The 57416-nt window shown below is 72.2% G+C and carries 51 protein-coding genes, 1 pseudogene and 1 riboswitch (2 of these 53 running past the window's edge); of the genes and pseudogenes, 13 read left to right on the forward strand and 39 right to left on the reverse strand.

Annotated features, from left to right (window positions below):
- The 7 genes from ACFVGY_RS01695 to ACFVGY_RS01725 form a co-directional block, all read right to left on the reverse strand.
- On the reverse strand, positions 1–307 hold the 5' portion of the coding sequence (locus ACFVGY_RS01695) for a cupin domain-containing protein (RefSeq protein ID WP_385669286.1). The gene continues 74 nt to the left of window position 1, outside the view; 307 of the gene's 381 nt are visible here — the first part of the coding sequence; the start codon lies at positions 305–307; its stop codon lies off the left edge, out of view.
- The gene (locus tag ACFVGY_RS01700) at positions 304–1341 is read right to left on the reverse strand and encodes a class I SAM-dependent methyltransferase (RefSeq protein ID WP_385669289.1); all 1038 of its coding nucleotides are present in this window, start codon (positions 1339–1341) and stop codon (positions 304–306) included. Before ACFVGY_RS01700 ends, ACFVGY_RS01695 begins: the two co-directional genes overlap by 4 nt.
- A 69-nt stretch (positions 1342–1410) precedes the next feature.
- Positions 1411–2538 carry an NAD(P)/FAD-dependent oxidoreductase gene (locus ACFVGY_RS01705; protein WP_385669292.1) on the reverse strand — a complete coding sequence of 376 codons (1128 nt, stop codon included), beginning with the start codon at positions 2536–2538 and terminating at the stop codon, positions 1411–1413.
- A complete protein-coding gene (locus ACFVGY_RS01710; protein ID WP_385669295.1) occupies positions 2531–3496 on the reverse strand; it encodes a hypothetical protein in 966 nt (321 codons plus the stop codon). The genes ACFVGY_RS01705 and ACFVGY_RS01710 overlap by 8 nt, the downstream gene beginning before the upstream one ends.
- A 419-nt stretch (positions 3497–3915) precedes the next feature.
- A complete protein-coding gene (locus ACFVGY_RS01715) occupies positions 3916–5019 on the reverse strand; it encodes an NAD(P)/FAD-dependent oxidoreductase (RefSeq protein ID WP_385669297.1) in 1104 nt (367 codons plus the stop codon).
- Between the two features lie 336 nt (positions 5020–5355).
- Positions 5356–5697, reverse strand: a complete 342-nt coding sequence (locus ACFVGY_RS01720) for a VOC family protein (RefSeq protein ID WP_385669300.1) — start codon at positions 5695–5697, stop codon at positions 5356–5358.
- Complete coding sequence (locus ACFVGY_RS01725; protein ID WP_385669303.1) at positions 5694–5864, reverse strand: ribbon-helix-helix protein, CopG family; 171 nt, start codon at positions 5862–5864, stop codon at positions 5694–5696. Before ACFVGY_RS01725 ends, ACFVGY_RS01720 begins: the two co-directional genes overlap by 4 nt.
- Before the next feature lie 79 nt (positions 5865–5943).
- Between ACFVGY_RS01725 and ACFVGY_RS01730 the strand changes: the two genes are divergently transcribed.
- Positions 5944–7518, forward strand: coding sequence for an MFS transporter (locus ACFVGY_RS01730; protein WP_385669306.1), 1575 nt, complete (start codon positions 5944–5946; stop codon positions 7516–7518).
- A gap of 99 nt (positions 7519–7617) precedes the next feature.
- On the opposite strand, the gene ACFVGY_RS01735 is transcribed toward ACFVGY_RS01730, so the two are convergent.
- The 3 genes from ACFVGY_RS01735 to ACFVGY_RS01745 form a co-directional block, all read right to left on the reverse strand.
- A complete protein-coding gene (locus ACFVGY_RS01735; protein ID WP_385669309.1) occupies positions 7618–9186 on the reverse strand; it encodes a PH domain-containing protein in 1569 nt (522 codons plus the stop codon).
- Positions 9183–9665: a PH domain-containing protein gene (locus ACFVGY_RS01740; protein ID WP_385669311.1), complete on the reverse strand. Its 483-nt coding sequence runs from the start codon at positions 9663–9665 to the stop codon at positions 9183–9185. Before ACFVGY_RS01740 ends, ACFVGY_RS01735 begins: the two co-directional genes overlap by 4 nt.
- Positions 9666–9756: 91 nt before the next feature.
- Positions 9757–10299, reverse strand: a complete 543-nt coding sequence (locus ACFVGY_RS01745) for a hypothetical protein (RefSeq protein ID WP_385669314.1) — start codon at positions 10297–10299, stop codon at positions 9757–9759.
- Positions 10300–10465: 166 nt separating this feature from the next.
- Between ACFVGY_RS01745 and ACFVGY_RS01750 the strand changes: the two genes are divergently transcribed.
- From ACFVGY_RS01750 to ACFVGY_RS01780, 7 genes are all read left to right on the forward strand, one after another.
- Positions 10466–11779 (forward strand): histidine kinase, encoded by a 1314-nt coding sequence (locus ACFVGY_RS01750; protein WP_385669317.1) that lies wholly within the window; start codon positions 10466–10468, stop codon positions 11777–11779.
- Complete coding sequence (locus tag ACFVGY_RS01755) at positions 11772–12404, forward strand: response regulator (protein ID WP_385669320.1); 633 nt, start codon at positions 11772–11774, stop codon at positions 12402–12404. Before ACFVGY_RS01750 ends, ACFVGY_RS01755 begins: the two co-directional genes overlap by 8 nt.
- Positions 12405–12588: 184 nt before the next feature.
- On the forward strand, positions 12589–15027 hold the full coding sequence (locus ACFVGY_RS01760; RefSeq protein WP_385669323.1) for a nitrate- and nitrite sensing domain-containing protein: 2439 nt from the start codon (positions 12589–12591) through the stop codon (positions 15025–15027).
- Positions 15024–15434, forward strand: a complete 411-nt coding sequence (locus ACFVGY_RS01765) for a roadblock/LC7 domain-containing protein (RefSeq protein WP_360633022.1) — start codon at positions 15024–15026, stop codon at positions 15432–15434. The genes ACFVGY_RS01760 and ACFVGY_RS01765 overlap by 4 nt, the downstream gene beginning before the upstream one ends.
- The gene (locus ACFVGY_RS01770; protein ID WP_385669326.1) at positions 15434–15919 is read left to right on the forward strand and encodes a DUF742 domain-containing protein; all 486 of its coding nucleotides are present in this window, start codon (positions 15434–15436) and stop codon (positions 15917–15919) included. The genes ACFVGY_RS01765 and ACFVGY_RS01770 overlap by 1 nt, the downstream gene beginning before the upstream one ends.
- A 25-nt stretch (positions 15920–15944) precedes the next feature.
- Positions 15945–16529, forward strand: coding sequence for an ATP/GTP-binding protein (locus ACFVGY_RS01775; RefSeq protein WP_385669329.1), 585 nt, complete (start codon positions 15945–15947; stop codon positions 16527–16529).
- 205 nt (positions 16530–16734) lie between these two features.
- Positions 16735–17466 (forward strand): hypothetical protein, encoded by a 732-nt coding sequence (locus ACFVGY_RS01780; RefSeq protein ID WP_385669332.1) that lies wholly within the window; start codon positions 16735–16737, stop codon positions 17464–17466.
- Positions 17467–17580: 114 nt separating this feature from the next.
- Here ACFVGY_RS01780 and ACFVGY_RS01785 read toward each other — a convergent pair whose 3' ends face one another.
- From ACFVGY_RS01785 to ACFVGY_RS01805, 5 genes are all read right to left on the reverse strand, one after another.
- The gene (locus tag ACFVGY_RS01785; protein WP_385669334.1) at positions 17581–18012 is read right to left on the reverse strand and encodes a hypothetical protein; all 432 of its coding nucleotides are present in this window, start codon (positions 18010–18012) and stop codon (positions 17581–17583) included.
- A 63-nt stretch (positions 18013–18075) separates the two neighbouring features.
- Entirely contained in the window at positions 18076–19767 is a 1692-nt protein-coding gene (gene ctaD / locus ACFVGY_RS01790) for a cytochrome c oxidase subunit I (RefSeq protein ID WP_385669337.1), read from the reverse strand.
- A gap of 147 nt (positions 19768–19914) precedes the next feature.
- A complete protein-coding gene (locus ACFVGY_RS01795) occupies positions 19915–21228 on the reverse strand; it encodes a globin domain-containing protein (RefSeq protein WP_385669339.1) in 1314 nt (437 codons plus the stop codon).
- A 111-nt stretch (positions 21229–21339) separates the two neighbouring features.
- A complete protein-coding gene (locus tag ACFVGY_RS01800; RefSeq protein ID WP_385669342.1) occupies positions 21340–21990 on the reverse strand; it encodes a vitamin K epoxide reductase family protein in 651 nt (216 codons plus the stop codon).
- Positions 21971–22534, reverse strand: coding sequence for a hypothetical protein (locus ACFVGY_RS01805; RefSeq protein WP_385669345.1), 564 nt, complete (start codon positions 22532–22534; stop codon positions 21971–21973). The genes ACFVGY_RS01800 and ACFVGY_RS01805 overlap by 20 nt, the downstream gene beginning before the upstream one ends.
- Positions 22535–22871: 337 nt before the next feature.
- On the opposite strand from ACFVGY_RS01805, the gene ACFVGY_RS01810 reads away from it, so the two are divergent.
- Positions 22872–24038 (forward strand): agmatine deiminase family protein, encoded by a 1167-nt coding sequence (locus ACFVGY_RS01810; RefSeq protein WP_385669348.1) that lies wholly within the window; start codon positions 22872–22874, stop codon positions 24036–24038.
- A gap of 82 nt (positions 24039–24120) precedes the next feature.
- Here the strand turns inward: ACFVGY_RS01810 and ACFVGY_RS01815 are convergent, their stop codons facing one another.
- Positions 24121–24501 carry a GNAT family N-acetyltransferase gene (locus tag ACFVGY_RS01815; protein WP_385669351.1) on the reverse strand — a complete coding sequence of 127 codons (381 nt, stop codon included), beginning with the start codon at positions 24499–24501 and terminating at the stop codon, positions 24121–24123.
- Positions 24502–24982: 481 nt separating this feature from the next.
- Positions 24983–25105 carry a hypothetical protein gene (locus ACFVGY_RS01820; RefSeq protein ID WP_385669354.1) on the reverse strand — a complete coding sequence of 41 codons (123 nt, stop codon included), beginning with the start codon at positions 25103–25105 and terminating at the stop codon, positions 24983–24985.
- A 44-nt stretch (positions 25106–25149) separates the two neighbouring features.
- On the opposite strand from ACFVGY_RS01820, the gene ACFVGY_RS01825 reads away from it, so the two are divergent.
- On the forward strand, positions 25150–25695 hold the full coding sequence (locus ACFVGY_RS01825) for a methyltransferase (RefSeq protein ID WP_385669357.1): 546 nt from the start codon (positions 25150–25152) through the stop codon (positions 25693–25695).
- A gap of 164 nt (positions 25696–25859) precedes the next feature.
- Positions 25860–27800: a hypothetical protein gene (locus ACFVGY_RS01830; RefSeq protein WP_385669360.1), complete on the forward strand. Its 1941-nt coding sequence runs from the start codon at positions 25860–25862 to the stop codon at positions 27798–27800.
- On the opposite strand, the gene ACFVGY_RS01835 is transcribed toward ACFVGY_RS01830, so the two are convergent.
- The 4 genes from ACFVGY_RS01835 to aceA form a co-directional block, all read right to left on the reverse strand.
- Entirely contained in the window at positions 27781–29679 is a 1899-nt protein-coding gene (locus ACFVGY_RS01835) for a copper resistance CopC/CopD family protein (protein WP_385669362.1), read from the reverse strand. The two genes, ACFVGY_RS01830 and ACFVGY_RS01835, sit on opposite strands and share 20 nt — an antisense overlap.
- Positions 29680–29938: 259 nt before the next feature.
- The gene (locus ACFVGY_RS01840) at positions 29939–30838 is read right to left on the reverse strand and encodes a 3-hydroxybutyryl-CoA dehydrogenase (protein WP_385669365.1); all 900 of its coding nucleotides are present in this window, start codon (positions 30836–30838) and stop codon (positions 29939–29941) included.
- Positions 30835–32427, reverse strand: coding sequence for a malate synthase A (aceB, locus tag ACFVGY_RS01845; RefSeq protein WP_385669367.1), 1593 nt, complete (start codon positions 32425–32427; stop codon positions 30835–30837). Before aceB ends, ACFVGY_RS01840 begins: the two co-directional genes overlap by 4 nt.
- Positions 32428–32531: 104 nt before the next feature.
- On the reverse strand, positions 32532–33821 hold the full coding sequence (gene aceA, locus ACFVGY_RS01850; protein ID WP_385669370.1) for an isocitrate lyase: 1290 nt from the start codon (positions 33819–33821) through the stop codon (positions 32532–32534).
- 386 nt (positions 33822–34207) lie between these two features.
- Here aceA and ACFVGY_RS01855 point away from each other — a divergent pair, with 386 nt between their 5' ends.
- Positions 34208–35623 (forward strand): short-chain fatty acyl-CoA regulator family protein, encoded by a 1416-nt coding sequence (locus tag ACFVGY_RS01855; RefSeq protein ID WP_385669373.1) that lies wholly within the window; start codon positions 34208–34210, stop codon positions 35621–35623.
- Between the two features lie 114 nt (positions 35624–35737).
- On the opposite strand, the gene metE is transcribed toward ACFVGY_RS01855, so the two are convergent.
- The 9 genes and pseudogenes from metE to ACFVGY_RS01900 all read right to left on the reverse strand — a co-directional run bounded on the left by metE (position 35738) and on the right by ACFVGY_RS01900 (position 46652).
- Positions 35738–38062 carry a 5-methyltetrahydropteroyltriglutamate--homocysteine S-methyltransferase gene (metE, locus tag ACFVGY_RS01860; RefSeq protein WP_385669375.1) on the reverse strand — a complete coding sequence of 775 codons (2325 nt, stop codon included), beginning with the start codon at positions 38060–38062 and terminating at the stop codon, positions 35738–35740.
- A 190-nt stretch (positions 38063–38252) separates the two neighbouring features.
- Positions 38253–38412, reverse strand: a riboswitch (cobalamin riboswitch).
- Positions 38413–38571: 159 nt separating this feature from the next.
- Positions 38572–41667: a tetratricopeptide repeat protein gene (locus tag ACFVGY_RS01865; RefSeq protein ID WP_385669378.1), complete on the reverse strand. Its 3096-nt coding sequence runs from the start codon at positions 41665–41667 to the stop codon at positions 38572–38574.
- A gap of 595 nt (positions 41668–42262) precedes the next feature.
- Complete coding sequence (locus tag ACFVGY_RS01870; RefSeq protein ID WP_385669381.1) at positions 42263–42658, reverse strand: hypothetical protein; 396 nt, start codon at positions 42656–42658, stop codon at positions 42263–42265.
- A gap of 89 nt (positions 42659–42747) precedes the next feature.
- A pseudogene (locus tag ACFVGY_RS01875) lies at positions 42748–42894 on the reverse strand (pirin family protein); the annotation flags it as partial.
- Between the two features lie 260 nt (positions 42895–43154).
- The gene (locus ACFVGY_RS01880; RefSeq protein WP_385669384.1) at positions 43155–43439 is read right to left on the reverse strand and encodes a hypothetical protein; all 285 of its coding nucleotides are present in this window, start codon (positions 43437–43439) and stop codon (positions 43155–43157) included.
- 83 nt (positions 43440–43522) lie between these two features.
- Positions 43523–43738, reverse strand: coding sequence for a CDGSH iron-sulfur domain-containing protein (locus tag ACFVGY_RS01885; RefSeq protein WP_385669387.1), 216 nt, complete (start codon positions 43736–43738; stop codon positions 43523–43525).
- A gap of 28 nt (positions 43739–43766) precedes the next feature.
- A complete protein-coding gene (locus tag ACFVGY_RS01890; protein WP_385669390.1) occupies positions 43767–44453 on the reverse strand; it encodes a HemK2/MTQ2 family protein methyltransferase in 687 nt (228 codons plus the stop codon).
- 384 nt (positions 44454–44837) lie between these two features.
- Complete coding sequence (locus ACFVGY_RS01895) at positions 44838–45401, reverse strand: hypothetical protein (protein ID WP_385669393.1); 564 nt, start codon at positions 45399–45401, stop codon at positions 44838–44840.
- A gap of 144 nt (positions 45402–45545) precedes the next feature.
- Positions 45546–46652: a glycosyltransferase family 9 protein gene (locus ACFVGY_RS01900; RefSeq protein WP_385669395.1), complete on the reverse strand. Its 1107-nt coding sequence runs from the start codon at positions 46650–46652 to the stop codon at positions 45546–45548.
- 395 nt (positions 46653–47047) lie between these two features.
- On the opposite strand from ACFVGY_RS01900, the gene ACFVGY_RS01905 reads away from it, so the two are divergent.
- On the forward strand, positions 47048–48316 hold the full coding sequence (locus ACFVGY_RS01905; protein ID WP_385669398.1) for an MFS transporter: 1269 nt from the start codon (positions 47048–47050) through the stop codon (positions 48314–48316).
- A gap of 73 nt (positions 48317–48389) precedes the next feature.
- Here ACFVGY_RS01905 and rfaE2 read toward each other — a convergent pair whose 3' ends face one another.
- The 9 genes from rfaE2 to ACFVGY_RS01950 all read right to left on the reverse strand — a co-directional run.
- Positions 48390–49787 carry a D-glycero-beta-D-manno-heptose 1-phosphate adenylyltransferase gene (gene rfaE2, locus ACFVGY_RS01910; protein WP_385669401.1) on the reverse strand — a complete coding sequence of 466 codons (1398 nt, stop codon included), beginning with the start codon at positions 49785–49787 and terminating at the stop codon, positions 48390–48392.
- Complete coding sequence (locus ACFVGY_RS01915; RefSeq protein ID WP_385669845.1) at positions 49784–50431, reverse strand: SIS domain-containing protein; 648 nt, start codon at positions 50429–50431, stop codon at positions 49784–49786. Before ACFVGY_RS01915 ends, rfaE2 begins: the two co-directional genes overlap by 4 nt.
- A 138-nt stretch (positions 50432–50569) precedes the next feature.
- Positions 50570–51841 carry a glycosyltransferase gene (locus tag ACFVGY_RS01920; RefSeq protein ID WP_385669404.1) on the reverse strand — a complete coding sequence of 424 codons (1272 nt, stop codon included), beginning with the start codon at positions 51839–51841 and terminating at the stop codon, positions 50570–50572.
- On the reverse strand, positions 51838–52800 hold the full coding sequence (locus ACFVGY_RS01925; RefSeq protein WP_385669407.1) for a glycosyltransferase: 963 nt from the start codon (positions 52798–52800) through the stop codon (positions 51838–51840). Before ACFVGY_RS01925 ends, ACFVGY_RS01920 begins: the two co-directional genes overlap by 4 nt.
- Positions 52797–53876, reverse strand: coding sequence for a glycosyltransferase family 9 protein (locus tag ACFVGY_RS01930; protein WP_385669410.1), 1080 nt, complete (start codon positions 53874–53876; stop codon positions 52797–52799). Before ACFVGY_RS01930 ends, ACFVGY_RS01925 begins: the two co-directional genes overlap by 4 nt.
- On the reverse strand, positions 53873–54484 hold the full coding sequence (locus ACFVGY_RS01935; protein ID WP_385669413.1) for a D-glycero-alpha-D-manno-heptose-1,7-bisphosphate 7-phosphatase: 612 nt from the start codon (positions 54482–54484) through the stop codon (positions 53873–53875). Before ACFVGY_RS01935 ends, ACFVGY_RS01930 begins: the two co-directional genes overlap by 4 nt.
- Positions 54485–54561: 77 nt before the next feature.
- Positions 54562–55638, reverse strand: a complete 1077-nt coding sequence (locus ACFVGY_RS01940) for a glycosyltransferase family 2 protein (protein ID WP_385669416.1) — start codon at positions 55636–55638, stop codon at positions 54562–54564.
- A gap of 2 nt (positions 55639–55640) precedes the next feature.
- Positions 55641–57296, reverse strand: coding sequence for a carbamoyltransferase (locus ACFVGY_RS01945; protein ID WP_385669419.1), 1656 nt, complete (start codon positions 57294–57296; stop codon positions 55641–55643).
- Between the two features lie 84 nt (positions 57297–57380).
- Positions 57381–57416, reverse strand: the 3' portion of a protein-coding gene (locus ACFVGY_RS01950) for an NAD-dependent epimerase/dehydratase family protein (RefSeq protein WP_385669422.1). The gene runs 927 nt beyond the window's last position; the window shows 36 of its 963 coding nt (coding positions 928–963); its start codon lies beyond the right edge, outside the window — the gene reads right to left on this strand; it ends in the stop codon at positions 57381–57383.

A 57416-nucleotide genomic window follows, 5' to 3' on the forward strand; every position in this document is an offset into this window, starting at 1 on the left:
CGCTGCCGGCGGGGATCCGCATGACGGCTGGGGAGGTCAGCTCGTGGAGCACGCCGTCGAGGTGGACCTCGATGCGGGCCTGGCCCGGGAGCGGCGAGACGAGGAGGTATATCTCGTCGACCTCGTGGGTGTGCGGCGCGGCGACCGGCTTGTCGACGAGCGTGCTGAGCTCGCCGCCGGCGATCTGCACTGGCATGCCGCCGAACATGTCGCCGGTCAGGTAGAAGGGGGCGGGCTGGTGGTGTCCTGCGACCGCGAGCGGGATCGGCAGCTCGGACACGATCTCGGCGGTGGTCGTCTCGCTCACGCCGCCTCCAGGACGAAGAGGTAGGTGTGGGGCGCGCCGAAGGGCACCGCGTTGCGCAGGCGCATGCCTCCCTTGTCGAAGAGCTCCTCGTACTGCTCGCGGGTGTAGATCGGGACGCCCATGAGGGCGTGCGCCAGCTCGAAGCCGCTGGAGAAGATCGGCAGGGTGCCGTCGCCGTTCCCGGGCCGGACGGTGGTGTCGCCCAGCAGGAAGGTGTTGGCCTTGGGGAACGCGGCGCGCAGGCGGGGGATCACCTGGTCGCGGCGCTGCGGGTCGACCAGCAGGTCGTGCAGGAACATGAAGCTCATGACGACGTCGGCCTGGTCGGCGCCCTCGACGCGGTGGTCGTTGAACAGGATGTCGAGCACGTCCGCGCAGACGGGCTCGACGGTGCCGCGCAGCCCGTACCGCTCGACGGTCTCGGCTCCGAGTTCGGTGGCGGACTTGCTGATGTCGATGCCGATCCCGCGGCTGCCGGGGCGTGCCTCGACCAGTCGGGAGACCCGCTCGCTGACGCCGGCGCCGAGGTCGACGAGGGTGGTGAAGTCGAGCCGGGCGATCTCCTGGTCCAGGAGGTGCCGCATGAGCGCACTGTCCGCCTGGGCCGAGCCGAGGGCCACCATGCCCTCGTCGCGGTGCAGGTCGACGCCGAAGCGGCGGTCCCCGCGGGCGACGGAGGCGGCGTTCGCGAAGACGTCGTGGTAGCCGCCGACGCCCCAGGTGAAGAAGCCGATGGTCTGGCGTGCGTCCTCGCCGCTGCGGGTCGTCTCGACGCGGTCGCCGCGGACGTTGACGTATCCGAAGGATTCGGCGCCGCTCACCAGGGAGCGGACGACGGCGGGATCGAGGTGGTTCTCCCGGCAGAACGCGGCGATCTCGACGGAGCCGTCGTCCTGGAGTCGCTGGAACAGTCCGAGGCGCTCCAGTGCGTGGAGCACGTGGGCGCAGATGAAGCCGTTGAAGGCGGTGTCGGGGTTCAGCGGCGTGGGTGCCTCGCCCTGCCACTGTTCAGTCGAAGCGTGTACCGGCGTCAATCGTCTACACCTCTCAGGAATGCGGCGGGCGGGCCGCGAAGGCACCGCCCGCCGCGTGAAGTGGCCTGCTCAGAAGGCCTCGAGCCGGGCCAGATTGGTGGCGAGGGAGTACGGGGTGAGGTCGACGCTCGGCGCGTGGCCGAGGTAGAGGTCCCGGATGATCTGGCCGGCGAGGGGGGCCTGCGCCAGGCCGTGGCCGGTGAAGCCGCCGGCGAAGAAGATCCGGTCGTGCTTGCCGCTCCCCTTGCCGATGACGGCAGACTTGGTGGGCGTGACGTCCAGGGTGCCGGTCCAGGCGCTGTGCAGCGTGAGGCCCTCCAGCTCCGGGTACCACTTCGGCAGCTCGTCGACGGCGGCCTGGTACCAGATGTCGCGCAGGCCGTCCTGCTTCGAGATGCGCTCCAGGCCGACGAGGATCGACTTGCCCATGCCCATCGTCTTCAGCCCGGACACGGGGTGGAAGGTGAACGGCAGGTTGTGGATGTCGCGGTCGGTGCGGATGGGGTCGCTGTGCAGCAGTTCGGCGAACTGCCCCCACACCGGCAGGTCCAGGCCGGCGAGCTTGGCGACGTCGCCGCTCCACGGTCCGGCCGCGATGACGATCGCGCCGGCCGTGAAGTCGCCCATCGTCGTGGTGACGACGCCGCTGTCGCTGTCGATCCCGGTGACGGAGACGTGGGAGTACAGGCGGGCGCCGTGCTGGCGCGCGGCCTCGGCGTACCCCTGGACGATCGCCTCCGGCTTGATGCGGTACGTCTCCGGGTTCCAGACCGCGGCCTCGATGGTGTCCTTGTCCAGCCACGGGTTGAGCTCGACCGCCTGCTCGGCCGTCAGCATCTCCACCGCGGCGCCGGCCTCGCGGTGGTCCGCCAGATCGGCCTCCAGCTCGGCCGCCTGCTGCGGGCTGGTGAGGATCGTCAGCAGGCCCAGGTTCTCCAGGCCGACGTCGACGCCCGTGGTCGCGGCGAACTGCCGGAAATCCGCGAGGCTGCGCGACGCCAGCTCGGAGTCGTGCGGCTTCCGGGGGAAATAGGTGCGGAAGGCACGGGCGGTCTGGGATGTGGTCCGGGACCCGAACTGGTTCTTCTCGACGAGGACGACGTCAACGCCCGCCTTCGCGGCGTGGTAGGCGATGGACGTGCCGATCACACCTCCGCCGATGACCAGCATTTCCGCCGTGTTCTTCTGCTCAGACATTCGCACCCCTCGTGATGGTCGGCCGGTAGGCCCAGTTGTCGCCTTCGATGTCCCACGGGAACAGCTGCAGGTTCCACGCCCCGAGGGCATTCACGTACGTCGCCATCTGCGCCATGAGGGCGACGAAGTCCTCGCGCGTGGTGATGACGTCGAATGCGGCGACCACTTCCTTGGTGATGTCCCAAAGGGTGTTCATTCCGGTGTAGCCGAGGAACTCGGTCGGCTTCACGAGCAGGATCTTCGCCAGCTCGATCAGGGACGAGAGCGGCATCTCGATGTTCCGGCCGGCCCGCACCAGGGTCGTGTAGTTCACGTAGCCCAGCGGACGGGTCTCGCCGTTCACGGCGACCAGGGTCGTGAGGACCGACTTCTTCGTGCCGGCGCCGGAGGTGCCGCGGGACTTGCCCTCGTGGATGTCGAGGAGCTCGTCGGTCGGGTCGACCAGGACCCGCTCGGTCTCGGCGGCGATCCGCTCGATCAGCTCCCGAAGCCGCTCGGAGCCGACGTCGAGCCGCTTCACGGCGTGGCCGGCCGGGCCGTCCACGCGGCGGACGTGGGCGATGATCGGCTCGCCGTTGCCGTACACGGCCTCCCAGATCATCTGCCCGATCTTGGGCAGCTGGTCGACGTCCTCCGGCACGACCTGCCCGATGGGCGAGGTCGGCATGGGCTCGGTGAGCTCGCCGTACTTGATGGTCAGGTGCTGCACCGCGGAAAGGAAAACCGTGCCGTCGGCCTGGATCTTGCGGTTCACCTTGTAATCCGGGACCGCGTGCAGCAGATCGTGGGCAGGCGGCACGTGGTAGAAACAGTCGCCGGCCACCAGGGCGTGACCCTGCAGGGTCTTGTACGGCAATGACGCCCACAGCGGCTCGACGAGGTCGGAGTTGCGCCCCTCGTCGAGAGTGATGCGAACCTTGGCGCCGATGGGCTCCCAGGCAATCTCAATTTGTCGCATTGTACTCCTATCTCCTGCTCTTCGGCCCCTGTCGCCCAGGGGAGAGCGCGTGACAGGTTCCAGGGGATTGGATACCGACAACGGGCACGGTGCCGTCGCGAATCGAATATAGGGATAACGGCCGTTCAATCGACCGACAGGGTTGAATTCTTTGTCAAATCGAAGATTCTCTGTCACTTCGGCTCGGCCACATTCAGGGAATTTCGAATTCCGGCGACCGTCGCGGTGATGCCGGAATTATTAGTTCAGGGAAACGAAAAGTAAAGGACTCCCCATCACCACTGGTCGCGCTGCGGAGCCCGCACCGACGCGACGCCTCCGCGGCGGGGCCGCGAAACGCCGCAGGGCCGCCCACTGTTGCCAGTGAGCGGCCCTGTGGCCGTGCGGCCCCGCCTGTGGTCAGCCCGGAGTTCGCGCGGTCACACCCCGTTGGCGGCCAGCGAGAACGGCGTGATGTCGACGCCGGGGTGGCGGCCGAGGTGGAGGTCGCGGATGATCTTGCCGGTGGCGGGCGCCTGACTGAGCTCGTGGCCGGTGAACCCGGTGGCGAACAGGATGCGTTCGTGTGCGCCGTCCGCCCGGCCGATGATCCCCGACCTCGACGGCGTGATGTCGAGGGTTCCGGTCCACGCGCTGTGCAGCGTGACGCCCCGCAGCCGCGGGTACCAGCGCCCCACCTCGTCGGTGGCCTCCTGGAGCCAGATGTCCCGCATGCCCGGCTCCGTGGAGAAGCGCTCCAGGCCGACCAGGAAGGACGGCCCCGCCCCCATCGTCTTCAGCCCGGCCCCGGGATGGAAGGTGAACGGCGTCGTGACGGCGTCCTGGCCGACCGGGTCGGTACGGAACAGTTCGGCGAACTGGCCCCACACCGGCAGCTTCAGGCCGGCCAGCGCGGCCACCTCCCCGCTGCCCTGCGCGTCCGCGACGACGACGGCCCCGGCGGTGACGTCACCTACCGAGGTGGCGACATGGCCCGTGGACGCGTCCAGACCGGTCACGGTGACGCCGGTGACCACGCGCGCCCCGTGCTTGCGCGCGCCCTCCCGGTAGCCCCGGAGCACCTCGTCCGCCCTGAGGCGGATCATCTGCGGGCACCAGACGGCGAACTCGACACCGGCCGGGTCCAGCCAGGGGTTCCGCTCGACGGCCCGGGCGACGGTCAGCAGTTCCAGCTGCACGCCGGCATCGCGCTGCGCGGGCACCTCCGCTTCGAGTTCGGCCGCCTGCTCCGGGGTCGTCGCCACCACGAGCATTCCGGTTTCGGTCACTTCGAGGTCGGCTCCCAGGGTGGCGCCGAACGATCGGAAATCGGCCAGACTCCGGACCACCAGCTCGGAGTCGTACACCCGGCCGGGGAAATACGTACGAAAAGCGCCGGCGGTCTGGGTCGCGGTGGCGCCGGCCTGGTCCCGCTCCAGCAGAAGGACGTCGACACCCGCCTCCGCGCAGTGATAGGCGATGGAGGCAGCGATCACGCCGCTGCCGATGACGACCAATTCTGCGGTGTTCTTCTGATCGGACATGCGCTGTCTCCCGTAACGTGGCCTGCCCGCGTCGGCCCGCACTCCGAAACCGCGGCGGGTACGGGGGTGTTCGTTCGGCCGATGGCATGAATCAGCCGAAAGCATGGGGAGCCGCTGTGAACCGGCCACAGAAATCCGGCGGGAATGCGTCAGGTCGGCGGGCGTGCGCGGTGAGTTGACGGATCATCCGTCACGGCTCGGTCCCCTCGCCCGGAGGGGCGGAGCATGGGGCGCATGAGGGCAGCCGTCGTCGATCGACCGACCGGGGCCACGGGAGGACCGTCCGGAAAGCCGCGGCGGCACAGGCCGCCGCGGCTGATCACTGCTGTTGCGGCGTCACTTCTTCGGCGCCTGCAGGCTCCAGATGCGACCGTCGGGGTCGCGGACCTTCATCTCCTGGGTGCCGTAGTGGGTGTCCTCGAACGGCTGGACCACGTCGAGGGACGGGTCGGCCTCGAACTCGGCCGCGTCGGCGACCCGGAGCACGACCTGGGCCTCGGGCTTCTGACCCTCGGGGATTTCGGCGAGCAGGACGTAGGCGCCGTTGCCGTTGCGGAGCATGCCCGACCCCTCCTCGGTCGAGAATTCGACGTCATAGCCCAGCGCCTGGAGGAACTTGGCCGCCTTGCCCCAGTTGTGGGTCTCGAGGTAGACGCCTTCGATGCCTTCGGTGGTCATGCCGGCTTTCCCTTCGGTGGTTCCTGGTCGCGGTCGGCGAGATACGTGCGCAACGCCTCGGCTACCAGAGCCGAGAGCGATTGCTCGTTCTCAATGGCATGGTGCTTTATCTGCCGGATCAGATCCACCGGCAAGTAGACGTTGAACTGCTTGACTTCTGCACGCATGCTAGCATGCTAGCATGCGCCGATTCATTGAACCACGTGTGAAAGAACGCGAGTTACGAGCCGAGGAGGGCTCCGGACAATGAAACGCCAATGGTGGACGCTGATCGTGGTGTGCGCCGCTACCTTCATGCTGCTGCTCGACGTCACGATCGTCGCCGTCGCACTGCCCGACATCCAGCAGTCGCTCCAGGCGAGCTTCAGCGGCCTGCAATGGACCACGGACGCCTACGCGTTAAGCCTGGCGGCGCTGCTGCTCACCTCCGGGTCCCTCGCCGACCTGTACGGCAGGCGGCGGCTGTTCCTCATCGGCCTGACGGTCTTCACGGCGGGGTCGCTGCTCTGCGGCATCGCGCAGGACCAGATGACGCTCGTGCTGTCCCGCGCGGTGCAGGGAGTCGGCGGCGCGACCCTGTTCGCCACCTCGCTCGCCCTGCTCGCCGGCACCTTCCAGGGCAGGGAGCGCGGCGTGGCCCTCGGCATCTGGGGTGGCGTCGCGGGTGGTGCGACCGCGCTCGGCCCGGTCCTCGGCGGTGTGATCACCAGCGGCATCAGCTGGCGCGGCATCTTCCTGGTGAACCTGCCCATCGGCATCGCCGCGATCGCGATCGCCCTGCGCCTGGTGGACGAGTCCCGGCCACCGCGCGCCTCCCGGGTCGACTGGATGGGCATCGTGCCGCTCACCGTGGGACTGTTCAGCCTGGTGTACGCGCTGATCAGGGCCAGCGACACGGCGTGGGACGAGCAGGGCGTGCTGATCTGCTTCGGTCTGGCGGCGATGTTCCTCGTGGCGTTCGTCATCATCGAGTCGCGGGTCTCCGATCCGATGTTCGACCTGTCGCTGCTGAAGACCCCGACGTTCCTCGGCGGCTCGATCGCGGCGTTCGCGATGAACGCCTCCCTGTTCGCGATGTTCATCTACATCGTGCTCTACCTGCAGAACGGCCTCGGCTTCAGCGCCATGGGCACCGGCATCCGCCTGCTGGTCAGCTCCGGCTTCACCCTCGTCGCGGCCATGGTGACGGGCCGGGTCATGAGCCGTGTCCCGACCAAGTGGCTGATCGGCCCGGGCCTGGTCGTCGTGGGCATCGGCCTGCTGCTGATGAGGGGCGTGACCGCCGAGTCGGGCTGGACGCACCTCATCCCCGGCTTCATCGTCACGGGCATCGGCGCCGGCATGGTCAACCCGCCACTGGCCTCGACCGCGGTCGGCGTCGTCCAGGTCTGGCGCGCCGGCATGGCCTCCGGTGTGAACCAGACCTTCCGTCAGATCGGCATCGCCGTCGGCATCGCCCTGTACGGCTCGATCTTCACCGCGTCGCTGCACGACTCCCTGCGGGAGCGGCTCTCGGACGTCCCCGCGCTCGCGGGGCGTACCGACCAGATCGCGGACGCGATCCGCACGGGCGCTCCCGAGCAGGCGATCGCCTCGGCTCCCGCGGAGTTCCGCGCGCAGGTGGAGAGCGCGGTCCACGCCGGCTTCGCAGCGTCCCTGAACGACCTGCTGCTCGTCAGCGGCATCCTGGCGCTCGTGGGCGGCGTCCTGGCCTTCGCCCTCATCCGCGCCAAGGACTTCGTCCCGCAGGGTCCCCCCGGCGGCGGGCCCGGCCGACCGCCGTCCCAGCCGCAGAACACCGAGGCCTCCCCGGCCCGCTGAGGCAGCGCACCCCCTGACCGTTGCCTCCCCCGGCGAAACAGCACTGCACACGACAGGCCCGTCGTGTGCAGTGCTGTTCTCCGTACCGGCCCCCGCGCTCTAGCGGGAGTCGGTGGCGTGGCGGCGGCGCTGTTCGATGAACGGGGCGAGCAGGCCGGGCACCGCCTCCTCGGCGAGGGCGAGGCCCTCCGACACCGATACGTCGCGGACCTTGTAGACGCCGTTCCCGGCGGCCGTGGCGGCACCGAGGGTGAGCAGGCCGGCTCGGCGCTGGAAGAACGACCGGGTGATGGACCAGCCGATGACGCCGTCCCGCTGGAGGGCGACGGTACGGCGGTTGAAGGTGCCGGAACGGGTGACCACATAGCGGCCGTGGACGGCGTGCCCGAGGCTGCGGTAGGCGTCGAAGGCGAAGGCAGTGCCGATGGCCAGCAGGGCCAGGCCGGTGATCCAGCCGGTGTGGACGAGGACCGGCGTCAGCCACAGGCCGAGGCCGATGAACGGCGCGGCGACCAGGGCCGCGTACACCAGGGCGCGGTTGAGCCTGCGCCGCAGGGCGGCCCGGGGGTGCGGTACGAGCACCGCCTCGACCGTCGGGGAGGCGGCCTCGCCCAGGACGTCGGCCGCGATCCGGCCGGACAGGGCCAGGGGTACGGGCGGGGTGAGCTTGCTGCGGCTGCTGTTCTCGTCGGCGTCGCCGAGGCCGCTGGCGACGGCCTTGAGACGGGCTCCGCCGGCCCAGCGCAGCAGCAGCGGCTCGGCCACCTCGGCACCGCGCAGGCGCTGCTCCTCGATGCTGACGGAGCGGGTGATCAGCAGGCCGCGGCGGATGCGGAGCATGCCCGCCTCGGCGCGTTCGAGACGGTAGCCGCCCCAGCCCTCGATGAAGGTGACCGTCGATCCGATGACGCCGATCACGACGATGACGGCGAGGGTCACGAGGAGGCCGAACCAGAGGGGCACGGAGCCGAAGCGGTCCGTGAGGTCCTTGACGATGCCGAGTTCCAGCGGGTCGATCTTCATCTCGTGCAGCGTGCGGTAGGTGCTCGCGACGGCGATGAAGACACCGCCGACGCCCCAGACCGTCAGCGGCGCGTACCGCAGCCATGCCCAGTCGAGTTCGGCTATGGCGGCGTCGGTGTCGGTTCCGGCGGACGACGGGCCGCGGCGTGCCTGCCGGAGCTCGGTCAGCTGCCGGCTGAGCGCGGCGGCGTCGCGGGCGCTGAGGCCGTCCAGGGACAGCCCGCCGGCCTCGGAGCCGCCTTGCTCTCCGGTGCCGACCTTGAGCGAGGTGAGGCCGAAGATCCGGTGCAGGGGGTTGGCGGTCAGGTCGACGCTGCGGATGCGGTCGACGGGCACCGAGCGCTGGCTGCGGAACAGCAGCCCCTTGTGGAGCTCCACCCGGTCCTCGGTGATCCGGTAGCGGGTCGTGATGAGCCGCATGATGCTGATGCCGGCGATGACGACGCAGGTGATGAAGAACGAGAGCAGCGTGATCAGAGCCTGGAGGTTCAGGTCACCGCCGGTGAGGACGGAGGTGGCGCCGAACATGGCCACCGGAGCGGCCATCACGCTCAGGTTGACGAGGATCAGGCGGGGGCTGAGCCGCCCCCACGCGTCCGGCCCGGCGTCCTCGTCCGGGCGTCGCGGCGAGGCGTCCTGCGTCATGTGGCGTCTCCCGGCACGGCCTGGGTGGACCGGGTCAGGTGCTCGACGAGCTCGGTGGCGACCCGGTGGTCCAGTCCCTTGATCTTGACGGCGCCTGCGGAGGAGGCGCTGGTGACGGTGATCCCGGAGAGCCCGAACAGCTGCTGGAGCGGGCCGCGGAGCATGTCCACGGTCTGCACGCGGGACAGCGGGACCACCCGCCAGCGCTGCCAGAGCCACCCGGAGGCGGCGTAGACGGCCTCCTCCGTCATCTCCCAGCGGTGCACCCGGTAGCGCCAGACGGGCATGACGGCCATGTACAGGAGGCCGGGCACGAGGGTGCAGAGGAAGAGCCAGCCGAACACCGTCCGGGCGGGCGGGATGCAGAGGTAGAGCACACCGAAGACGAGCGGAAGCGGCAGGGCGAACAGGGAGGACTGGAGGGTCCACCAACCGATCGCCCGGCTCTCGACCCGGTTGCGAGGCGGTCGGAGCCTCAATTCATGGTTGTCTAGCACTGCTTCACCCAAATTCCTGAACGATCACAAAACGTCGGGGGACAACGGTCCTCGGTCAACTCACGTCTCACTGTTATCGGTTGACCCTCCCGTCCTCATCCACCACCGGCCCCGTCGCGGCCCGTACGGCGCGCAGCCGGGACACCACGACCGCCGTCCGGGCCACCATCATCGACAGGGACATCACGGCGAGGGCACTGACGAGCACCTCGCTGCCACTGAGCTGGTAGTCGGTGGTGAGCCGGGTCATGCGTGCGCCGTACCAATGCTCGCAGCCGTACGCGAAGAGGATCTGGAGACCGGTCAGAAGGATCCAGACCGCCGCGTGGCCGACGCCGCCGGTGCTGCGGACGTCCCCCGCACGGTCCCGGTGGGCGGAGAGCAAGGAGGCCGCGACGAGCCCGCAGATGCCCCCCACACCGAGGGCGGCGAGGTGCAGCGAGGGGTCGTTGCCCGCCGTCGGGAAGGAGCGCACGCAGGCGGCGATGACGGCGACGGCCGCCAGTGCGGGGGCGGCTATCCGTCCGGCGGTGATGCGCCGGCTCCCGGAGTCGGCCGCGAGGATGACGGCCAGGACCGTTCCGCAGATGATGACCGCCGTCGTGAACTGACCCACCTGACCGGACCTGCCCTTTCCGCATATCCCCCGACAACCCTTGCCGCGGTTCTCCCTCGCTGTTCCACCGTAGGAGGGGCGACCCGGCCGCCGGGACGACCGATCGGTGGGACCGGCTGTCAACCGATCGACGGACAGCCGCACCACGCGTGGTAGGACTGGTGCCGTGCACATACAAACTCAGGAGGAGGCCCCCCGGTCCCCGCAGGCGACCGCGCAGTACGGCCCCGAGTCGGGGAGCCGCTGGTTCGGCCTGTGGGACGGCTACTTCGCCATCTCCTACCTCGTCACCGTCATGCTGCTGTTCACCTCTGACGAGGACCAGGTCCACCGGGCGTTCGCCATCGGCGCGCTGACCCTGATCGTGCCCTGGTACGCGGGTCTCGGTCGTCGACCCATGATCCTCCGGACGAAGAGCCGGCGGAACACGGTCTTCTCCGCCGGGCTGTTCCTGCTGTTCACCTCTTCCAGCACGCTCGACCTCGGCGGTTCCTTCGCGCTGTTCGCGGTGGTCCCCATGCTCATGATGAGCCTGCCGATGCCCTCCGCGATCGCGCTGGTCGTCCTGGCCAACCTGTGGCCGGTGATCGTGGTGTGGCTGCGGGGCGGGCAGTTCGATCCCCACATCCTGTCGGTGCTGCCCATCTCGCTGCTGGGCATCGCCCTGTCGGTGCTGCTCGGCCTGTGGATCACACGGGTGGTGCAGCAGAGCGCCGACCGGGCCGCGCTCATCGACGAACTCCGGCGCAGCCGGGAACGCGAGGCGCGGCTGTCCCACCAGGCCGGCATCTCGGCCGAGCGGGAACGGCTGGCCCGGGAGATCCACGACACCCTGGCGCAGAGCCTGACCAGCATCATCAGCCTGGTGCAGGCGGCCGAGTCGGAGGTGGTGGCGAATCCCGAGCGGGCCCGCTCCCGGCTCGGCCTGGCCGGCCGGGTCGCCCAGGACAGCCTGGCCGAGGCCCGCACCTTCGTCTCCGCGCTCACCCCGCCCGCGCTGCGGGAGAGTTCCCTCGTGCAGGCCGTGCGCCGGCAGGCCGACCTGCTGAAGGAGGAGACGGGGCTGACGGTGCGGTGCGCGTCCCGGGGCGAGGAGCAGCCGCTGCCGATGGCGGTCAGCGTGGTCCTGCTGCGCTCGGCGCAGGAGGCGTTCGCCAACGTGCGCAAACACGCGCGGGACGCCCGTAGGGTGGAGGTGCTGGTGACGTACGCACCGGATGCGGTACGGCTCGTGGTCCGCGATGACGGCGCGGGCTTCGACGCGGACGCCGTCCCGGCCGCCGCCGACGGGCCGGACACCGGCCGGGACGGCGGAGGCCGGGACAGCGGCGAGCGGAACGGTTTCGGGCTGCGCGGGATGCGGGCCCGGGTGGAGGAGATCGGCGGAATGGCAGAGGTCAGCAGCAGCCCGGGGGCGGGCACGGTCATCGAGGTGACGGTGCCTCTGGCCCCGGTGGCACAGGGGTCGGCCGATGAGTGAACGCGAGCCGATCGGAGTGCTGCTCGTCGACGACCACCCGGTGGTCCGGGAGGGTCTGTCCGCCATGCTGGAGCTGGACGAGGGCATCCGGGTCGTGGGGCAGGCCGGCTCCGGGGAGGAAGCGGTGCTGCAGGCCGCCCGGTTGCGGCCCGACATCGTCCTGCTCGACCTGCGGATGGGTGCCATGGACGGGGTGGCCGCGACCGGGCACATCCTGCGGGAGTCGCCGCGGACGAAGGTGGTCATCGTGACCACGTACGAGGACGACGCGGACATCCTGCGCGCGGTGGAGGCCGGCGCGGCGGGCTACCTGCTCAAGGGCAGCTCCCGGGAGGAGTTGGTGCACGCGGTGAAGGCGGCGGCGCGCGGTGAGACGGTGCTGACGCCGTCGCTGGCCCCGAAGCTGTTCCGGGCCCGGGTGCCGGAGGCGCCGGTGCTGTCCGAGCGGGAGCGCGAGGTGCTGCAACTGGTCCGGCAGGGCCTGACCAACGCGGACATCGGGCGCCGACTGTTCATCAGCGAGGCGACGGTGAAGACGCATCTGCTGCGGTCGTTCAAGAAGCTGTCGGTGTCCGACCGTACCGCGGCGGTGATCACGGCCCTGGAGCGGGGCCTGCTGTCCTGACGGGGCACGGGCACATCGCGGTTGGGTTCCGATCAGGACTCCGGACGGCAACAAATGCGCAGCTCATAGCACGTGTAGGTAACGGATTCAACGTATTCGTTCGCGTCGCGTGGCTGGTTATGATCAGCGCCACCGACAGGTTGTCCCCGCTTCCTGCCCACTGCCCGGCCGCCCCCGAGGAACGATGTCTTCCACAGAACCCGAAGGACCGGCCGCACCCGTGACGTCCCGGCAGCGGCGGCCGCGGCGGCGGACGGTGCGGCTGCGCACCCTGCTCATCCTGCTGGCGGTGGCCCCCACCGTGGCCATGGGCACCCAGACCGTACTGAACGCCGATCGGCTGCTGGAGCAGTCGGCGCACCTGCGGGCCGAAGTGGAGGCCAGTGAGCAGATCGGCATACCGCTGTACACGCTCCTGGTCGACCTACAGGCCGAGCGCACCGCGACGGCCGCCCGGTGGGCGGGCACCTCCGGCTCCGAGCAGGAGCTGCGGCAGCGGCGGCTGGCCACGGACCGGGCCGCGGCCAACCTCCGCCGGGTGGCCGCCGAATCGACCGCGTCCCTCGAGGACGTGACCAAGCGCCTCGCCGACCTGGCCGGCTACCGGGAGCGCTCGGACGTCCGCACCGGAACCCCCGACCGCCTGCTCGGCTACTACACCGGGGCGATCAACGAGATCATCCGCGTGTACCAGCACGAGTTCAGCCACACGGAGGACGCCGAACTCACGCAGGCGAGCCGGCCCGTGGTGTCGATGCTCTCGGCCTCCGAGATGGTGGCGCGCGAAGACGCGGCCCTGGCCCTGGCCGGTCCCTCCCGGGAACTGAGCGCCACCGGGTTCGACCAGTTCACCAGCTCCGTCGGGGCCCAGCGCTACCTGTACGAGACGTGGGTCGAGCCGTACCTGCCCGAGCGGGACCGGCAGTTCTACGAGCGCATCGTCACCTCACCGGACTGGCAGACGAAGGTCCGCATCGAGAACGCGATCATCCACGAGAACAAGGACACCGACACCGGCATCAAACTGCCCGGCGAGGTCAGCGGCTGGAGCGCGGCGCACAGCAACGTCTCGGTGCAGATGGCCACCCTCAACATCGACCGCGCGAAGGGCGTCCTCGCCCTGGGCGAGGCGAAGGCCGACGCGTTGCAGACCGAGGTCGCCTGGCTGGTCGGCGGAAGCGGCGCCGGGCTGCTGCTGGTCGCGACCGTCGTCGTGCTGACCACCCGGTCGGTGCTGCGCCGGCTGGACGGCCTGCACCGGCGTACGGTGGCCGTCGCCGAGCGGATCCTCCCGGACGTCGTGGCCCGCCTCGACAGCGGCAGGCCCGTCGACGAGTCCGCGCTGCCGACGGTCCGCGGGCACCGGGACGAGGTCGGGCGGATCAACGACGCGTTCGCCCGGGTCGTCGCCGTGTCCGTGGACGGGCACCGGCAGCTCGCGGCCGAGCGGCACGGCTTCGGCGCGTTCGCCTCCGGCATCGCCTCGCGCACGGGGAACCTGGTGAGCCGCCAGCTCGCCCTCACCGAGGACATCCAGGACGCCTTCGGCCACGACGAGGCGCTGCTCGCCCAGCTGATGCGGTCCGACCAGCTGACGGTGGGCATGCGCCGCCAGACCGAGAACCTGCTCATCCTGGCGGACGGCGAGATCCCCGACCCGCACACCGAGCCCATGCGCATCGCGGACCTGCTGCGCGAAGCCGCGGCGGAGGTGGAGGACTTCCGGCGGGTCGAGCGGCAGGCGCTGGACGAGGCGAGTGTGGAACCGCAGTTCATCAGCCAGATCAGCCACCTGCTGGCGGAGCTGCTGGACAACGCCACCCGTTTCTCCCCGCCCCGCTCGAAGGTGGTGATCCGCGCCGAACTGGTCACGGACGGGCTCTCGGTGGAGATCGAGGACCGCGGGCCGCGCGTCGCCGGCTATCTCTACGAGGAGATGAACCGGCGCCTGCACACCGCACCGCCGTACGCCGTCCTCGCCGAGAACGCTCACCGGCTCGGCCTGTTCGTGGTCGGGCACCTCGCCGACCAGCTCGGAGCCACGGTCACGCTGCGGCGCTCGGTGTACGGGGGCACCTCGGCGGTCGTGGTGCTGCCGGGCAAGCTCCTGGTCCCGGCGGCCGCTCCCGCCCCGGAGCCGGCGGCGGTGCGTGGGCCCGAGCCCGCCGCCGCCCAGGAGCGGGCCCCAGAGCGGGCCTCGGACCGGGCTCCGGACCGGGCTCCGGACCGGGCTCCGGAGCTTGCCCCCGCCCCCGTACCGGCCCCCGCCCTGACGTCGGCACCGGCACCGGCATCCGTACCGGCGTCGGTGACCGGGCCGCGGGCGGCCGAGCCGGCCCCGCTGCCCACCGCCGCCGGGCTGCCGAGCCGCCGCCGGCCCGAGCCGCCGGCCGCCCGGAGCGGCGGCGAGCCGCGCCCCGCCCTGCCCGGGCGGGAGGGGCGCCCCGCCCTCCCCGAGCGCGTCCCGCAGACCCACATGACGGAACAACTGCGCGGGCCGCGGGCGCCGGAGACGGCCCCCGCACCGGACCCGGCCACGCCCGAAGAGGTGGCCGACGCCTGGGCGGACTACGAACACGGGACCCAGACAGTGGAAGAAGAGCTCCGACAGGATCAGCCATGACGACGACACAGAACGACATGATCTACAGCGTCCTGGACAACAACCTGAGCAGGATCGCCGGCATCCAGGGCGCCGTGCTCCTGTCCAACGACGGGATCGGACTGAGCGCCTACCTGCTCGAGCGGGACCAGGCGGAGCGCATCGCCGCCGCCTGCTCCGGCATCGCGTCCACGATGAAGGCGATTTCCAGAGAGATCGACGGCGGCCGGGTGATCCGCCAGCTCGTCGAGATGGACGACCGCTACCTCTGCATCGTCGGGTGCGGGGAGGGCAGCACCCTCATCGTCGTGACCTCCCGCAAGGCGCGCCTGGGAGAGCTGGGCGGCGAGGCCGTGCGGACCGCCCAGGCGCTCGGCGAGTGGCTGGGCACCCCGGAGCGCGAGCAGGCGCAGCCTCCGGCCTCGTAATGCCCGACGACGTGACGGACCCGGCGGCGGACGACGCACCGCGCGAGCCGGCGGAGACGGCCGGACCGGCGGAGGCGCCCGGGCCGGACGAGCCGGACGGGCCCGCGGAACCCGGGGAGCAGCCGCGCGAGCGGCGGCCCCGGGGCCGCCGGCGGACGCGGCTGTACGCGCTCACCGACGGCCGTACCGCCGCCTCGTGCACCGTCCTCACGATGGACACCACGATCACGGCGGCGGTCGCCGAGCACGCCTGGAGCGGGCTGCCGAGCGAGTGGCGTGCCGTTCTGGCCATGTGCGTGCCGCCGGACGGGCGGGCGGTCGCCGAGATCGCGGCGCGGATGCACATCCGTCTCACCCCGATGACGATGCTCCTCGGCGAACTCGCGGACCGCGGGCTGATCCACCACCAGCCGCCGCTGGAAGGCGCCGAGACCACCAATGTCCACCTGCTCATGAGAATCAGGGACAACCTTGCCCGGATATGACCACCCTGCGCGGCAGGCGGCCGCCATGAAGATCCTCATTGCCGGGGGGTTCGGGGTCGGCAAGACCACCCTCGTCGAGACGATCTCCGAGATCGAGCCGCTGCGTACGGAGGAACGGCTGACGGCCGCGGGGGTCGGCGTCGACGACCTCGACGGCATCGAGTCCAAGGCGGTCACCACCGTGGCGATGGACTTCGGCCGGATCACGCTCACCGAGGCCGAGGTGGTGCTGTACCTGTTCGGCACGCCGGGCCAGGAGCGCTTCTGGTTCATGTGGGACGACCTGCTGAGCGGGGCGCTCGGCGCGATCGTCCTGGTGGACACCCGCCGCCTGGACCGCAGCTTCGCGGCCGTCGACTTCTTCGAGAGCCGGGGCCTGCCGTTCGTGGTCGGCGCCAACTGCTTCCACGGCGAACAGCCCTACACCGCGGAGGAGATCGCCGCGGCCCTCCACCTGCGCAACCCGGACACGCCCGTCCTGATGCTCGACGCCCGCGAACGCGAGGACGTCCGGGGCGTCCTGCTCGCCCTGCTGGACCTGCTCATCGCCTCGGCCGGCGCAGACCCCGGCGGTCCCGCCCGGCCGCAGGCCATGACGGCGGGCGGCTGAGCAGCCGACGGGTCCGGGCCGGGCCCTCTCCTCGGGCCGGTCGAACGGCCGGGAGCCGATCACGGCGGTCTGGAGCGCGCACCGCCGGCCGACCGCGGGACCCCGGGGGGCGTCCGATCGGCACGGCGGGTGTCGGCACCGCGTCAGAAGGCACGGGACCTTTGCATAGGCTCGCTCCGGCGCCCCTATGAACGAGGAGGACCCCATGAACCCCGCCGGGGAAGGGCTACAGCAGTTGGACGCGATCAGCGTCCTCAACGCGAAGACGACACTCGTGCAGCTCCTCGTCCGGGCGGGGGTCCACCCCGGTGACGCGGGGGAGCTGATCGGGCTCGTCGAGGCCGGTACGCTCGCGGTCGCCCACACCCGGATCAGCGGGCGCGGCGGTACCGCGCCGACGGAGAAGGGCGAGCGCTACGCGTCCGGCTGGCTCGACGGGGCCCGAGCCGCCGCCGACGAACTGGGCGGCATCGCGGAACGGGCGCTAAGGGACGCGGTCGGCGCGGATGCGTCGGGGGACGCCCTGGACGCCCGTCCCCCCGCCGGGAGGATGGAGCTGGAGCGGGCGAAGGTGGCCGTGCTGCCGCTGTACCTCTCGTTCACCACGGTCTCCGACCTCGATCCCGAGGTTTCCGAGCAGGTGCTCACCGCCGTGCTCGGCACGATGAGCACCAGGCAGCGCACGGGGTACGCGGGACAGCTGACGCGGTTCGCCGACGCCCACCGCATCCGCCTGGACCGGATGTACGCGGAGTACGGGCCCGGCAGCACCATCGCGATCCACGGCCGCTACTCCCTCCTCCACTCCCCCACCAGCATCGCCGTGCTGGAGCGGCTCCTCACGGCGCCGTCGGCCTTGCGGGAGGAGTGGGACGCCGCCGAGCTGCCGCCCGCCTGGCTCGAGGGCCTGACCACGGCCTGGGGCTCGCCCGCCTGACCGCGGGCCGCGGGCCGCGGGCCGAGACGCCCGGCACCTCCGGGCCGAGGAACGCCCCGACCCGCTGGCGGGCGCTGGTCTGACCGACGCCCGCCAGCCGGAGGTGCCGCGTCGTCAGCGGCCCGCCAGGAGCAGCGCGGCCGCCGTACCGGGTACGGCGGTGGCCGCGGCCAGGGCCCAGGCAACCCGTGCGCGCCCCGGTCGGCGGCCCACGGCCACCCGTCGCACGCAGCCCAGTTCCGCCCAGCGCCGGGCCTCTTCCCGCTGTTCGTCGCCGTGCTGGGCCCGGCCGTGGAGGAGCAGGGCCGCCGACGATGCGGCTCCCGCGCCCACCACGGCGGCGAGGAGCGCCCCGGGTGCCGACGCCAGCAGCAGGGGGATGACGAGCGCCGCGGTTCCCCAGCCGGTCAGGCAGGCCGCAGCCGCCGTCCGGCGGGATGCGGGGCGGTCGGCGCCCGCGCGTACGTCCGCGATCGCGGGGACGTACCAGACACAGCCGGAGGCGCAGAGGACCGCGACGGCGAGTGCCGGAACCGGATGGGACATGAGCGCCTCTCCCTGGGAGTCCGCGGACTGCTTGCTGGCGGCTGCCGGCTGCCGGCTGCCGCCTCAGTGGAGGGCCGGTTCGAGGGCGGCGATCTCCGGATGGTGGAGGTCGAACGCCGGGGACTCGGACCGGATCCGCGGCAGGGAGGTGAAGTTGTGCCGCGGCGGCGGGCAGGAGGTCGCCCATTCGAGCGAACGGCCGTAGCCCCACGGGTCGTCCACCTCGATCTCCTTGCCGTACTTCGCGGTCTTCCACACGTTGTAGAAGAAGGGGAGGAGCGACAGCCCAAGCAGGAACGATCCTGCGGTGGAGAGGGAGTTGAGGACGGTGAACCCGTCGGCCGCGAGGTAGTCCGCGTAACGGCGCGGCATGCCCTCGGCTCCCAGCCAGTGCTGGACGAGGAAGGTGAGGTGGAAGCCGGCCGTGAGGGTCCAGAAGGTGATCTTGCCGAGGCGTTCGTCCAGCATCCTGCCCGTGAACTTCGGCCACCAGAAGTGGAAGCCGGCGAACATCGCGTACACGACGGTGCCGAAGACGGTGTAGTGGAAGTGCGCGACGACGAAGTACGAGTCGGAGAGGTGGAAGTCCATCGGGGGCGAGGCCAGGATGACGCCGGTCAGCCCGCCGAAGACGAAGGTGACCAGGAAGCCGACCGTCCACAGCATCGGCGTCTCGAAGGACAGCGAACCCTTCCACATCGTGCCGATCCAGTTGAAGAACTTCACCCCGGTCGGAACCGCGATCAGGAAGGTCATGAAGGAGAAGAACGGCAGCAGCACACCCCCGGTGACGTACATGTGGTGCGCCCACACCGTCACGGAGAGGCCGGCGATCGCGATCGTCGCGGCGATCAGACCGATGTAGCCGAACATCGGCTTGCGCGAGAAGACCGGGACGACCTCGCTGACGATGCCGAAGAACGGCAGCGCCAGGATGTACACCTCGGGGTGGCCGAAGAACCAGAACAGGTGCTGCCACAGTAGGGCCCCGCCGTTGGCGGCGTCGAAGACGTGCGAGCCGAACTTGCGGTCGCTTTCGAGGGCGAAGAGGGCCGCGGCCAGCACCGGGAAGACCATCAGCACCAGGAGCGCCGTGAGCAGCACGTTCCAGGTGAAGATCGGCATTCGGAACATCGTCATGCCCGGGGCCCTCATGCACAGGATGGTGGTGATGAAGTTGACGGCGCCCGCGATGGAGCCGAAGCCGGACAGCGCCACACCCATGATCCACATGTCGGCGCCGAGACCCGGCGAGTGCACCGAGTCCGACAGCGGCGCGTAGAGGAACCAGCCGAAGTCGGCGGCGCCGCCCGGGGTGAGGAAGCCGAAGGCCGCGATGAGCGATCCGAACAGGAAGAGCCAGAAGGACAGCATGTTCAGCCGCGGGAACGCCACGTCCGGCGCCCCGATCTGCAGCGGCATGATCCAGTTCGCGAACCCGGTGAACAGTGGCATCGCGAACATCAGCAGCATGATCGAACCGTGCATGGTGAACGCCTGGTTGAACTGCTCGTTCGACATGATCTGCGTGCCCGGGCGCGCCAGCTCCGCGCGCATCATCAACGCCATGACGCCGCCGACGATGAAGAACGCGAACGCGCTCACCAGGTACATCGTGCCGATCCGCTTGTGGTCGGTGGTCGTCAGCCACTCGACCCACGAGGCGCGCCGGACCTGCCCGCCTCCGGCTGTCCCGCCTGGCGCGGCGGTCTCCGGCCCCGCGCTCGCCGCCTGCTTCGTTCCTGTCACGTCCACCGGACGCTGCCCTCCCTGTAGCCGTACTCGTGGCGAACCGGGAGGTGCCGCACGAAAAGGGAATCGGCACCCCCGGGCGCCGCCTCATGATCCGCGCAGCGGGAGGGCGCGCGGCAGGGCCGAACAGTCCCTCCGCCCCCTGCGGGATCAGGGCCGTACGGCCCCCTGCGAGTGCCGTACGGCACGGCCCGGCGCGGATGCGGAGGGCGGACACTGGTCGAGGGGTACGGCTCCCGCACCGGTGACCGGGTCGTGGCGGATCCGGTCGGAGGGTACGCCCGCGGCGGCCAGCCTCCTCGCCGTGGCGGAGACCATGGCGGGCGGGCCGCTGAGGTAGGCGAGGTGCCCGGACCAGTCGCCGCCCCGGGAGACCGCCTCCACCAGGGATGCGCAGTCGGCGGCAGCGGCGCGCTCCCCGACGACCGGGACCACGCGCAGCCATGGGCAGCGGTCCTCCAGCCCGGCCAGGGCCGGCGTGTCGTACAGGTCGTCGAGCGTGCCGGCACCGAGGAACAGGTGGGTCCGGCGCGGCCGGGGCGCGCGCTCCAGCTCCTCCAGCAGCGCCTTGGCGGTGGCCCAGCCGGTCCCTGCCGCGACGACCAGCACGTCCCGTTCGGCGGCCCCGTCCACGGTCATGGTCCCCTGGGCGGGCCCGAGGCGCAGCGGATCCCCGACGCCGGTGTGCGCCACGAGCGCCTCGCCCACGTCGTCGGTGCCGTCGCCGTGCAGGTGGAACTCCAGCTCGCCGTCGGGGCGGGGTGCGCAGGCGATGGCGTAGGGCCGCCAGGCGTGCGGCAGGAGCGGCGTCTGGACATGGGCGTACTGCCCGGCCCGGTGGGGGTAGGGCTCGGCGGTGCGTACGTGGACCACGGCGAGGTCCGGTCCGCACAGCCGGTGACCGGTCACCACCGCGTTCCAGTAGGGCGGTTCGGCCAGCGCCTGCTCGGCACCCGCCACCATGGCCGCGACCGCGAACCGCAGCATCCGCAGCCACGCCTGCTCCAGCGCCGCGCTCCAGCCTCCGCCCGCGTACCCGCGCAGCGCCTCGACGAGGGCCGTCTCGAAGACCTCGTAGTGCACCGGCCGCACGCCAAGCTTGCGGTGGTCGCGGCCCAGCCGGGTACAGAAGGCGGCCAGCTCCTCCGGCTCGTGCAGGTGGTCGATGAGGTACCGCAGTGCCTGTTCCAGGTGGGCGCGCTGGAACGCCATCGAGTCGGGGAACAGGCCGCGGAGGTAGGGGTGGTGCTCGAACATGGCGTCGTAGAGACGGTCGATGAGCTCCCCGGAGGGACTCACCAGCGGCAGGTTCAAGGTGATCAGCCGCTGGTCCGCGGCGCCGTCGTAGGAGCCCGCGTCCGCGCGGGCCGCGGCCGGCTGCCGGGTCGGGGCCATCAGCTGCCGCCGCAGCCGCATCGCGTCCTGCCGCGCCAGGAGCGCGTGGTAGGTGTCGTACTGGTTCACGTCGTGTGCTTCTTCCGGTTGTGCTTGCCTCCTTGTCACCGCGTGGTCCGGGCGGAGGCCGGCAGGCCCTCCCCGTGCACCCTCCGTGTATCGCCGTCGATCGGGATAACGTCACAGCAGCGACTCCCAGTACGCCTGGAAGCGGGTGGCGATGAGCAGGACGACGACCCCGTACCAGGTGAGGGGCACGACCCAGTGGAACTCCTGCACGCCGCTGACCAGCGCGCGGGGAGCGCGGATGACGCCGTGCCGGAGGTTGTGCACCGTGGTGTACCAGAACATGGCGATGGTGGCCGCCCAGGCCAGGCAGCACCACAGGCACAGCGCCCCGATCCCGTACAGGGCCTGGCTCATCAGCCACATGCAGAAGCCCGCGCCGAGGAGGGTGCCGAGGTTGAGCCCGGCCCAGAACCATCGGCGGTAGCCGGCGCCCGCGAGCAGTCCGAAGCCGATCGCGACGACCACCGCGTACGCGACGAGACCGATCAGGGGGTTGGGGAAGCCGAACACGGACGCCTGCCCGCTGCGCATCACGTCGGCGCAGGACAGCACCGGGCTGAGATTGCACGAGGGGACGAAGTCCGGGTCCCGGAGCAGTTCGAACTTGTCGAGGGTGATCACGAACGAGGCGAGGAGCCCGGCCACCCCGGTGACGATCAGCAGCCGGGCGAAGCCGCGGCCCGCGCCGATCACGCCGGAACGGGAGCCGCCCGCCGTGCGGTCCCGCGTCCCGGGGGTGCGGTCACGCAGGGTGCCGGACACGGCCGCCCTCCTTCCCGGCCGCCGTCCCCAGGGGCGCGCTCTCCACCCTGCGGAGGTGCCGGGGGGAGCCCGGAGCCCGGCGCGCCCCCTCGGGCCAGACGACGTCCACGGGCACGCCGCGGGACCTGGCGTAGGCCACCAGGTGCGCGGTGGCGTCCCGGCCGTCGGACGGCGAGCCGTCCCACACCGCCACCAGTCGACTGCTGGTCCGGATCAGACGTTCGTCGGCGCCGATGCAGGCGTCGCGGTCGGCCGGGTCGAAGTGCCACAGGTGTGCCCGGTCGGCGAGCACGAGCAGTTCGCCGGCCGCCGCTCGGTCGCGCTCCGGGAGCGGGGCGGGGGCCGTCCCGTCGGTCGGGAGCAGGACCACCAGTCGCCGGCCCGCCGCACGCACGGCCCGTCCGAACACCACCGGCAGCCCCGCCCCCGCGCGGACCACCGCGGTGGCGTCACCCGCCCAGCGCTCCAGCCGCACGGCCACTTCGGACTCCACCAGTTCGAGCGTGTCCCGGGGCAGATCGGCATGACCCACCGCCGCGATCATCCGCCCGCTCGCTTCCCCGCCATCCGACGCCCTCCACTCGTGCGACGTACCGGAGCACGAGTGAACACGCGCACGCACCTGGCACGAAAGGGCCCGAACGTCCCCCGGCCCGCTCCCCCGGGGCCCGAACGTCCCTCGTCCGCGAGTTTGACTGAAAATTCAGTCAGTGTCAGAGTGGCGGCACGCGGTCGTTCCGCATCCCGCTGGACGGCCGATCGCGGGGTCGACGCGCACCCTTGTCGTAGGAGCCCGGGGGGGTCCGTGCGCCCCTGGCCGCGCCCCGCGCCCGCCCCGGCCGGACGAACGCGTCCCGCCGGTCCACGATCGGAGTTCCCCCGTGTCGAACCTGCGCCCCACACGCCGGACCACCCTGCGCACCCTCGCCGGGCTCGGTGCCCTCGCCTTCGGCGCCGCGGCCTGCGGCCCCGCCGAGACCGCCCTGCGGTCCGGATCCCCGGCCGGGTCCTCCTCGTCGGCGGCCGGCGGTCCGAAGCGTCGCCTCGGCGCCGAGTGGGAGAGCCACACCCGGACGTTCATGTCCTGGCCCGCCCTGGCCGCGGGCGTGTGGGAGGAGGACCTGCGCTACGTCCGCGAGGACATCGCCCGCATCGCCCGCGCCGTCGGAGAGTACGAGGCGGTGGTCATGATGGCCCGCCCCGACCAGGCGGCGGCCGCCCAGCGGGCGTGCGGCTCGCAGGTCGAGGTCATCCCGCTGGCCGTAGACGACCTCTGGGCCCGTGACACCGTCCCCGTGTTCGTCGAGGAGGGCGGCAAGGTCACCGGTGTCGACTTCAACTTCAACGGCTGGGGCAACAAGCAGGTGCACACCAACGACGCCAAGGTGGGGAGCGCCCTGCTGGAGAAGTACGGGATCCCCCGGGTGCAGGCGCCGCTGGTCGCGGAGGGCGGTTCGTTCGAGCCCGACGGCGAGGGCACCCTGCTGATCACCGAGAGCTCGATCGTCAACGACAACCGCAACAAGGGCAAGTCGCGCGACACCGTCGAGGCCGAACTCAAGCAGGCCCTGGGCGTCGAGAAGGTGATCTGGCTGGCCGGCGTACGCGGCGAGGACATCACCGACGCCCACGTCGACAGCCTCGTACGGTTCACCGAACCCGGCGTGGTGCTGCTGGACCGCGCGCACCCCGGCACCCCGCCGGACTCCTGGTCCCGCGCCGCCGACCAGGCGAAGTCCGTCCTGTCGAAGGCGACGGACGCCCGGGGCCGGCGCTTCGAGGTCATCGACCTCCCGCAGCCGGACCTGAACCGCATCACGGGCCGGGGCGACGACTTCGTCTCCACCTACGCCAACTTCTACATCGCCAACGACGCCGTGTTCATGCCGCGGTTCGGTGACCGCAAGGCCGATGACCGCGCCCGGGGCATCCTCCGGGAACACTTCCCCAAGCGCGACGTCGTACCGATCGTCATCGACACGATCGCCTCGGGCGGCGGCGGCATCCACTGCTCCACCCACGACCAGCCCGGCAAGCCGGCCGCCTGACGCCCTCCGTTCGTGGACGCCGCACCTGACGCCCGTTCCGATGTCGGACGCTGCCCGGCGGGGACGAGGAGGACTCCCGCCCTCACGGTTTCCGCAGGTGGACCCGTGCCCCCCGGTCCGGGTCCAGGGCGGACGCCCAGGCCGCCGGTGCCCGCTCCGGGTCGACCGGAACGAAGCCGTGTCGCAGGAACAGTTCGGCGGAGCCCACGGTCGCCGTGAACAGCCGGGCGGCGCCCAGCCGTCGGGCCCGCGCCAGCGCGGCCCGCAGCAACACCGGACCGAGGCCCCGGCCCTGACCGCCGCGCGCCACAGGGAAGTTGCGGAGCACGGCCACGCCCGGACCCTCGTCCCGTACCACGACGCAGCCGTCCGGCCTGCCGGCCGTGTCCTCCACGAGGAGGAACTCGTCGGTGTGGGCGAGGTAGTGGCCGAGGGGACGGGCGCGCAGCTCGCCGGACGCCACGAAGGTACGGGAGAGGACATGGAGGGCGGGTGCGTCTCCCGGGCGGCCCGAACGGACCGGCACCACGGGGAGCCCGACGACGACGGAATTCACAAACCGGCGGCGGCCGGAGGTGGACAAGGAGGGGCCAACGTTCTCCAACTGCCCTGCCATCGTGTGACTTCCACGGCGGTTAGGCCCCCGCACCGCCCCCTGACGCGTGATCCTCCACCGTGGACGAGCCGATTCGAACGGGGATTTGCGGTGTACGAGCACATGGTGGGCGGACCGCCCCGACCGCGCCGGCGGGGCTCGCCGGGCAGGGGGACCGGGCGGAGCAGGCGGCACGGGTCGTGTCGTGGCTCGCTGCCCGGGAGGAAGTGGAACGCGCACTGCGGGAGGCGCTGTAACTGGCCGCCCGTACCGGGTCCGACCCTCGGACGCTGGCCGCGCTGCTGGCGTACCTCACCGAGCTGGAGGTACTGGCGGCCGGACCCGACGGCTACCGGCTCACCCCGTCGGCGAGGAACTCGTCGAGGACGAGCGCTCGTTGCAGGAGTACGACCTGCCCGGCGCACAGGCAGCCCTGGACCTGTCGCTGTCCGGTCTGCACGAGACGCTGCACACCGGCCGGCCTGCTACCGGACCCCGCCCGGGGCGCCGCTGGCCATGGCGCTCGCCGCGGACGAACAGCTCGGCGGGGCGGCCCGGGAGGCCGTGGAGGACGAGGCCGTGTGGATCGCCCCGGGCGTGCGCACCGGCTGGGACTGGGCGACGGCCTCGCTGACGGCGACCGGCAGCGGCGCCGCGGCGGTCGCCAACACCCTGGCGAAGGCCTTCCCCGCACTGCGGGTACGGATCGCCGCGTGGCCGTCGGTGCTGCGCATGCTCGCCGACCGGGTGCTGGAGACGGACGTACTGCCCCGGGTGGAACTGGTGCCCAGCACGGGGGCGGTGCCGCCCGCCGACCGTACGGTGCTGCTGTGCAAGCTGCTGGACCAGCTGCCCGACGAGGACGCGGTGCTCGCCTTGCGCGAGAACGCGGCCGCGGTGGCGGAGGGCGGCGCCCTCCTGTTGGTGGAGCAGGTGGAGGGGCCGGAGGGGTCGAGCGGGACGTCGGGGCGGCCCTGCACCACCTGCGCCTCGAGGCGGCGTTCGGCTCGGGACTGCGCAGCGAGACCGACTTCGCCGCACTGGCCGCCCGCGCCGGCCTGACCGTAGGCTCCTGCCTCGACATCGGCCGGGACCACCGCTTGGGGGAGCTGGCCCCGACCCGCTGAGGCCCGGTACCCGTCCCGTCCGGGCCGCGGCACGGCGCTGTCAGACCCATGTGGTGCACTGTTCTTGATCCCGAGAACCACGATGGGGAGGGGTGTTCCGTGGGAGCCCGTCCGTACGACGCACCGCATGAGGAAGTCCACCAGGCGGCGGTGGCCGCCATCGACCTGCTGCGCCGCCTGGCGGCCGAGCACGGCGGGGGCACGCCTCCGCTGCCCGCCGATGCCGAGGTCGTGCGCTTCCTGGGGCGTACGCACCCGAACCGGTACCCCAAGTCGGCCGGCCGCCCCGAGTGGCTGGCCGAGGCGTGGCGCCGCTGCGGCCTGCCGACGGACGGAGGTGCGCCCCACGCGACGGCCCCGGCCGACGGGGCCGCGGCACTGGAGCAGCTGCGGCACGACGTGGCGGACGGCCATCCCGCCGCCCACCGCCGCTCGTCCCACCTCCACCGGTTGTCGGCGGCGTACGAGGCCGGGACGCTCACGGCCGCGGACATCGTCGAGGCGTACCCGGCGCGCTGGACGATGCAGCTCCGCACGCTGTCCGACCGCGGCGGGGCGCGTCCCGCATTCGAACGGCGGGTGCGGACGCACCTCACGGCCTCCCTGGGGACGGACCCGGCTGCCTGGCTCAAGCTGCTCGCCACCGTGGACGCGCTGTGCCGGCCGGAGAGCAAGGGCCCGGACCGTCTGCTCAGCTGGCCGGCGCTGGTGCAGCGGTCCCGGGACGCAGCGGCGGCCGCCCCCGCCCGTCTGCTGCCCGACCGCGCGCCGACCGGCCGGAAGGTCGAGGACCAGCTGTTCCGCGCTCTGTGGTGGTGGCCCACGGGTGAGGTCCTGCGGCGGTGCGACGCCGATGTCCTGGACGCCCTGATGCCCGAACTGCCGCCGGAAACGGGCACGCTGCTGGCGCAGTACGTCGTCGCGGTGCGCCGCGGCACGCCTGCAGGAGTCCTGGAGCACCTCCTGCGCAGCCGGAACCGGGAGGCCCTGCTGGTGATCGCCCGCGGCATCGACCTGACCCGGGGCACCGCGCTGCGGCTCCTGGAACACGCCGATCCGGAGATCCACCTCGCCGTGCTGGACGGCCACTTCTACGTCTGCGCCGAGGAACGCCGCGCGGCCGTCACCGACCCGTCGGTGCGGCTCGCACCGCACGTCGACCGCATTCCGTGGAATGCGCTCCCCGACTGCCTCCACGCCATCGAACCGGAACTCGTCGAAGCGGCGTTCGCCAGCAGCCACCTGTCGAAGTTCAGGATGCCGGAGCAACTGACGGGCTGCCTCACCCTGCTGCGGCACGCAGGTCCGGCCCGGCTGTCGGCACTGCTCGCCACCGGCCGCGTGAGCCCGGCGGTCACCCGTATCTGCGCGAAGGCGCTGAGCGCCGCCGATCCGCTCACGGCCCTCCGTGCCCGGGTGGAGAAGGAGCTGACCACGCAGAAGCTCGCCGCGCGCCTGCGCCGCCTCGGCCCGCGGGCGGGCGCGGATGCCGCCGACCGGCTGATGGAGCTCTTTGCGAACGTCGACTGGAACCACCTGGAGGCCGAGCACGCCCGCGAGCCGTTCCGGTACTGGCCCCAGATGGTCAACCGCCCCGGGACACCGCCCGACGTAGCGGCCCGCCACATCGACGCGATACGCCGCGACTACCGCAGCCACCGCTCGTATGCGGAGGTGTGGATCACGGACAAGGGGGCGCTGCGCGCCGGGCTGGGCTACAGCGCCGATCGTGAGCAGGCCACCGGACAACTCGACGACCTGCTCGCGAAGGGGCTCATCACCCCCGAGGACCTTCTGAGGCACGTGGGACAGGGCCCGTGCGTGCTGCGCCGCCTCGGCGACGCCCGGTGCCTGCCGGACGCGCCCACGCAGATCGTGGAAGCAGTGGAAGGGCTCACGGCACTGGTCCGCACGCACCTGCCGGCGGCGGACGAAGCGGCCTGGCAGCGGTTGTACCGGCGGCTGGCGGGACGCGACCCGCAGCACCCGGAGCGCGGCACGATCGAGGAACTCCTGACCCTCACCGCGACGACGAGGTGATGCGGACGTTCCCGCGCACGGTGACCTGGTCGATGTCCGTGGTGCGCACCGTGACGTTCATGGTCCACTCCCCCGCCATGGGCAGCCGCAGGTCGTAGGCGGCCCAGTACCCCTTCTGGTCCTTCAGCCGGGCGTCGATCGGGCCGATGTCCAGGTCTTCCTGGGTGAGACTGAGTCGGAGTTCGCGCACGGTGGCGAGGCCGCCGTCCGCGGAGTACACGACGGCTTCGACCGTGTTCTCACCGACGCGTCCCGGCGTCAACGTGAGCTGGACCGTGCCCTGGTGGTTGGCCGTCCCCATGTCGAAGGGGACGGTGACCACCTTCACCTGCGGCGCCTGGGCTGCGGCCGCCGCGGCGCTCTCGCCTGCGGCACGGCTGGGCTGGGTACCGGTGAGCAAGGTCGTGATCGCCAGGATCACGGCGCTGAGCGCGGCTTCGACGGCCACCGTGCGGCGCAGGCTGCGCCGGTATCCGTCGGCCTCGTCGACCGGCGGCCCGGTGTGGGCATCGCCCGCCCCGCCTCCACCGGGCGGGTCCGTGGGCACCGGTGAAGCCGGCGCGCCGACCATCTGTGCGACCTTCACGCGCTCGGGCTCGGGCACCGTCAGCGTCTCCGTGGCCGCAGGAGCCGCGTGCACGAGGCGGGCGGTCCACCGGCGGGAGAAGGAGGCCACCCACAGGACGAGGACCACAGCAGCGATCTTCACGAGGAGGGTCCTTCCGTACGAGGTGGTGGACAGCGCCTCCCAGGAGCCGACCTGCCGCCAGGACTGGTACGCCCCCGTGCCGACCAGCACGACGACGGCGGTGAAGGCCAGCGTCGAAAAGCGGCCGATCGCGGTCGCCGGGACGGCGCGGCTCCCGGATCCTCGGCGCCGGAGGACGATCACCAGCGTGATCAGGCCGCCGAGCCAGACCCCCATGGCCAGCAGGTGCAGCACGGCGAGGGGCACGGCGAGCGGCACCTGGATGCCGGCGGCGGCGTGCTCGGCGGCGGCCCAGGTGAACGCCAGCCCCAGGGCGAGCACCGCCCCGGCCCAGCGGACCCGGGGACCGAGTCCCCGGGGCTCCGCTCCGCCGTCCTGACCGTGCAGCCGTACGGCCCACCGCCTCAGCAGGCCCGCGGCCACGGCGAGCAGCACGAGCCGGACGATCAGTGCTCCCCCGGGCCTCCCGGTGGCGGTCCGTCCCACCTGGGACAGCTCGAACACCGATGTCAGCCGACCACCCGTCTCGTACGGACCGCGTAGCAGCAAGAGCGCCACGGTGGCCACCACCAGCGTCACCCATCCGGCGACCAGCAGCCCGCGCACCGGACGCACCGCCCCCGCAGTGGGCCAGCACACGAGGACGAACGCGGCAGCGCCGACGAGGAGGGCGAGCCCGCTGTAGGCGGCGTAGCGGAAGAAGCCGTACAGGCGGCCGACCGCCGTGTCGTCCAGTGAGCGGGTGGGCACCACCGCGGCGGTCTGGGACGGCTTGCCGATGGAGAAGACGAACGCGCCGGAGATCGGATGCCCATCGGCGGACGCGACCCGCCAGGCCACCGTGTAGGTGCCCTGGGGGAGGTCGTCGGACAGTTCCACCCGAGCGGTGCTCTCCTTGCCGTCCACGTGCTGCGCGGGGCGGGGGTTCACCCGCTCGTTGTCCGGCGACAGCACCCGCACCGAGTCCTCGGAGAGGCCGACCGATTCGGTGAAGGTCAGCGCGACCTGCTGCGGTGCCGTCTTGAGGACGGCGCCGTCCGCGGGGTCGGAGCCGCTGAGGCCGGAATGCGCGAAGGCCGTGCCCGCCCCGCCGATGATCAGGGCGAACACGGCGGCGACCAGCGCCAGGACGGTCAGTGACGTCCTGGCAGGAGGCGATCCGGTGTACATGAGCAGGCAGTCTCGGCGTTCACGGTCGCGGGCGGAGCCGGTTAAGCAACTTCCGCTAAAGAGCCGTGCGGAACGCCCGCCTGCGGACGTTCTTCCGGTATGAAGGGGGTGCGGGCAGTCGGGGTGCGGCTGCCCGCCCAACCGCTCCACCCGCCGTCGACTGCCGAGCGGAAGACCACGGGCTGCGACGTCCCGGGAGTGCGAGGGGTGCGGCGGACACCACTCCGCCGCACCCCGTTCCACCACGCTGCCGGGCCCCTCAGCCCGGCGGCAGCACCGGGTCCCTCAGCAGTCCCCGGTCGTACGTGTGGAACCCCCGGCCGGTCTTCCGGCCCAGCAGCCCCGCCTGCACCATCCGCGCCAGCAGCGGGGGCGGGGCGTAGAGGGGTTCCTTGAACTCGTCGTAGAGGGACTCCGCGATGGCGGCGACCGTGTCGAGTCCGATGAGGTCGGCCAACTTCAGCGGCCCCATCGGATGGGCGCAGCCGAGCTCCATTCCGGCGTCGATGCCGGCTGCGGTGGCGAAGCCGGACTCGGCCATCCGGATGGCCGACAGCAGGTAGGGGACGAGGAGGGCGTTGACCACGAACCCGGCCCGGTCCTGCGACCGGATCGCCGTCTTGCCCAGCGTGTCGCGGGCGAACGCCTCCACCGTCTCCACGGTGTCCCGGGAGGTGTGCAGCGAGGAGACGACCTCCACCAGCGGCAGGACGGGTACGGGATTGAAGAAGTGCAGCCCCACGACCCGGTCGGCGCGCCCGGTGGCCATGCCGAGGCGCATGACGGGCAGGGAGGAGGTGTTGGTCGCGAGGATCGCGTCACGGTCGGCGACGATCTTGTCGAGGGCCGCGAACGTCTCGGTCTTGACGGCCGTGTTCTCGGTCACGGCCTCGATGACGAGCTGCCGGTCGGCCAGGTCCTCCGGACTGCCGGTGAAGACCAGCCGGGCGAAGGCGTCCTCGGCGGAGATCCGGTCGAGCTTGCCCCGCTGGACGGCGCGTTCGAGCGAGACGGCGACCCGTTCGCGTGCCGCTCGGGCAGCGGTGGCGTCGGCCTCGCAGACGACGGTGTCGAGTCCGGCGCGGGCGCAGACCTCTGCGATGCCGGAACCCATCTGGCCGCCGCCGACCACCCCGACCCGGCGGATGTCGGCGCTCACGGCTGCACCTCCGTACGGCGGACCAGGTGGCGGCCGTAGGCGTCGGGGGTGAAGAAGGCCGGCAGCTCCCGTTCCAGGGCGACTCGTTCCAGCACGGCCCGGGCCTCCGGCACGAGCGCATCGGGGTGCTCGTCGGCGAGGGTCGCGCACTCCCGGTCGATCACGGCGCGCAGGTCCTCCCGGTCGATGGTCCGGTGCCGCAGCCACTGCCACAGCTGGACCCGGGCGATCTCGGCGGTCGCGGCGTCCTCCATCAGGCCGTCCAGGGCGACGGCGCCGTGGCCGCGCAGCCAGGCGTCGAAGTAGCGCAGGGCGACGGCGACGTTGGCGCGCACTCCCCCGGCCGTCGGCGGCGCGCTGGTGCGCCGGACGGCGAGGAGGTCGGCGGCGGTGACGGCGACGTCCTCGCGGGTGCGGTCGAGTTGGTGGGGCCGGGAGCCCAGCACGCCGTCGAAGACTTCCCGACAGACGGGGACGAGGGCCGGGTGGGCCACCCAGGAGCCGTCGAAGCCGTCCTCGGCCTCCCGCTCCTTGTCCAGGCGCACCTTGGCCCGGGCTGCCGCGTGGGTCTGCGCGTCCTTGGATGGCACGTGGGCGGCCATGCCGCCGATGGCGTGGGCGCCGCGCCGGTGGCAGGTCCGGACGAGGAGTTCGGTGTAGGCGCGCATGAAGGGGGCGGTCATGGTGACCTGGGCGCGGTCGGGCAGTTGGAAGTCGGTGCGGTGGCCGAAGGTCTTGATGATGCTGAAGAGGTAGTCCCAGCGGCCGGCGTTGAGGCCCGCGCTGTGTTCCCGGAGTGCGTGGAGGATCTCCTCCATCTCGAAGGCCGCGGTGATCGTCTCGATCAGGACGGTGGCGCGGACGGTGCCGCGCGGGATGCCGAGGAGCTCCTGCGCGAGGACGAAGATGTCGTTCCAGAGCCTGGCCTCGCCCGCGTTCTCCAGCTTGGGGAGGTAGAAGTACGGGCCGTACCCGGCGTCGATCTGCCGCTGCGCGCAGTGGAAGAAGTACAGGCCGAAGTCCACCAGGGCAGCGGGGACGGGCCGGCCGTCGACCTCCAGGTGCTCCTCCAGCAGGTGCCAGCCCCGGGGGCGGACCGTGATCGTCGCGAGGTCCTCGCCGAGGCGGTACTCCTTGCCCTCGGGGGTGGTGAAGTCGATGCGGCGCTCTGTGGCGTCGAGCAGGTTGAGCTGGCCGCCGATGACGTTGTTCCAGGTGGGGGCGGTGGCGTCCTCGAAGTCGGCCATCCACACCGTGGCGCCGGAGTTGAGGGCGTTGACGGTCATGCGGCGGTCCGGCGGGCCGGTGATCTCCACCCGGCGGTCGGCCAGGCCGGGTGCGGGCGGCGCCACCCGCCAGTCGGGGTCGTTGCGGACGGCGGCCGTGGCGACGGAGAAGTCCAGCGGGGTTCCCGAGACGAGGCGGTCCTTGCGGCGGAGCCGCTCGTTGAGGACGTCCTGGCGGCGGTGGGCGAAGGCCGCGTCGAGGCGGCCGACGAAGTCGAGGGCCTCCGGCGTGAGGATCTCGTCGTGGCGGTCGCCCGGCGCCGCGAGGACCCGGACCCGGTGCGTGGTGGCGGTGGTGGTCATGCGGTCTCCTGACGAGGGGTGGGCGGGAGCCGGACGGGGACGGTCGTCCGGCTCCCGCTGGCCGCGGGCCTTCGGGCGAAGGCAGGCCGTAAAGCGGAGTCGGCCTAGTGGAACTGCTCTTCCTCGGTGGAGCCGGTCAGGGCCGTGGTGGAGGAGGCGGGGTTGACGGCGGTGGAGACCAGGTCGAAGTAGCCGGTGCCGACCTCGCGCTGGTGCTTGACCGCGGTGAAGCCGTGCTGCTGGGCGGCGAACTCCCGCTCCTGCAGGTCGACGTACGCCGTCATGCCGTGCTCCGCGTAACCGCGGGCCAGCTCGAACATGCCGTGGTTGAGGGAGTGGAAGCCGGCCAGGGTGATGAACTGGAACTTGTAGCCCATGGCGCCGAGTTCGCGCTGGAACGTGGCGATCTGGTCGTCGTCCAGGGCGGCCTTCCAGTTGAACGACGGGGAGCAATTGTACGCCAGCATCTTGCCGGGGAACTCGGCGTGCAGCGCCTCGGCGAACTCGCGGGCCTGGGCCAGGTCCGGGGTGCCGGTCTCCACCCAGATGAGGTCCGCGTACGGGGCGTAGGCGAGACCGCGGGCGATGACCGGGGCCATGCCGTTCTGCACCCGGAAGAAGCCCTCCGGGGTCCGCTCGCCGGTGGTGAACTGCGCGTCGCGCTCGTCGACGTCGCTGGTCAGCAGGTTCGCCGCGAGGGCATCGGTGCGGGCGATGACGAGGGTGGGCACGTCGGCGATGTCGGCGGCGAGCCGGGCGGCGTTGAGGGTGCGGACGTGCTGGGAGGTGGGGACGAGGACCTTGCCGCCGAGGTGGCCGCACTTCTTCTCCGAGGCGAGCTGGTCCTCGTAGTGGATGCCCGCCGCACCGGCCGCGATCATCGCCTTGGTCAGCTCGAAGGCGTTCAGCGGGCCGCCGAACCCGGCCTCGGCGTCGGCGACGATCGGCGCCAGCCAGTCGGTGGTGTCGGCGCCGCCCTCGGCCGTGGCGATCTGGTCGGCCCGCAGCAGCGCGTTGTTGATCCGGCGCACCACCTGCGGCACCGAGTTGACCGGGTAGAGGCTCTGGTCGGGGTAGGTGTGCCCGGCCTGGTTGGCGTCGGCGGCCACCTGCCAGCCGGACAGGTAGATCGCCTGCAGCCCGGCCCGGACCTGCTGCACGGCCTGACCGCCCGTCAGTGCGCCCAGGGCGTGGACGTAGTCCAGTTCGTGGAGCTGCCGCCACAGGCGCTCGGCGCCGCGCCGGGCCAGGGTGTGCTCCTCTCGGACGCTGCCGGAGAGCCGGACCACGTCCTCGGCGCCGTAGGTGCGCTCGATGCCGGTCCAGCGCGGGTCCGTGGCCCACCGCTGTTCGAGCTGCTGGGCCGCCGCCGTGGTCGCCTTCGCTTGTGCCATGACCGTCACCGTCTCCATGAGTCGCTTGACTTGCCAACACTCCCGCCGGGCGCGACAAGGTGTTGGCACCGTGTGCCTTGATCGAGGGTTGCGGGTTACGGCCGCCGGCCCACTTCGGGGCGGAACGGAGCGATCGTGCAGGGCAGCCGAGTCAGGACTGCCGGGATCTCCGACGTCAGGGCATGAATCGTGCCCGGAGTGTCCGCCTCGGCCGCCGGGGTCCGGCGGGCCGCACGACTGACTCTGACAGCGGCACGCAGTGCCATCAATGAGGTACGTCTGTCAATTTCTGCGAATCTTCTGCGGCGCATGTGCCAAGGTTGCGAAGGTTGGCAACGGCAGAATCGTGCGTACGCTGAAGCCGGAGCGAGGCCGAAGGAGCCCAGGTGAGCAAGACGTACGCGGGAGCGCGGCTGAGGCGGCTGCGCGAAGAGCGCCGGATGAGCCAGGCCGAACTGGCCCGGGTCCTCGGCATTTCGCCGAGCTACCTGAACCAGATGGAGCACGACTCGCGCCCGCTCACCGTGCCGGTGCTGTTGCGGCTGACCGAGGCCTTCGGCGTCGACCCCGGCTTCTTCTCCGAGCGCGACACCAGCCGACTCGTCGCCGACCTGCGCGAGGCGCTGGCGGGCGAGGTCGCCGAGGCCCGCGTCTCCGCCTCCGACCTGACCGAACTCGCCACCCGCATGCCGGCCGTCGCCACCGTCCTGCTGGACCTGGGCCGACGCAGCCAACTCCTCGCCGAACGGCTCGCGGGCACGGCCGACGGCCGCGACGGCGGCCCGGGCGCACCGCGGTCACCGCACGAGGAGATCCGCGAGTTCTTCTACCGGCGGCAGAACTACCTCCACGACACCGACCTGGCCGCCGAGGACCTCGCCCGGGAGATCGGCATCCGCCCCGGGGACGTCATCCGTGCGCTGACCCGCCGGCTGGCCGAGCGGCACGGGATCCGCATCTCCGCGGACTGCGATCGACTGCACCGCTACGACGCCGCCACCCGGGTGCTGCACCTGTCGAACCGGCTCCGCCCCGGTCAGCAGGCGTTCCGGATGGCCACCCAGCTCGCCCTGCTGGAGTACGGCGACGAACTGGACCGCCTGGCCGCCGAGGACTTCGAGCCGGACTCCCCCGCCCACTCCCTGGCCCGGATCGGCGTCGCCAACTACTTGGCCGCCGCGCTGATCCTCCCGTACCGGGCCTTCCATACGGTCGCCGAGGAGTTCCGCTATGACATCGAGCGGCTCACCGACCACTTCGGGCTCGGCTACGAGACCGTCTGCCACCGCCTGAGCACCCTTCAACGGCCCAGGTTGCGCGGGGTCCCGTTCTCCTTCGTCCGGGTCGACCGGGCCGGAAACATGTCCAAGCGGCAGTCCGCCACCGGATTCCACTTCTCCCGGGCCGGCGGCACCTGCCCGCTGTGGAACGTCTACGAGTCCTTCGCCTCCCCCGGCCGCATCCACGTCCAGATCGCCGCCATGCCCGACGGGCAGCGCTACCTGTGGACCGCCCGCGCGGTCACCCGCCACCGCGGCGGCTGGGGCGAGCCCGGCAAGACCTTCGCGATCGGCCTCGGCTGCGAGGTCCGGCACGCCTCCCGGCTCGTGTACGCGGACGGACTCGACCTGGACAACGCCTCGGCCGCCACCCCCATCGGCATGGGGTGCAGGCTCTGCGAACGCCTCGACTGCCCCCAGCGCGCCGTCCCGCCCCTCGGCCGCACCCTGGCGGTGGACGAGAACAGCAGCACCTTCGTCCCCTACCCCGTCGGGGACGCTCCCGCCTCCGCCCGCGCCTGACCGTTCCTCCGGACCGTCACCCCGTGCGGCGCAGTGAGCTGGCCCGTCGAGGAAATCTCCCGGCTGCGGCGCCTCGGGGACGGCACGCCGCCGCCCCCGGGGCAACCGTGCGGGTCAGGCGTTGTCGGCGGTGAGACCGGCGCGGACCTCCCGGGCGGCGGCGACGAGGTGCTCCAGGGAGGCACGGGTCTCGGACCAGCCGCGGGTCTTCAGACCGCAGTCGGGGTTGACCCACAGCCGCTCGGCCGGGATGGCCCCAAGACCGGTGCGCAGCAGGCCGGCCGCCTCCTCGGTGCTGGGGACACGGGGTGAGTGGATGTCCCAGACGCCGGGGCCGGCCTCGCGCGGGTAGCCGTGGGCGGCGAGTTCCCGGGCGACCTGCATGTGGGAACGGGCGGCCTCCAGGCTGATGACGTCGGCGTCGAGGTCGTCGATGGCCTGGACGACGTCGCCGAACTCCGCGTAGCACATGTGGGTGTGGATCTGGGTGTCCGGCCGGACCCCGCTGGTCGTGAGGCGGAACGCCTCCGTGGCCCAGGCCAGGTAGGAGGCGTGGTCGGCGGCCCGCAGCGGCAGGGTTTCGCGCAGGGCGGGCTCGTCGACCTGGATGACGGAGGTGCCGGCGGCCTCCAGGTCGTTCACCTCGTCCCGCAGGGCGAGCGCCACCTGGCGGGCGGTCTCGGCGAGCGGCTGGTCGTCCCGTACGAAGGACCACGCGAGCATGGTGACCGGCCCGGTCAGCATGCCCTTGACCGGCTTGGCCGTCAGGGACTGCGCGTACGAAGTCCAGCGGACGGTCATGGGCTCGGGGCGGGAGACGTCGCCGGCCAGCACCGGCGGGCGCACGTAGCGGGTGCCGTACGACTGGACCCAGCCGTGCCGGGTGGCCAGGTAGCCCGTCAACTGCTCGGCGAAGTACTGCACCATGTCGTTGCGCTCGGGCTCGCCGTGCACCAGCACGTCGAGGCCGGTCTTCTCCTGGAAGGAGACCACGTCCTCGATCTCGCCCTTGATGCGTGCCTCGTAGCCCGCCGTGTCGATCCGGCCGGCCCGCAGGTCCGCGCGGGCCGTGCGCAGTTCGTCGGTCTGCGGGAACGACCCGATCGTGGTGGTCGGCAGCAGCGGCAGGCCCAGGTGCGCCCGCTGGGCGACGGCACGCTCGGCGTACGGCTGCGCGCGGCGCCCGTCGGCGTCGGTGACGGCCGCGGTGCGCGCCCGGACGGCCGGGTCACGGGTGAGTGCGGATCCGGCACGGGAGGCCAGGTCGGCCCGGTTCGCCGCGAGTTCGGCCGCGATGGAGTCCGTGCCCTGGGCCAGTCCCCGGGCCAGGACGGAGATCTCCTGCGTCTTCTGCCGGGCGAAGGCGAGCCAGCGGCGGACCTGCGGGTCGACGTCGCGCTCGGCGGCGGCGTCCAGCGGGACGTGCAGGAGGGAGCAGGACGCGGAGACGTCCACGCGCGCGGCGAGGCCGAGGAGCGTGCCCAGGGTGGCCAGGGACTTCCGGTAGTCGTTGATCCAGATGTTGCGGCCGTTGACGACGCCGGCCACCAGGCGCTTGCCGGGCAGACCGCCGACCGCCGCGAGGTCCTCCAGGTTCGCACCGCCCGCCTCGGTGAAGTCGAGTGCCAGGCCTTCGACCGGCGCCTTGGCCAGGACGGGCAGGGCCTCGCCCAGCCGCCCGAAGTAGGAGGCGACCAGCAACTGCGGCCGGTCGGTGGCGCCGCCCAGTTCGCGATAGGCGCGGGCGGCGGCGTTCAGCTCGGCCGGTGTGCGGTCCTGGACCAGGGCGGGCTCGTCGAGCTGCACCCACTCCGCCCCCGCCGCGCGCAGGTCGGCGAGGACCTCCGCGTAGACCGGGAGCAGCCGGTCCAGCAGCGTCAGCGGCTCGAAGTCCGCCGCCACGCCGGGAGCGGGCTTGGCGAGCAGCAGGTAGGTGACCGGGCCGACGAGGACGGGGCGGGCGGCGTGGCCGAGCGCGAGGGCTTCCCCCAGCTCTTCGACCTGCCTGCCGGAGTTCGCGGTGAAGACCGTATCGGGGCCGAGTTCGGGGACCAGGTAGTGGTAGTTCGTGTCGAACCACTTGGTCATCTCCAGCGGTGCGACGTCCTGGGTGCCGCGGGCCATCGCGAAGTAGCCGTCGAGGGCGTCGGCGGCGACGGCCGTGCGGTGCCGCTCGGGGACGGCGCCGACCATGACGGTGGTGTCCAGCACGTGGTCGTAGTACGAGAAGTCACCGGTCGGCACCTCGTGGACACCGGCCTCGGCCAGTTGTTGCCAGTTCGAACGGCGCAGGCCGGCCGCGGTCTCCCGGAGGCCGTCGGCGGTGACGCGGCCCTTCCAGTAGCCCTCCACGGCCTTCTTCAGTTCGCGGTTCTGACCCTGGCGGGGGTAGCCGTACACGGTGGCTCGTGCTGCCGTGGCTGCGGGATTCGCTGTCACGGAACTCTCCTTCGCGAGTTGTGTCCAGGACGCCCCGGCGACGGGACGCGGACGCGGACGCGAAGGAACGACGGACCGGGCGGCCCACGTCGCGGGTTCGCCCGCACGTGCCGCTCGTCATGTACGCCGACCCGCCCACGAGGTCACCGGGATCTCCGCATGCGGATGGGTCCGCGCGCGGGCAACGGGCAGGTCTTCGGACTCGCGGGCACGCCTGCCGGGCGCTGTACCCGGCGGACACCTACTGGCCGTCGCTTCCCAGGACCGGTTCCGGTCCCAGTGCGTATGACGGCGGTCGTTCCCGCTCACCGCTGCGGGGCAGTCCCGGATTCCCACCGGGTTCCCTCTTACGACGCATCCCGCCTGGCGGACGGGGCGAACCAGCTGCACCGACCACCCTAGGCCGCCCGCCCGCTCACCGACGACCCCTGCCCACTATTCGGACTCATCGCCGACGCCACGGCCGTCTCCACCGTCACCCGGGAGACCAACTCCTGCGCCTACCGCTGCTACCCCGGTCCACGACCTGGCCGCCCGTGATCTTCCGCTTGGCGGCCAGCGCCCCGTCCCCCGGACCTGGGCGGACGAGTTGCCGCTTCGGCGGAGGCTGCCGCCAGATGGGCTTGGGTGGATCTCGTCAACGGGTCGCCCTCACCCAGCAGCGGAACGCACATGAAGAGGACTCTCCGGTAGAGACGAATGGCTTTCCCCAGATCGCCCGCCGCGTGGTGGGCTTGGGCGAGGTTGTGGCCGGAGGTGAGGGAATCGACGTGCCCCGGGCCGAGGGTGCGCTTCTGGGTGCGGAAGGTCGTCTTGAGCAGCGGGAGGGCGCGTGCCGCGTCTCCCGCCTCCAGGTGGGCGAGAGCCAGGTTGGCCGCCGACGTGAGGGTCTGGGGGGCGTCATTGCCCAGCGTTCGTCCGTGGGAGGCGAGGATCCGTTCGTACAGCGGGATTACCTCGGCCGTGTTCCCCGCGTCCCGGTGGGCGGAAGCGAGGGCGTGAAGGGCGTTGAGGGTCCGGAAATGCTCCTCGCCCAGTGTGCGGACGTATGCGGCGAGGGCCTGCTCCAGGAGGGGGATCGCCAGGGCCGGCTCACCGGCCTCCAGGTAGGCGGACGCCAGGTTGAGGCGGGCGGAGGGGATGTGCGGGTGGTCCTCGCCCAGCGTGCTCACTCCCTCGGCAAGGGACCGCTGGAACAGGGGGATCGCCCTGTCCGGATCTCCCCTCTCCATGTGGACGAGAGCAAGGTTGCTGCGGGCGTTGAGGGTGTCGGGGTGGTCTGCGCCGAGCAGACGCAGCCGGCTTTCGAGGATCTGATCGCAGAGCACGGTTGCCTGGCCCAGGTCTCCTGCCACCCGGTAGGCCCCGGCCAGACTCTCATAGGCGGCGAGGGTGTCGGGATGATCCGCGCCCAGGACCCTCAGCCGGTTTTCGAGTACCTGCTTGCCGAGCGGGATCGCCCGCTTGGTATCCCCGGCCTGGACATAGGCATCGGCGAGGTAGCCGCGTGCGGCGAGGGTGTGAGGGTGGTCGTCGCCCAGGGCGCGCGCCCGGTCCTCGACCGCATGCTCGTACTCGCCGATCGCGCGGGCCGTGTCTCCCGACTCCTGGTGGGCGGAGGCGAGGTTGGTGTGGGTGGCGAGGGCGTACGGGTGGTCCTCACCCAGGACCTGAACCTGCTCGCGGCGGAGCCGCTCGTACAGCGGGACGGCCCGGGTCGGGTCGCCCGCGGCCTGGGTTGCCTGGGCGAGGATGAGACGGGCGGCGAGGGTGTCGGGGTGCTCTTCCCCCAGCACTTGGGCGCTGATGGCGACGGTCCGCTCCTGCAGGGCGGCGGCTCGGTCGAAGTGCCCTCCCGCCAGGTAGGCGGTCGCCAAGCCGCTACGGACGACGATGGAGAGGTAGTGCGCTTCGCCTCCCAGGCGGACGCTGTCGGCGAGGGCCTGCTCGAACATGGCCGTCGCCCGGCGCACGTCCCCGGATTCCAGGACGACCCCCGCGAGGTTGGACCGGGTTCCGACGCTGAGCGGATGGTCCTCGCCCATGTGCCGCTCGATCACCGCGAGGGCCCGCTCGAACAGCTCGATGGCCCCGGCCAGGTCACCGATCGCCTGGCGGGCGGCGGCGAGGTTGTTCAGGGAGTCGGAGGTGCGGTGGTGATGCGGCCCCAGATTTCGTTCTCGGAAGGCGAGTGCCCTCTCGAGGTGCGGGACGGCCCGGTTGCCCAGCCCCTGGCCGTGGAGGTATCCCCCCGCGTGGTTGAGGAGATCCGCCGTGGCGGGCAGGTCGGCGGAGGCCGGCGCGTTCTGGACCAGGGCGTCGATGTGCGGGAGGAGGCTGCGCCACAGGGGCCATGAGGCGGGATCCCGCCAGGAGGTGGGCAGAACGACGTCCTGCAGGAGGCACGTCGCGCGGACGCGGGCCACCTCGACGAGGATCCGGTCGCGGTGCGGATCGTCGGGGTCGGGCGTGCGGGCCAGACCCTGCACGAGTCGATGCACCGAGAGGGTGCGGGCGGCCGGATCGACACTGATCATGCTGTAGGCGTTGAGGACGCCGATCGCGCCGGCCACGTCGGGGGGCGCGGCCGTACCGTCGAGGAGGTGGGCGGGGATGCGGTCGGGTGCGTACCAGGCCAGGGTGCGCAGGACATCGACGGCGGACGGCTGGAGTTCGCCGATACGGTCCAGCGTCACGCGCCAGACGCGGGCGACTGAGCGCTCGGCCGCAGTGCGGCCTTCCTCTCCTCGCCGAAACGTTTCGGCCGGGTCCTGACGCAGGAGGTCGAGGTAGGTGCGCGGGGTGAGCAGGGGGTTCTGGGCGAGGTAGGCGGCGGCCTGGCGGACCGCCAGGGGCAGATGGCCGATTTCGGCGCACAATTCGGCAGCGCCGTCGAGATCGCGGGGGCCGGCGGCGTTGATGATGTCGCGGAGCAGGGCGAGGGACTCGGACGGGGCCAGGACGTCGAGCCGGATGACGGTGGTGGCGGTGGTCCAGGTCGTGGCGAGGCGGCTGGTGATCAGGAAGCGGCCGCCGGGAGCGCGGGCGAGCAGTGCGGCGATGTCGGCCGGGTCGTTGACGTTGTCCAGGACCAGGAGCCAGCCGCTGTGCCCCGCCAGCCATTGGAGGGCGTACTCGGCCAGGGCCTCCGCCGTGAGCACCTTGGCCAGGGCGGGCTGCAGGGCGATGGCCAGTCCGGCCAACCCCTGCTGGACGCCGGCCGGACCATCGGCGGTGATCCACCGGATCGTCTTCAGCCCGCGGGAGCGGGAGCGGGTGGCTGCCCAGTGGGCCGCCAGAGCGCTCTTGCCGACTCCGCCGAGTCCGTGGACCGCTTGCAGGTGCACCTCACCGGGCGACCGCAAGGCGGCGTCGAGGGCGTCGAGTTCGGACTCTCGGCCGACGAAGTGTGCGGGCAGGTAAGGCAGGTCGTTCATCCCCCGAGGGGCCTTCACCTTGGCCGCGGAACGTAACACCTCGGGTGGCAGCAGAACAGAGGAGTTGTCGTTGTAGATGCCCGTGACGGCTATGCCGCCGTTGTACGCGAAGGCGTTCCCGCTCCCCGCCACCTGCTGCACGGACGTTGGGGGAGAGATGTCACCCATCACACGCAGACCTTCGACGGCCGTGCCCCGTGCCATGGTGCGCCCGCCCGTGTCACGCCGTCTGCCCCAGCGCCATTTGGCCATGACCGCTCTCCGATCCCTCGGCTGTTCCGTAGTCGATGCCCACCCGACGGCTACGCGTCGGCGATACCGCTGATCGCTCGGGATCCCGGGCCGCTGGCCTCAGTGTCCCCGGTGTTCACGGCTCGCGCGGCCCGACCGACCCTTCCGCCGGTACGCTCGACACCCGTCACCGCAGTGCCTCCGTCTCTGTTCACCGCCCTACCGGTGGCAGCGGCCGGGGCACCGTCCGGGCCGGTGACGAAGACGAGTAGCGCCCGCAGCTCCTCGGCCACCCGCTCCTGGTCCTCCGGCGTCAAGGCTCTCCGACAGGCTCTCGAAGCGTGCCTGCCGTATGCCTCCCCACCGTGCGCGCTCCCTTCCCGGGTCCGCACCCGTGCCCGGTGCCAGCACCGCCCGCAGCCGCCGCGAACGCCGCCGACGCCTCGACCAGCCCGGTCCTCCCCCTTGGTCTGCCGGTCGGCCCCCTGAGCCGACCGACCGGAAAGCCAGTAGGACCACCCTAGGCGTCGTCTCAATTGGTGAGGCGCCGTCGAATGAACGGCGTCGTTCCCAGGACGAGTGCGGCGAAGACGGTCAGTCGTTGAAGGCCGGGCTGAGCGGCGAGGCTGCTGTGCTGGAGGCCGTAGGTCGCGTACCAGTTGGCGGCGAGGTCGGTCGCCATGACGACGCAGGCGAGGTCGGCTCCTAGGCGTTTTCCCCCGATGAGGAACATGGCGGCGAGCGTGTCGAACAGCGCAAGCGAGGACCAGTAGAGGTTGAGCCAGCCCGGTGCCCAGTCGTGGGAGTGTAGGCCGTGGCTGAGGAAGTCGGTGACGTGCGTGGAAGCGCCGACGAAGAGCAGGGCCGCTGCGATGACACAGACCCATATGACCGTCCAGCGCGGGGTGTGGTGCATCCATCCGATCACACTGAGGATCGTCCCATTTCCGAACGCTGCCCGTCAGGCCGCCATCCTGCAGTAGCAGATGAGAGCGGCTGCGATCCCGGCGAAGGCCAGGGCTTCAGGTGGGTCGGAGGCAGCTCAGGGGATGGAATCGGAGGGCCGTCGTAGCCCTTCACCTCGCCGAATCGCGTCCCGTCCATCCAGTCTTCGCGGGCCTGCGCGATCTCGTCGTGCGACCGTCCGATCCAGTTCCAGAACATCTCGGTGCAGCACGACGTTTTCGCAGGTCAAATGGGTTCCGGATGGCCTACGGTCAGCAAACTGTCAGCATCGGAATCCGAGGAGGCCGCAACGATGGCCGCCAAGACGCTCCCGCGAGGCATGGGCAGCTTCTTCAAGGAGTGCGAGCACTCCCCCTCCCGGTGGGCCAGGTGCCCCACCCCTACAAGGTCCGTTACAGGGACGCCGGCGGCAGACAGGCCGAGGGGGAGGACGAGGCGATCAACCGTTTGACCACCCTCTACAAGGCCAGGAAAGCTGCTCCGCGGCGCGACGCCAAGGCCGAGCGCATCGCGACGTACGGCCCCATGCAGCTGCGGGAGTACACGGCGGAGTGGAAGGACGGCCAGCGACACCTGGCGCCGCGTGCGTCGTCCACGCCGTCGAAGCCGCGGTAGTGAAGCTCGTAGAGGAGCTCGTAAAGGAGGTAGAGGGCGAGCTGGAGGTCCTCGCCCCCCGCGTCGGCCTCCAGCACCGCCCCGGGGGCGCACCGCGGCAGGCTCCCGGACCGCAAGGCGTTCGACACGACACAGGACAACTCGCCCCGCCCCTCCACCAGATGGGGGCTCCGGTCTGCAATGGCGACCGGGTCCGGGCTGGGAGGGCACATCACGGGTTCCTGTCCTCAGGCCGCGGAGCGGTTCGCTCGCGGGGGCGGTGGCTGGTGTCGCACCAGGGGTACGTACGGCTGCGAGGGCAGGTGCAGACGGCGACCACGAACCGGTCGGAGCGGGCGACCGTCCCGTCGCCCAGGACGATTTCGACCGGGCCCTCGATCAGGACGGGACGCCCCTGCGGGTCCACGGACACGCGGCGGGCGGGCATCCCCCCGTAGGCCGGGCACGTACCGCTGTCAGACGTTCTGGGCACGGATGACCACCAGCTCTTCCCATTCCTCGGCCTCGCTCGCCAGGCCTTGCCGCTCCAGCCAGATCCGCCGCGAGCGCAGGACCGGGCCCCAGGGAACGGACGCCTTCGCTGTGACCTGCGCGGACAGCCCCGCCCCGGCCAGCCGGTCCACGGTCTCCTCGGCCCCGCACATGCCGGAGTGCACCATCAGCAGAGCGCCGCCGGGACGCAGCAGGGCGGAAGCGGTCGCGCAGATCCGGTCGATCACGAGGCGTCCGTCCGGGCCGGCGTCCCAAGCACGCTGCGGCCCCCGCGAAGGCAAGGTCACGCCCGGAGCGGGTACGTAGGGCGGGTTCGCCACGATCAGGTCGAAGCGTCGGCCGACGGTACGGTCCCTGAAATCGCCATGCAAAACGCGCAGGGGAAGACGACGGAGCAGGGAGTTCATGCGCGCTGACACGACGGCCGGCCAGGAGACGTCGACCGCCGTGACAGCGGCACCTCTGCGAGCGGCGTGCAGAGCGAGCGCGCCGGTCCCGGTGCCGATTTCGAGGACGCTGGTGCGGGGCCCCAGCTCCTCCCGGGCGAGTGCCTCGGCGAGCAGGTGGGTGTCCGCCTGCGGGCGGTAGACACTCGGCAGCGCGACCAGGCCGCCGCTGAGAGTTCCCAAGGCGAGAGCCGTACTGGACATCGCGTACCTCCGGGGATCGTGGCGCCCGTAAGGCCCCTCCTTGGACGTCATACGGCGGCTGCCCCGGGCGGGCGACCTCATGCAGCGTTCCGGCGATCTTCGGACCATCGAACGGAATCGGAGAAGCCATCGAGATCAGGGCCGATGAGGAGGCCGTACCCCGCCGGGCGATGGGGGAACGGCGGGCGAGATCGGGCTCACCAGAGAGGTCACCGTGGGCCCGTCCTCGTCGTTCCCCACCTCTGGCCCCTCAGGCGGCAGGCGGGAACCTGTCCGCCAGGGCTGCGGCAACGGCCTCTACGACGGCCGTACCGTCCTCCTCCAGGGCGATACCCGGGTCGTCAGCTGTGATGCCGGCGGTCTGGAGGAGCTGCTCCGCGCGTTTCAGCCACCGATGGCCTTGCCGTGCCGGTACACCTCGGTGAGGAGCAGGAGGACGCGCGGGTCGACGGCTTGCGGGGGCCGGACGGTACCGGCCTTGGCGTCGCGTGCGCCGTACGCGTCCGCGCCGGCCTGGGGCACGCCGGCGACCAGGACGGCGTCGAATTCGGTGGAGCGCGGTGGCGTAGGTCCGCTGGATGGTGATCGGATCGCCGTCGCCGTCGCCGTCGCCGTCAGAGTGCGGCCGACCGGGGCGACGACGAGGGGCAGCATGCCTGCGTCGAGGACGGCCCGCCGAGCAGTTCGTACGCCGTCCAGGTCGGACTCGGCGTCGGCGATGATGCCGATGACGCGGCCGTCGGTAGGCCATGCGCCCCCCATCTGGGAAAGTGCGGGGCTGGGGTCTGCGGCGACGAGCGGCACGGTGGCGGCGGCGGGCGAGAGTCCGAGGCCCGCGGCGAAGGCACCACCCTCACGCTCCGCGCCCTGCACCACGGCGAGCGCAGCCTGGCGAAGCAACTGTCCACCGCGGCACAACGTCACCACATCGAACACGAGTTCCACCACGTGGCAAAGGACCTCATCCTGTGGTCGAACGACCACTGCCGCCGCGTGGCAGAGAGGGGCCGCCACTCCGGGCTCGACCTCGGCAGACCCTCTTGGACGTCCGCCCCCGGCCTCGTGGCGTGCCGGGCCTGCACGCCGGAGGGGTCAGTCCAAAGGCGCAGCCGTTGGGGGCGGCGGCGCGGGCCGGTGCGGGCGGGCGGAGACCGACCCCCGGCGGGACGGGACGTGCCGCCGTTCAAGGACAGTGGCCACCGCCTCGACCACCTGGCCGACGGTGATGCGCAGGAGCCGGGCATCAGGCAGCGACGCGTGTGCGTCGCCCGGCCGCAAGGGGTCCTCACCCGCGCCGGGACACCACAGCACCCGGTGCTTCGCGTGAGGGGGCGGGCCCCACAGGCAGGGGGCCACTGGGCCGAAGAGTACGACGGAGGGGGTGCCCAGGGCCGTCGCGAGGTGCGCCAGACCCGTGTCGCCGACCAGGACGCAGCGCGCACCGGCCACCAGTGCGCAGAGCTCGTGGAAGGGCACGTCACGGGACCCGCCGAACACCGCCTCCTGCGGCAGTCCGGCGTCCCTCGCCAACTGCCGCGCCAGCGCCCCCTCGCCCGCGCCCGCTGTGACGACCACGTCCTCGCCCGCTCGGCGCAGGGCACGTACGACCGCTGCGAACCGTTCCACGGGCCAGCGGCGCGAGCCGGCGTCCGCGCCGGGGTGAACGACGACGGCACCCGGGGCGGGCGAGGCACAGGCAGGGGCGGCGATCGACAGGTCGGTGGGGTCGGCCTCGATGCCGTACCAGCGCAGCAGGCGGCACCAGCGCTCCCGCTCGTGCTCGTCATCGCGCCACTCGGGTCCGATGATGTCGGGGGTCTCGGCGTGCCGGTAGGCGAGGAGACGGTGCGGCCGCAGCCGGTGGAGGAGCAGGTGGCTGGGGGGCCCGTTCCCGTGCAGATCCACAGCCAGCTCCGGCGGCGGCCCCTGCCAGCTCAGTTCGGCGGGCACGCCGCGCCTGCGCGCGGTCGTGGGCAGGACACGGTCCACGAGGCCGGTGGCGACCGCGACGGTGGCCAGCCGGCCGGGTGCGGCCAGGACGATGTCGCAATCCGGCATGCTCCAATGCAGCGCCCGCAGGCAGGGCACCACCGTCAGCAGGTCGCCCAGGCCCAAGGCCCGGAGAACCAGTACCTGGGGGCGGCTGCCCGCCGATACCTGGTCGGCCGGAGCGTGGCCTGCCCGCTCGTGCACACTCATGCCCTCCACTGTCCCGAGGACGGTCCCGGGGGGCACGCCAGGTTGCGCCGCACGGTGTTCGGCCTGTTCCGGGTGACCGCTGTGAGCAAACACACCGGCTGCCCCGTCGGCCTTGGCAGACCAGGCCGGGGGCCCTGTCGGCGTGTCGTCGGGCGCCTCGGGTCACCGATTCGGGCGGGGGGTTCTGCCACCATGGTCGGGGCCGTGCCTCCCCCTTCTGCTGCCGGGCGTCGCCGTGCGCGTCGGCGGTACGGAGCGTCCGTTCCCGCCCCCGCCTGCCGCCTCTTGCGCTTCGCGCTCCGTCCTGGATCCTTCCTGTGCCTGCCACTGTCTCCGCATCCTCTTCCGCCCCGACCCCGGACCGCTCTGCGTGGCGGTCCCTCCGCTACCGCAGCATGCGCTGGTGGGCCGTCGCGAACTTCGTGTCCAACGCCGGCACGTGGATGCAGCTGACGGTGCAGAACCTCATGGTCCTCCAGATCACGGGTTCGGCCGCCGCCACCGGGCTGTCCGTGTCCATCCAGATGGCGCCCGGCCTGCTCCTCGGTCTGGCGGGCGGCGCGGCCGTCGATCGCTTGCCCCGCAAGCTGACCGCCGCCTTCGCACAGGCCCTGCTCGGTGCCGTGGCGCTGGTCACGGCCGTGCTCGTCGCGCTGGACGGCCTCAACCTACCGATGCTGCTCGCGCTGGCGGCGGTGACCGGTCTGATCGCCACCGTCGACGGGCCCGCGTGCGCGCTGCTCGGCAACGATCTCGTCCGCGCCCCGGACGTACCTTCCGCCATCGGGGTGGGCTCGCTCGTCCACAGCGCCGGGCGGCTCGCGGGCGCCGCCCTCGCCGGCGTGGCCGTCGGCTTCCTGGGCACGGCGGCGGCCTACGCGGCCAACGGCCTGTCGTTCCTTTTCGTGGCCGGCGTGATCCCGTTCCTGAAGGCAGCGCCCCCCTCCCGGGAAGTCCAACCGGTAACCGCTCCCGCCGCTGCGCCGCCAGCGCCCGCACCGGTCGCGGCGAAGAGCATGAGCGCCAGGGAGGGACTCGCGTTCTTCATGCGGCGCCCGCGGCTGGTCGCCCTCGCGGCCCTCAATGGGGTGAGTGCGCTGTTCGGCCGCAACTACTCCCTCACCCTGGTGGTCCTGGTCACCGGGCCCCTCGCCGGTGACGCCGCTTCCTTCAGCAAGGTCTCCACGGTCCTGGCCGTCGGCGGGATCGTCGGCGCGGTCCTGGGCGCCCGGCTCCGCAGGCCGAGCGTGCGCATGGTGGCCGCCCTGACCCTGGCCGGGGCCCTCTTGCAGATCCTCGCCGGCCTGGCCCCCTCCCTCCTGGTGCTCCTGGTCCTCGTCCTGCCCATGGCTGCGGCGGAATCCGTCGGGGACACCGCACAGTCCACGGTGCTCCAGACCGACCCGCCCGCCCACATGAGGGGCCGGGTGCTCGGTGCCTGGTCCAGCATCCGCACCGTGTGGGGCCTGGCGGCGCCGCCCATGCTGGGACTGTTCATGGAGCTGGCCGGTGTACGGGCCACGTTGATCGTGGGCGGGCTGGCCATCGCGACGTTCGTGACCACGGGGTATCTACTGAAGGGCCGCAAGCCCCGAAGCGGGGCGCTCGTCCCGATGCCCGAGGTGGCCCTGCCCACCCGGGCCCGGCTGAGCACCGCCGCCTGATCGGCGCGGGGGGACGAGTCACGCATTGTGTCCCGGTCGCGGCCGCGACACCTCGCGCACCGGCTTGGTCCGTTCACGGCAGGGGCCGGGTGCTCGAGGCCGCCCGGGCGGCGCGATCGGCCAGGCCGGTCGTGGAGCGACCGTCGAGGTACGGCAGGACGACGGCCTGGCCACCCCAGGCGCGCAGCGCCCGCGCCTCCGGAAGATCGTCGGCCGAGTAGTCGCCGCCCTTGACCCAGACATCCGGCCGCAGCCGACCCAGCAGGGTCTCGGGCGTGTCTTCCTCGAAGGCCACGACGGCGTCGACACTGCCGAGCGCCGCCAGCACCCGTACGCGGTCCTCCAGCGGGTTCAGTGGGCGGCCCGGCCCCTTGAGCCGCCGCAGCGAAGCGTCCGAGTTCACGCAGACGATCAGGCAGTCACCGATCCGCCGAGCACTGTCCAGCAAGCCGACGTGCCCGGCATGGAGGAGGTCGAAGCAGCCACCCGTGGCGACCACCGTTCCGCCGCGAGCCCGAACGCTCTCAGCCGTCACGAACGCGTCGCCACCCGCCGGCCGGGCGAAGCCGGGGGCGCAGGACCACTGCCACAGGGCGGGGTCGCAGGCGCCGCCCGCCGCTACGAAGGCTGCGGCGGCGGCCACCGCCAGCTGTACCGCCTCCTCCGGCAGGCCTCCGTCCGCGAGTGCGGAGGCCGCCCGGGCGGCGAAGCAGTCGCCCGCTCCGCACGGATCGCCCACAGCCCGGTACGGGGACGGTACGAGCATCGGGGCTGCGGACAGGGGCCGGGTCAGCAGGACCCCCCGCTCACCGAGCGTGACGGCCACCGCAGCGGCACCCCAGCGCTCCGCCAGCTCCGCGCCGCGCCGGGCGTGCGCCGCCAGGGAGTCACCCTCATCGGGGCACAGGGCGGCTGCCTCCGCCGCGTTCGGTGTCACCAGACGGGCTCCGGGCACCGGTGATCCGCCGCGCGGGTGCGGGTCCCACACCATCGGTACGCGGCGCGCGGTGTCTGCCAGCAGGGGCCGCAGCGCCTGCGCCGTGCCCCTGCCGTAATCCGCGACCAGGACGGCGTGCGCACTGGCCAGCGCCCGGCCCACGGCAGCGGTGGCGAGGCCGACCTCTCCGCCACCCCGGTCGATCCGCGCCAGGGGACGGCCGTCGGCCAGGACCCGTGTCTTGACTGGCAGGGAGCCCTCCAGCGGCAGCTCGACCAGCCGGACACGGCCGTCCAGTACCGCCCGTACCCGGTTGCTAGCGGGGTCCTGGCCCAGTGCCGTGATCAGGACGACTTCCCGGCCGTAACGGGCGGCCAGCACGGCGGCCAGTCCAGCGCCTCCGGGTCGGGAGAGGTCGTCCGTGACATCTACCACGGGCGCCGGGGCGTCCGGCGCAAGACGGGACGCGACCCCTCGGATGTCCTGGTCCAGCAGCACGTCACCGACCACGACCAGCGGTGCGCGGCCGGTCACCTGGTCCTCCTGACAGCGGCGACGGCGCGTCGGGACGCAGTCCTGACGGCGGCGGCGCCGGAGGAGGCAAGGGCCGCGTCGAACGACTCGCACAGCAGGTGCACGGCCACCAGATGGGCCTCCTGCACGGTCGCCGTCGAGGCGGCATCGATGCACAGCGCCTGGTCGGCGGCCTCCGCCAGCGGGTTGGGGGCAGCTCCGGTCAGGGCCCAGACCTCCACGCCCGCAGCGCGGGCCGTCATCGCGGCCGACAGCAGGTTGCCGCTGCGTCCCGACGTCGACAGCAGGACCAGGACGTCACCGTCCCGGCCGTGCGCCGCGACCTGCCGCGCGAAGACCTGCTCGAATCCGTAGTCGTTGCCGATCGCGGTGACACTCGAGGTCTCTGCGTGCAGGGCGATGGCCGAGTAGGCTGGTCGCTCCTCGCGGTAGCGGCCGACGAGTTCCGCGGTCAGGTGCTGTGCCTGGGCAGCGCTGCCGCCGTTGCCTGCGGCGAGGAGGCGGCCGCCGGCCGGGAGCACCACGGCGAGCCGGTGACCCCAGTGCGTGAGCTGGTCCAGACCGTGCACGCGCAGACGTCTCAGCGCGTCCTCCAGTTCCTGGCAGTGCTGTTGGGCTCCTGTGGTTGTGGGAGTTCGGCTCATGGCGTCGGGGCGACCGCTCGGGAGAGCGGTCCGCACCCCACCTCCTTCAGGCAATCGGTACTGCGCGGGGACCGGTCCGGCCGGGCCGGCCGGAGGCGAGCGTCGGACAGAAGCCGTACGGAGCGATCAGCACGGGGCTCACGTCCTCGCCCCGGCGGCCACGAGCCGTCCGGTGAGCACCGAGCGGTAGGACCGTTCCGTCGCGGCGGCGACCTGGGACCAGTCATAACGGCTCAGGACGCGCCGCCGCCCGGCTTCCCCGTACGCCCGGCGTACGGGCTCGTCGGCCAGCAGCTCGGCGGTGGCCTCCGCGAGAGCGAGTGCGTCTCCGGGCGGCACGAGCCGCCCGGTCTCCCGGTCGGCGACGGTGTCCAGCTGGCCGCCGACGGCGCTGGCCACGACCGACCGGCCGCAGGCCATGGCCTCCAGCGGCACGATGCCGAACGGCTCGTAGTCCGCCGGGCACAGCACGACGTCGGCGCTGCGCAGCAAGTCCGGCACGGCGTCACAGGGCACCGCACCGATGAAGCGCACACGGTGGTGGACGCCCGCTGCCCGGGCGAGGGCATGCAACCGCCGCACCTCGGGGTCGGAGTCGAGCCGGTTGGGTGGGGGGCCGCCGGCGATCAGTAGTTCCGCGTCCGGTAGGTGGGCGAGAGCGGCGATGGACAGGGCCGCCCCCTTGCGCGGGACGAGCCGGCCGAGTTGGAGCAGCCGGTGGCGATGGGCAGTTCCGCGCTCGGCGACCGGTCCGTCCGGCCGGAACCGCTCGCTGTCCACGCCGCACGGTACGACGTCGGCCTTGTTCTCGGGGAGGCCCATGCGGGCGAGTTCGGTGACTTCGTCGCGGCAGGTGGCCACGATCCGGTCGGAGCCGAACCCGACCTCCCGCTCGCAGCCGATGCGTGCGGGCGGGCTCGTGTCGGCGGCACCCTGGTGGCGCCGCTTGACCGTTCCCAGCGCGTGGTAGGTGTGCAGCATCGGCAGGCCGAGCTCCCGCGCCGCCGCCAGCGAGGCGAGCCCGGACATCCAGAAGTGCGAGTGGATCAAGTCGGGTGCACCGTTCTCCTGCCAGTGGCGCATCAGGTAGTACGCGAATTCCCGCATGTGCGGGAGCAGTTCGTCCTTGGGCAGCTGTTCGGCCGGTCCGGCCGGCACGTGGTGGACCGTCACGCCCGGCCGCAATCGGCTGACGGTCGGCAGGCCCCGGGCATCACGCCGCGTGTACACCGTGACGCGGTGCCCGCGGTCGGCCAATGCCCCGGCGAGGCAGGCGACGTGAACGTTCTGGCCGCCCGCGTCGACGCCGCCGAGTGTCGCGAGGGGGCTCGCGTGCTCGGAGACCAGGGCCAACGACAGGGACCCGAGCCGGTTGGGCGACCGTATGGGGCGGGCGCTGGGGGGTGTCATGACCGTACCTCCGTCATCAGGCGCTCCCAGTCGGCCAGGAAGCGTTTGAGGCCGTACCGTTCGAGCGCGGCTTGCCTGGCCCGCCTGCCGTCCTCGGCAGCCGCCTCGGGTTCGTTGAGGTAGTGGACGACCGCTTGGGCCAGCACCTCCGGCCGGGTGGACAGGACCCCCGTGCCGGGCAGGACGGCCTCGACGGCCTCCGTGGCGGCCAGCGCCACGACGGGCATGCCCAGGTGCATGGCCTCCAGGAGCGACAGTCCCAGCGAGGTCCAGCGCACGGGGTGCAGGTACACGCGGCGCTCGGCCATCGCCCTGTGCAGCTCACGCTGGGGCAGCTCGTAGGCACGGCAGCGCTCTTCGGGCAGGCCCAAGTGCTCGGCGACGCCCTTGGTCCGCATGCCGAAGACGTCCAGCGGCGCCGCTCGGGCCAGCTCGGGCAGGAGGTCCGTTCCGGTGTGCCGGCCCCGCCTGATCGGTTCGTTCGTCACCACGGCCGCCCGAGGGAGCGCACCGGTGTAGAGGTGGCCGGGGTCCACGATGCCGTGTTCGATGACTTCGGTGCGGGTGGCACCGTTGTCCCAGAACAGCCGGTTGAAGTGGGTAACGTGGACGAGCGTCAGGTCCTCGCGGTCGGCGCAGGGGTGACGGGTGCGCGGGACGTCGCCGTCCGGTGCGTTGTGCTCCAGGTACACGGCGGGGACGTCGCGTCCGGGGCGACGGCCCAGCCACTGCTCGGCCAGCTCCCTTTCGTGGGGCCGCTGGAGCACGACGAGGTCCACCGGTGCGTCGGCCAGTTCGGCCGGAGTGACCTCCCGCACCGACTCGGGCCAGTCGAAGGTGCGGGCGCGGCCCAGTCCGTCGGGCCCCCGGCCCGGGGTGACCGGTACGAGGTAGGTGTGCGGCCCCTGGACGAACGCGGTGGTCCAGGAACCGTGCACGTGCCACAGCAGGATGTTCATACGGTCACTCCTCCGTCGGTCTGGCTCGGCTCGGGCGGTATCGGTCTGCGGCCGCCCGGCGGCCTGCTCGTGAGGAGTCCTGCGACCGCCGCCAGCACCTGGTCGTCACCCACCGAGTCCAGGCATGGATGCCCCTCGACGGGGCAGACCCTCGCCCTGCTGCCGGCGCACGAAGCCCGCTGATCACCGAGCAGCACGTGCGGCACCCGGTACGGCCGCCACCGGCCGGCCGGCACCACGGGTGCGAACAGGCACACCACGGGCGTGCCCACGGCCGCGGCCAGATGGGCCGGGCCCGTGTTGCCCGCCACCACGACCCGCGCGGCGGCCAGAACTCCGGCCAGCTCGTGCAGGTCGGCCGTGCCGCCGCCCAGGTCGAGCCCGTGACGGCCGGCCACCACGGCGGTCAGTTCCTTCTCCGCAGGGCTGCCGGTGACCACCACCCGGTGACCCGCCTCGTGCAGCGCGGCCGCGGCGCGCGTCGCCCTGGCCGGGCTCCAGGCTCGGGCGGCCACCGCGGCTCCCGGATGCAGCACCACATAGGGTTCCGGACCGGTCAGCCGCGTCGTGTCGGGCGGGACGGACACGCGGAGGCCGCCGTCGTCGCCGTCGGGCAGCGTGAAACCGAAGTCACGCACCAGGTCGAGGGCCGCCTCCGCCTCGTGGCGGTTCGGCAGCCGGTGGTGGCGTAGCGCGAGCAGGGATCCCGGGTATTCCTCGCAGTCGGCCGCGACCTGCTCCACTCCCGCGAGCGCGAGCAACAGCGCCGCCGGCAACGGGCTCTGGTGGTGGGACACCAGGATCACGCCGCGGTGGAAGCGGCCGGCTGCGAGGGCATCGACGAGCAGGCCGCACTCCTCGCGCGAGGTGCGGCCCGGCTCCAGCCCCACCCAGGGGGCTCCGTACACCAACACCTGGTCCACGCCGGGCAGCAGCCGCGCCGCGGCGACGCCCTGGGGCCCGCAGAGCAGCGTGGTGTGGGACGAGCCGGCCGCCACCGCCCGCACGGCAGGCCCGGCCAGCAGCACGTCCCCGGCGCTGTCGAGCCGTACGACGAGACTGCGCGGGGCGTTCATCCGCCACCGCCGACAGCGCGCGGGCGCTCCCGCAGTGGTCCGCGCGCCGGCACGTCGTCCGTGTCCCGGGCGGCTCCGGAGCTGGCCGGGGACGAGACGAGCCGGACGACGGCGAGCAGATCGCACGCCGTCTCTCCGGCGGCCGCGACCTCTTCGGGACGGGTCACGGGCGTCGGGACCAGGACCCCGCGCGCCCCCGCGGCGCAGGCGGCCCGCACGTCGGAGCCGATATCCCCGACGACCACCGTGCGTTCGGGGGCCGCGCCCAGCCGCTGACACGCGGCGAGGATCAGGCCCGGTGCGGGTTTGCGGCAGCCACAGCCGTCCGCAGGGCCGTGGGGGCACACGGCCCACACGTCGAACGGATCGAACAGTTCGTCCACGCGTCGGCGCACCGCCGCCACTTGCTCCTGCGTCAGGAGCCCGCGTGCGACGCCCGACTGGTTGCTCACGACACCCAACGGCACCCCGAACTGGCGCAGCTCGGTCACCGCGGCCAGCGCCGTGGGCATGGGCAAGACCCGGGCGGGATCGCCGTTGTACGGGACGTCGACGACCAGCGTGCCGTCACGGTCGAAGAGGACCGCTTCCGGAAGCCAGCCGGACATCCCGCGTCGACGCGGGGTCCTGGCCGCATCAGGGCAGTCCCACAGCCAGGGGGACGTGCCTGGGACGGGCCGGTACCTCATGACCGCACCTGCGCGCGGGGAGCCTCCTGCGAAGCCGGGCGGCTCCCGGGCGGCGCAGCCGGATCCGCCCGCCTGACACGGCGGTGTACGACCGTTCCGCGCATCCAGTGCCAGACCGCCACCGCGGGGATGACCGCGCTCGTGACCGCCATGGTGACGACCTCGTCCCGGGTGCGCGGCCCGGGTGTGATCCGGGCAGCGGCGAACTCGGCGGCGCCCGCCACCCAGCCGGCCGCGCACCACGCGGCGACGCCCCTCCTCCCGGCGAGCGCACAGGCCACGGCCGCTGCTGCGGCCGCGGTCACGGCGGCATGGCGCGGCAGGCGCCCGCGCGGGGCGCCCGCCCGCCCCCACCAGCCCGGACCGTGCAGTCGGCCCATCAGTACGTCGTCGGCATTGCCGGCCTGGAGCCGGACCGAGATCCAGCGATCGGCGGGGCGGACCGGATGAGTGGTGCGGCGGCTTCCGGGTGCCAGGACCCAGCCGCCTTCGATCAGGCGCAGGGCCAGGTCCGCATCCTCGCGGAAGGCGCGCCGGAAGCGCTCGTCGAAGCCGCCGGCGGCGTCCAACGCCTCCCGACGGAAAGCCATGTCTGCCGTAATCCAGCGGGCGGTGGCCAGACCGGCGGTGTTGCGCTCCCAGTCCGTGGGACGGCGGCCGGACGGAAGGGGCACTTCGATACGGGCCGTGACAGCCGCGGTGTCGCGGGACGCCGAGGCCAGATCACGCGCCAGGTCCTCTCCCCAGTCCTGTCCCGGCACCACGTCGTCGTCGAGGAAGACGATCCAGGGCACCTGACCCGCCGCCCGCACCCCCGTATTGCGGGCGGCCGCCGGGCCCCGGGCCCGGCCGGCCACGACGGTGGTGATCGGCCGGAGCGCCTGGGGGACGTCTAGAGCCGGCGGGGTTCCGTCAGGGCCGGGACGGTCGTGTACGAGGACGATCCGTGTGGGGCCGCAGCCGGAGGCCGTCGCGGCGGCCACGGCGTCCAGGCAGGCCCTGAGGCTGGGTCGGCCGAGGGTGGGCACGACGATCGCGTATGGGGGCGAGGGTACGGATGCCTGGAGAATCATGGTCATCCTTCCCCTGCGGCACGGAAGATGCCGCCCCGCCGCACGGCGTACGGTCCGATGGCCAGCAGGTCCACCGGCGATGAGCCGAAGCACTCCAGGGCGTCCCGGGGATCGTCGACCATCGGCCGGCCGGCGGTGTTCAGGCTGGTGTTGACGACGACCGGCAGTCCGGTGCGCCGTTCGAACTCGGTGAGCATCCGTGCCACCAGGGGCTCACGCTCCGGCTCCACGGTCTGGATGCGGGCCGTGCCGTCGACGTGGACCACCGCCGGAATGCGCTCGCGCCAGTCGGGAACCACGTCGTGCACGAACAGCATGTACGGGCTGGGCAGCGGCCCGTCGAAGATCTCGGCCGCTCGCTCGGCGATCACCATCGGGGCCACGGGGCGGAACTGCTCACGGCCCTTGACGTCGTTGAGACGCTCCAGGTTTCCCGCGTGCCCGGGGTGGGCCAGCAGCGAACGGTGCCCCAGGGCCCGCGGCCCGAACTCCGAACGGCCCTGGAACCAGGCCACGATCGCGTTGTCGGCGAGCGACTCCGCGACGGTGACCGCGATGTCCGGGGGCCTCTCGAAGGGGACTCCCGCCGTCTTTAGCCAGGCACCGAGTTCCGCGTCCGACCAGTCGCGGCCCAGATCCGCGCCAGCCATGGGCCCGGGGGCGTCGCCCGCTCCGGCGCCGAGGAGCAGCGCGGAACCCAGCGCCGTTCCCGCGTCTCCGGCGGCGGGCTGTACCCATACGCGGGAGAAGGGACCCTCGCGCGCGATGCGGGTGTTGGCCACGCAGTTCAGCGCGACGCCCCCAGCGAGGGTGAGCACGTCATCGTGGGTTCGGCCGTGGAGCCAGCGGACCAGGTCGAGCAGCGTCTCTTCCAGGACGGCCTGGGCACTTGCGGCGAGATCGGCGTGTGCTCCGGTCCACGGCTCGTCCGGGCCGCGGGGTGGGCAGAACTCGCTCCAGGGGACGCCGGTGGCGTGGAAGCCACCGTCAACCGTCGGGTACACGTAGCGGCGCAGCTCGGCCAGCATCCGCGGACTCCCGTAGGAGGCGAGCGCCATCACCTTGAACTCGTCGGAGGACCTCAAGAACCCCAGGTGCTCGGTGAGTTCCTCGTAGACCAGTCCGAGCGAGTGCGGAAGGTCCTGCGCGTACAGCGGCTCCAGCCTGTCGCCGATCCGGCGCGCCGCCAGGTGCGAAGCACGCTCTCCGCGTCCGTCGAGGACCAGGACGGAACTCCGGTCCGCGCCGTCGGCCGCGAACGCACCGGACGCGGCATGGGCCATGTGGTGCGGAACGAAGCGTACGCGACCGGGGTCGAGGCCGGGCAGGGCGGTCGCCAGGAAGCGCGGCGCCTCACGCGCGTACGTCTGGCGGAGGTGGTCCCACGGGTCGTCCAGACCCATGGCGTCGGTCGGCCGCGCCAGAGCGGGATCATAGGAGTACGCCACGGCGTCGAGGTCCTGCGGACGCAGACCGGCACGTTTCAGGCACCAGGCCGCGGCCTGTTCAGGCAATTCCCAGGCGGAGAAGGGTACCGGCCGCTTGCCGTGCTTGCGGCGGGAGAACCGTTCCTCCTCGGCGGCCGCGACCGTACGGCCGTCGATGACGAGTGCGGCGGACGGGTCGTGGAAGAGCGCGTTGATTCCAAGAATGCGCATGACGGATGAGACCTTTCGGCTAAGGGAGCCCGGTGGCGGCCGGAAGGGGTGCAGCCGCCGGTGAAGCACGAGGCAGCGCCGAAGTCAGTCGTCACTCTCCGCGCGGAACCAGGCGATGGT

Origin of the sequence: Streptomyces sp. NPDC127106 (assembly GCF_042677605.1) — a bacterium.
Taxonomy (GTDB): Bacteria; Actinomycetota; Actinomycetes; order Streptomycetales; family Streptomycetaceae; genus Streptomyces.

Coding starts and splice junctions, on each gene's coding strand:
- ACFVGY_RS01805 (WP_385669345.1), bottom strand. CDS start 22,534: ATGATCGCGGCGGTGGGTCATGCCGATCTGCCCCGGGACACGCTCGAA.
- ACFVGY_RS01770 (WP_385669326.1), top strand. CDS start 15,434: ATGCCCGACGACGTGACGGACCCGGCGGCGGACGACGCACCGCGCGAG.
- ACFVGY_RS01760 (WP_385669323.1), top strand. CDS start 12,589: ATGTCTTCCACAGAACCCGAAGGACCGGCCGCACCCGTGACGTCCCGG.
- ACFVGY_RS01885 (WP_385669387.1), bottom strand. CDS start 43,738: ATGCCCGCCCGCCGCGTGTCCGTGGACCCGCAGGGGCGTCCCGTCCTG.
- aceB (WP_385669367.1), bottom strand. CDS start 32,427: ATGACCACCACCGCCACCACGCACCGGGTCCGGGTCCTCGCGGCGCCG.
- ACFVGY_RS01905 (WP_385669398.1), top strand. CDS start 47,048: ATGCGCTGGTGGGCCGTCGCGAACTTCGTGTCCAACGCCGGCACGTGG.
- ACFVGY_RS01785 (WP_385669334.1), bottom strand. CDS start 18,012: ATGTCCCATCCGGTTCCGGCACTCGCCGTCGCGGTCCTCTGCGCCTCC.
- ACFVGY_RS01935 (WP_385669413.1), bottom strand. CDS start 54,484: ATGTCCGGCTGGCTTCCGGAAGCGGTCCTCTTCGACCGTGACGGCACG.
- ACFVGY_RS01715 (WP_385669297.1), bottom strand. CDS start 5,019: ATGTCCGATCAGAAGAACACCGCAGAATTGGTCGTCATCGGCAGCGGC.
- ACFVGY_RS01900 (WP_385669395.1), bottom strand. CDS start 46,652: ATGAGTGTGCACGAGCGGGCAGGCCACGCTCCGGCCGACCAGGTATCG.
- ACFVGY_RS01945 (WP_385669419.1), bottom strand. CDS start 57,296: ATGCGCATTCTTGGAATCAACGCGCTCTTCCACGACCCGTCCGCCGCA.
- ACFVGY_RS01925 (WP_385669407.1), bottom strand. CDS start 52,800: ATGAACATCCTGCTGTGGCACGTGCACGGTTCCTGGACCACCGCGTTC.
- ACFVGY_RS01920 (WP_385669404.1), bottom strand. CDS start 51,841: ATGACACCCCCCAGCGCCCGCCCCATACGGTCGCCCAACCGGCTCGGG.
- ACFVGY_RS01710 (WP_385669295.1), bottom strand. CDS start 3,496: ATGCGACAAATTGAGATTGCCTGGGAGCCCATCGGCGCCAAGGTTCGC.
- ACFVGY_RS01705 (WP_385669292.1), bottom strand. CDS start 2,538: ATGTCTGAGCAGAAGAACACGGCGGAAATGCTGGTCATCGGCGGAGGT.
- ACFVGY_RS01765 (WP_360633022.1), top strand. CDS start 15,024: ATGACGACGACACAGAACGACATGATCTACAGCGTCCTGGACAACAAC.
- ACFVGY_RS01720 (WP_385669300.1), bottom strand. CDS start 5,697: ATGACCACCGAAGGCATCGAAGGCGTCTACCTCGAGACCCACAACTGG.
- ACFVGY_RS01915 (WP_385669845.1), bottom strand. CDS start 50,431: ATGAGCCGAACTCCCACAACCACAGGAGCCCAACAGCACTGCCAGGAA.
- ACFVGY_RS01940 (WP_385669416.1), bottom strand. CDS start 55,638: ATGATTCTCCAGGCATCCGTACCCTCGCCCCCATACGCGATCGTCGTG.
- ACFVGY_RS01930 (WP_385669410.1), bottom strand. CDS start 53,876: ATGAACGCCCCGCGCAGTCTCGTCGTACGGCTCGACAGCGCCGGGGAC.
- ACFVGY_RS01735 (WP_385669309.1), bottom strand. CDS start 9,186: ATGACGCAGGACGCCTCGCCGCGACGCCCGGACGAGGACGCCGGGCCG.
- aceA (WP_385669370.1), bottom strand. CDS start 33,821: ATGGCACAAGCGAAGGCGACCACGGCGGCGGCCCAGCAGCTCGAACAG.
- ACFVGY_RS01725 (WP_385669303.1), bottom strand. CDS start 5,864: ATGCGTGCAGAAGTCAAGCAGTTCAACGTCTACTTGCCGGTGGATCTG.
- ACFVGY_RS01825 (WP_385669357.1), top strand. CDS start 25,150: ATGGCGCTCGCCGCGGACGAACAGCTCGGCGGGGCGGCCCGGGAGGCC.
- ACFVGY_RS01755 (WP_385669320.1), top strand. CDS start 11,772: ATGAGTGAACGCGAGCCGATCGGAGTGCTGCTCGTCGACGACCACCCG.
- ACFVGY_RS01890 (WP_385669390.1), bottom strand. CDS start 44,453: ATGTCCAGTACGGCTCTCGCCTTGGGAACTCTCAGCGGCGGCCTGGTC.
- ACFVGY_RS01780 (WP_385669332.1), top strand. CDS start 16,735: ATGAACCCCGCCGGGGAAGGGCTACAGCAGTTGGACGCGATCAGCGTC.
- ACFVGY_RS01865 (WP_385669378.1), bottom strand. CDS start 41,667: ATGGGTGACATCTCTCCCCCAACGTCCGTGCAGCAGGTGGCGGGGAGC.
- ACFVGY_RS01730 (WP_385669306.1), top strand. CDS start 5,944: ATGAAACGCCAATGGTGGACGCTGATCGTGGTGTGCGCCGCTACCTTC.
- ACFVGY_RS01775 (WP_385669329.1), top strand. CDS start 15,945: ATGAAGATCCTCATTGCCGGGGGGTTCGGGGTCGGCAAGACCACCCTC.
- ACFVGY_RS01835 (WP_385669362.1), bottom strand. CDS start 29,679: ATGTACACCGGATCGCCTCCTGCCAGGACGTCACTGACCGTCCTGGCG.